Origin of the sequence: Streptomyces tanashiensis, from assembly GCF_014648895.1 — a bacterium.
GTDB classification, from domain to species: domain Bacteria; phylum Actinomycetota; class Actinomycetes; order Streptomycetales; family Streptomycetaceae; genus Streptomyces; species Streptomyces tanashiensis.
The window spans coordinates 1-57671 of sequence record NZ_BMRZ01000023.1; the positions used below are offsets into that span (position 1 = coordinate 1).

The following is a 57671-nucleotide window of genomic DNA, read 5'->3' on the forward strand; positions in this document are numbered from 1 at the left end:
TCCTGGGCGGGGCCGCTGGGTGCGGTGAGGCCGTTGGAGGCGCCGTCCTGGTTCACGGCCGTGCCCGCCACGACGGCCAGCACCTCGTGTCCGAGCCGTCGTGCGTCGGACAGGCGCTCGACGACGAGGACACCGACGCCCTCGGCCCAGGCGGTGCCGTCCGCGTCGGCCGAGAAGGACTTGCACCGGCCGTCCGCCGCGAGTCCCCGCTGACGGGAGAACTCGACGAAGATGCCGGGCGTCGACATGACCGTCACGCCGCCGGCGAGGGCGAGCGAACACTCTCCGGACCGCAGGGCGTTGACCGCGAGGTGCAGGGCGACGAGCGAGGACGAGCAGGCGGTGTCGACCGTCAGGGCGGGGCCCTGGAGGCCCAGGGTGTAGGCGACGCGGCCCGAGGCCACGCTCGACGTCGTTCCCGTCAGGCCGAACCCGGCGGCACCCGCACCGGCCTCGCCGAGCCGAGGACCGTACTCCTGGGCCATGACACCGGCGAACACCCCGGTCTGGGTGCCGCGCAGGGAGTCCGGGGCGATCCCGGCCCGCTCCAGGGCCTCCCAGCACACCTCGAGGTACGCGCGCTGCTGCGGGTCCATCGCCAGCGCCTCGCGCGGCGAGATCCCGAACAGTTCGGCGTCGAACTCCGCGGCGCCTTCGAGGAAGCCGCCGTCGCGGACGTAGGTGGTGCCCACGTGCGCGGGGTCCGGGTGGTAGAGGCCGTCCAGGTCCCAGCCGCGGTCGGCCGGGAATCCCGAGATCACGTCGCGCCGCTCGGCGACGACCCGCCACAGCGCCTCGGGCGAGTCCACCCCGCCCGGGTAGCGGCAGCCGATGCCGACGATCACGACGGGGTCGTCCTCGTCGGTACGGGCCTCGGGCGCCGTCGCGGCGTCCCGGGGCGCGTCGGCGAGCAGCGAGGCCAGCGCGGCGGGGCTGGGGTGGTCGTACACCACGGTGGTGGAGAGCTTGCGCCCGGTGGCGGTGACGATCCGGTTGCGCAGCTCGACGACCATCGCCGAGTCGATGCCCAGTTCCTTGAACGTCCGCCGCGGTTCGATCTCGGCGACGGAGTCGTAGCCGAGCACGGCGGCGGTGTGGGCCCGCACCAGCTCCAGGGCGGCCGGGCCGGTCAGGGAGGACGGGGCCTCGGTCTCCGGCACGTCCTCGGTGTCCTCGGGGAGCGCCGAGGCCCGCGGCGCCAGGGCCCGGGCGGCGTGGGGCTGCCCGGAGATCCAGTGACGGCGCCGCTGGAAGGCGTACGTCGGCAGCTCGGCGCGGGTGGTGCCGGCGGGCAGGACGGCGGACCAGTCCACCTCGGCGCCGTGGCAGAACGCCTCGCCGAACGCGAGCAGCAGGCGCTGCGGGCCGCCCTCGCCGCGGCGCAGGGTGCCCAGGGCGGCGACGGGCAGGTCGGCGGCCTCCGCGGTCTGCTGGACGGCGAGCGCCAGCACGGGGTGCGGGCTCATCTCGATGAACAGCTCGTGCCCGGCGGCGAGGAGGGCCCGTACGGCGGGCTCGAAGGCGACGGGTTCGCGCAGGTTGCGGTACCAGTAGTCGACGTCCAGCTCGGAACCGTCCAGCGCCGTGCCGGTCACGGTGGAGTGCAGCGGCACGGTGCCGGCGCGGGGCGCGATGCCGGCGAGTTCGGCCGGGAGCGTGTCGCGCACGGCGTCGACGTGCGGGCTGTGGGAGGCGTAGGCGACCGGGATGCGGCGGGTGCGGATCTCCTCGCCGTAGTGCGCGGCCAGGGCGTCCAGGGCGTCCCCGTCACCGGCCACCACGGTCATGCCGGGCGAGTTGACGGCGGCCACGCTCAGGTGCGGGTGTCCGGCGAGGTCCTCGCGGACCCGGTCGGCGGGCAGCGACACGGTCATCATGCCGCCGCCGCGCCCGGCGAGCGCGCCGAGGGCGCTGCTGCGTACGGCGATCAGCCGGGCCGCGTCGTCCAGGCTCAACGCGCCGCTGACGGTGGCGGCGGCTATCTCGCCCTGCGAGTGGCCGACGACCGCGGCCGGTTCGACGCCCGCGGCCCGCCACAGCGCGGCGAGCCCGACCATCACGGCCCACAGCGCGGGCTGCACGACGTCGTCGCGGTCCAGGGCGGGCGCGCCGTCGCGCCCGCGCAGCACATCGGTCAGCGACCAGTCGCGGTAGGGGCGCAGCGCGCGCTCGCAGTCCCCGACGACCCGGGCGAACTCGGGCTCGCTGTCGAGGAGTCCGGCGGCCATGCCGGCCCACTGGGAACCCTGGCCGGGGAAGACGAACACCGCCTCGCGGACGGTCCGGTGGCTGCTGCCCTCGACCGCGGCCTGCGTGACCCGGGCGTCGGCGACCGCGTCCAGGGCGTCCAGCAGCTCGCTCCGTCCCGTTCCGGTCAGAACGGCGCGGTGGGTGAAGGCGGTGCGGTCGCCGGAGAGGGCCCGGGCGATCTCCGCGACGTCGAATCCGGGGTGCGCGGCGAGGTGCTCGCGCAGCCGGGCGGCCTGGGCGCGCAGCGCCTTTTCACCGCGTCCGGAAAGCACCCACGCGACGGAATCGGATACGTCCGACCCCTCTGTCCGATCCGGCCTGTTCCCGGCGGTCGGAGAAGCGTCGTCGCGCCATTCGCCGAGTACCAGATGACAGTTCGTACCGCCCATTCCGACCGAGGTCACGCCCGCGAAGAGGGGCCCGTCGGGATGCGGCCACGGCCCGGTCTCGGTGGCGGCGGCGAGTCGCAGATCATCGAACGGTATCTGCGGATTGGGGGTCTGATAGTTGAGCGTTGGAACGAGTTCCCGCTCTTTGAGGCAGAGAATCGTCTTGACGAGCCCCGCTATGCCCGCGGCACCTTCGAGGTGGCCGACATTCGTCTTGACCGATCCGAGCAGGAGCGGTTTATCCGAAGTGCGGGAGGAAGAGAATACGGCGCCCAGAGCAGAGGCTTCTATGGGATCGCCGACCCGGGTGCCCGACCCGTGTATTTCGACATACTGCGCGCGTTCCAGCGGTATACCAGCGTTTTCCCAGGCGTCGCGTATGACGCGTTCCTGAGCTTTTCCGTCAGGGGTGGGGAGGGTGTCGCTGGCGCCGTCGCTGCCGACGGCTCCACCGTGCAGCAGACAGTGGATGCGATCCCCGTCGGCGATGGCCCGACTGAGGAGTTTCAGCGCCACGACTCCGCCGCCCTCACCTCGCACATACCCGTTCGCCCGGGCGTCCAACGAGTAACATCGGCCGTCGGGCGAGAGGCTGCCGAAGGCCGCCAGGGCCTCCGTGCTCTCCGGTGCGAGGTTGAGGTTGACCCCGCCGGCCAGCGCCACCGTGGACTCGCCGCGACGCAGGCTCTCGCAGGCCAGATGTACCGCGACCAGCGACGATGACTGTGCGCTGTCGATCACCATGCTGGGGCCCTGGAGTCCCAGGACGTAGGAGACGCGGTTGGCGATGATGCCGCGGTGCAGGCCGGTGACCGTGTGCGCGGAGGTGGCCTCGGGGCCGGCCGCGTGGGTGAGGGCCGTGTAGTCGTCCGCGATCGCGCCGACGAAGACGCCCGTTGCGGTGCCCGCGAGCGAGGCCGGGACGATGCCGGCGTCCTCCAGCGACTCCCAGGCCAGTTCGAGCACGAGCCGCTGCTGCGGGTCCATCGCGGCGGCCTCACGCGGGGATATCCCGAAGAACTCGGCATCGAAGGTGTCGACACGGGGCAGAAAACCGCCGGGACGCGCCGAACCGTCCTCGCGGACGCCGAGGTGCGCGCGATCGGCGGGCGGCTCCGCGATGGCATCGCGGCCGTTCCTGAGGAGATTCCAGAATTCGGCCGGGGTCGCGCCACCGGGTAAGCGGCAGGAAAGTCCGACGACGGCGACGGTGCGGTCGTCGATCTGATCGTTCGTCAGGTGCGGTCGTGCGTCCCGGACCGAATGCGCCGGGTTTTCCGTGGCGCTGTCCGATGGGCTCCCCGCACCGGCCGGTGTCGCTGCCGCCTCAATCTGGGCATGGCGGATCATGGTGTTGTTGCTCCCCCCGTGAAGCACGATCAACGGCGTTGCCGACTAGGCGGCCCTGCCCGTCTCAATCTCGTTTTGGACCCTAGCACCGAGGCGGCGCTCCGTAAACCAATGGCCAGGGCGGGGGGATGGTATGCAAAACGAATGTGACGGATAATCCCGGGCGCCCTTGTGCGGGCTTCCCGAGACGGTCGTCTCACGTTCACGCAAAAGGGCGTCCGAAGCCTCCCGGCCCGGTGACACCACCCTCCGGGACGGTCTGCGGGAGGGTGGAGATCAGGCCGGGGCAGGAGGCCGGAGAGCCGGGGACCTAGCTCGCCTTCTTGGCCGCCGGGTCCGCCTTGGTCAGGGTGCAGACGCCGTCCACGCACTGACGCTCCAGACGGCCCCGGGAGATGGTCTGCGCCAGGCCCACCATCCAGCAGGTCGGGCAGCCCCGGAAGGCGATCAGGGCCAGCGGGGCCGCCAGCAGGGTGGCCGGGCCGGCGACGGGCACCATGGCGATCGAGCCGATGATCAGCCCGAAACCGATGACGCCGCGCGCCAGATGGCGCGGGACGGACTTGCTCGCGAAGTTCGGCGCGGCCGACGGTGCGGTGACCGGCGCCTTCGTGCCCTCGGGGGGCTTCACGATGTTCAGCGTGTTCATGGTCGTGAGTCTCCTTCGACTGGTCGGTCGATGGCCTGATCCGGTGCCTGGTCGGTCGCCTCCAGCGCCTGCCGCAGTGCCGCACGCGCCCGGTGCAGGCGCGACTTCATCGCGGCGCTGCTCAGACCGAGCGCATGGGCGACGGTCTTGCCGGGCAGGCCCTGGACGTCCCGCATGATCAGGACCTGGCGCTGTTCACGAGGAAGGGCGCTGACCGCGGCCGCGATCCGCTCCACCTCCAGCCTGTACAGCACCGCCTGCTCTGCGGACGGTTCCGCGTCCACCTCCGGTTCGCCCGGCGGCTCGTCGCGGAGTGTGCGGAGCAGCCGTACCTGCCGGAGGCATTCGTTGCGCACGATCCGGAACATCCATGAGGCAAGCGCGCCGGTGGCCCGCAAGGTGCCGATCTTCCGGTAGAGGATGATCAGCGCCTCTTGCGCCGCGTCCTCCGCGTCCTGCGGCGAGGCGCACAGCGATATGGCGAACTTGCGCACATGCGGCTGCGATTCCATGACGACGGTGGTGAGCGACGTGACGTCGCCGTCCTGAGCGGCCTTGATCAGCCGCTCGTCAGGCCAGGGGAAGCGTTGGTTCATGTGCTACTCATACCGGAAGGCGCCCCGCGCGCAGGCGCTGGTCAGCTTCGGCTCTTGTTGAAGCGCCGCATCAGGTGCCAGCTGCACGCACCCACGAGCACGACGCCGATGACGATGATGGCAGTGACCATGTTGCTGTTTCCTCCCGGTAACACCGGCCCGTTCGGCCGGTACACACATAAGAGACGGGGGGGTCCCCAGAGGATTCGCGTCTCGCCGAAGTTTTTTTCGAACCGGCCCGGGACCCCGGTCACCGGCCTCGAAGCGCCCTTACCGACGGACCGCCGGAGGCCTAGCGTCGTCGGGTGACCAACATGCTCAACTCCCCAACGGAGGGCGCCGGTTCACGGCCGCCCCTGGTGACGCGGCCGCTGCTGCTGCGCTTCGTCCCGATCATCGGCGCCTCGACGAGCTTCTATCTGCTGCTCTCGGTCGTCCCCCTCTACGCCGAGACGTCCGGCGGGCGCCACGGCCATGCCGCCGGACTCACCACGGGCGCGCTCATGCTGGCCACGGTCGGAGGCGAGCTGGCCACTCCCCGGCTCGTCGCCCGCTTCGGCTACCGCGTCGCCCTGGTGGCGGGCCTCGTCCTCCTCGGCGCGCCCGCCTTCGCGTTCTCCGCCTCCGGGAGCCCGCTCTGGATCGCGGCGGTCTGTGCCCTGCGCGGCCTCGGCTTCGCGTTCACGATCGTCGCGGGCGGCGCCCTGTCGGCCTCGCTCATACCGGCCGAGCGCCGTGGTGAGGGCCTGGCGCTCGTCGGCATCGTGACCGGGGTCCCCTCGCTCGTGGCGCTTCCGCTGGGCGTGTGGCTGGCGGCGCACGTGGGGTACGGTCCGGTCTTCGCCGCCGGAGCCGTGGCCGCGCTGGCCGCCGTCGTCTCCGTGCCGGGCCTGCCGGACCGGGATCCGGCGCCGGGGCGGGCGATGGGGATGTCGGCCGGGTTCCGCACGGGCGCCCTGCTCCGGCCCGCCCTCGTCTTCGCGGCCACCGCGCTCGCCGCCGGAATCCTCGTGACCTTCCTTCCGCTCGCGGTCCCCTCGGCCTCCGCGGGCGTCGTCGCCGTCGCCCTGTTCGCCCAGTCCGCTGCGGCGACCGGGGCCCGCTGGGTCGCCGGCCGGCACGGCGACCGGCACGGGCCGGCCGCACTGCTCCTGCCGGGCCTCGCCCTCGCGGCCGGGGGGACGCTGCTCACCTCCCTGACCCGCAGTCCGTTCGCCGTCGTCCTCGGCGTGACGCTCTTCGGGGTCGGCTTCGGCGTCACCCAGAACGCGACCCTCACCCTGATGTACGCGCGGGTCTCCGTCACCGGCTACGGAACGGTCAGCGCCCTGTGGAACGTCGCCTTCGACGCGGGCATGGGCGTCGGGGCCGTCGGCTTCGGGCTCCTCTCGGCCCGGACCGGCTATCCGTCGGCCTTCGCCCTCACGGCCGCTCTGATGCTCACGGCCCTCGCCCCGGCCTGGCGCGACCGCCGGGAGGAGGGCCTCCTGAGGTGACCGCCGGGCGGAGGGCCCCTGAGGTGACCGGCCCCGGTGCTCAGCCCGTTCCGGACTCGCCCGCGGGGGCGTTCCTCCGGACGCCGGCGAGCGAGACGATCATCTCCGTGACGGCTGCGAGGTCCTCGCGCGAACGGGTCTCGTCCAGGTCGCACACATGCTGCAGGACGAGCCCGTCCAGGCTCGCCACGACGACCCGGCCGAGCCGGGCGAAGGACACCGCGCAGGACTCGCCCGCGTTCTGGGCCGCCTGCCGGCACCATGCGGCGACGACCGCCCCGTACCGCTCGTACTGCCACCGCGCCAGGCTCTCCTGCCCGGCGGCGCGCAGGGAGGTGCTCGCGACCCCGTCCCGGGACAGTGCGGTGCGTGCGGCTGCCACCAGCTGCCGGCGGCGCACCGCTGCTTCGACGTGGGCCGTCGCTTCTCTTTCTCGGTCGCGTGACCGACAGCATCCCGCCGGGCCCCGCCCCCCCCCCCGGGCAAGCCGGGGTGTCCGTCCCGGTCGTCCGTCCTACAGGGGCGGCTGGGCGGGCGCGGGGCCGAGGGTGGTGGTGCCGGCCGTGCGGTGTCCGAGGCCCGTGCGGTACGCGTCGAGGGCGGCCTCCACCCGGCCCGTGCGGCGCAGCAGGTCGCCGAGGAGCCGGCACAGGTCGGCGAGGTCGCCCGCCGCGCCCGCCCGTTCCAGGAGGCTCAGGGCGCGGACGTAGTGCTCCTCGGCGGCCTCGGTGTCGGGGGCGTCCTCGGCGATGATGCCGAGCAGCCGGTGCGCGGCGGCGGCGTGGACGGCGCCGCGTTCCGGGGACAGGCCTCCGAGCACCCCGTGCAGCAGGTCGGCGGCCTCCTCGGACCTGCCGCGCCGGTGCAGCACGTCGGCGAGTTCGACGGCGACCTGGCTGCTGTAGAGGGCGGCCCGGTGGGAGGCGAGCATGGCTCGGGCGGCGCGCAGTTCGTCCTCGGCCCGGGCGAGGTCGCCGTTCTGGGCGTACACATAGCCGCGCATCCAGCGGCAGTTGGCGAGCTCGGTGCGGATCTTCAGCTGGCGGTACATCTCGGCGGCCTTGCCGAGCGAGGCGTCGGCCTCGGCGATCCGGCCCTCGGCGAGCAGGGTGCGGGCGACCGAGCGGTGCATCCGGGCGATCAGTGCGGGGTCCTCGGCCTGCGGCGCGAGCGCGAGCGCGAGCTCGGCGGCCTGGGCTGCGCGGGCCTGGGCACCCATGTCCATGTAGGGGCCGATCACGGCGGTGTAGAGGAGGAGCAGCGCGTCGGGGTCGTGCAGACCAGCGAGGTTGAGCTCGTCGAGCGTGGACTCCAGGAGATAGACGGCGTAGCGGAGTTCGCCGGCCAGGTAGTGGGCGACGGCGCGGCCCCGCCGGGCCGGGACGCGGGCGGGCAGCGAGGCGTCGGCGAGGGTCCGTTCGGCGTGCTCGAAGTGCTCGCGGGCGGCGACGAGGTCGCCGGTGTCGAGCCGGCACTCGCCGAGTCCCAGCCGCGCGGTCGCCTCCTCCTCGACGAGGCCGTGGGCCAGGGCCTCCGTGAGCAGGCCGGTGTACTGGGCGGCGGCCTCCTCGGCCTCGCCGTCGGCGAGGGTGCGCTGCGCCTCGGTGAGCCGGAGCCGCAGGTCGGTGGCGAGGTGGGCGGGCCGTCCGGTGGCGAGCTCCTCGAAGGTGACGCCGAGCCGGTCGGCGAGATGGCGCAGCGCCTCGTCGGAGGGGCGCACCCGTCCGGCCTCCACGGTCGAGACGTAGGCGGGCGTGTAGGAGGGCTCGGCCAGCCGGCGCTGGGTCAGCCCGCGGCGCAGCCGCAGCTCTTGCACTCTGCGCCCGATGGTCTCGGGGTCGTCCCGCTTCGCCATACGCCCCATCATGCCAGCGCCCCTCTCGCCCATTTCGCCCCTCCTCGTACCGGGACCTTGTGCCTGCCCCGCCCAACCCCCTAGCTTAAGCGGCTACTTAAGCACAGTTAACTCAGCACTTGAGAGAGGTCGTCGTGCCCGGAAACGGATCTCCCCGCACACGCTTGATCGCCTCCGTCGGCGCCGTCGTCACGGCCGCCGCCCTGCTCGCCGGCGCGCACACGGCCGGAGCGGCCCCGGTGCCCGCCGCCGGACCCGGCCCGGTGGCGACGCACGAGGTCGAGTACTTCGACGGTCCCGGGGCCGAGCCCCGGCACAAGGTCGTCCCCGCGGAGGCCCCCGCCAGGATCGCCCGCCACCGCGCGCCGGCCGCCGCCGCGGCCCCGGCGGCCACCGCCGCGGGGGTCACGGCCGTCCAGGAGACCGGGCCGGTCTCCGGCCGGCTCGACCTGGTGGTCATGGGCGACGGCTACACCGCCGCCCAGCAGGCCGACTTCCGCGCGGACGCCCAGGCCACGCTCGACTCCGTCTTCGCCATCGAGCCCTACGCCAGCTATCGCGGTCTGTTCAACATCTGGCTGGTGGACACCGCCTCCGCCGAGTCCGGCATCTCCGGCGACCCGACCGCCGGCGTCGTCCGGAACACCGCCCTCAGCTCGTACTTCTTCTGCGAGGACACGGAGCGGCTGCTCTGTCTCGACACCTCGAAGGTCACCGCGTACGCCAACCAGGCGCCGGCCTCCGACATCGTCTTCGTCATCGCCAACTCGGCCAAGTACGGCGGCGCGGGCTACAGCTTCCCGACCCCGCCGGCCGGGGCCTCGTACCACGGCGTCGCGACCATGTCCTCGGACAACGCGCAGTCGTACCTCATCGGCGCCCATGAACTCGGCCACTCCATAGGCAACCTGGCCGACGAGTACCAGTACGCCGGCTACGGGGCCTACCCGTACCCCTCGTCCGAGAGCGTCAACATCTCCGTCACCCCGGACCTCGGCGCGACCAAGTGGTACCGCTGGCTCGGCGAACAGGACCCGACCGGCTCGGTGATCGGCGCCTACGAGGGCGGCGACTACTACGAGACCGGCGTCTACCGCCCCACCAGCACCTCGCTCATGCGGACCCTGGCCTCCACGGAGTTCAACCACGTCGGCCGCGAGGCGATGATCAAGGGCTTCTACGCGTACGCGGACGCCGTCACCTCGACGGTGCCGACCGGCACGCGGGTCCGTGCGAACCAGAAGCTGAGCGTGCGGCTCGCCCCGGTGACGGGACTGTCCGGTCTGAAGCTGACCTGGTACGTCGACGGCAAGCCGGTCACCCGGGCCGCCGGCCGTCTCTCCGTGACCCCGGCCGAACTCGGCGCCACCCGCGCAGGCCGGCGCATCACCGCGACGGTGACCGACACGACGGCGGCGGTCCGCGACCCGGCGGTCCGGGCCGCTGCGACCAACTCCCTGAGCTGGCAGGTGCGCTGACCGCCGCACGAGCCTCAGGGGCGACCGGGCTCCGGCCCGGTCGCCCTCATGGGTGCGGGGCCTGGGGCAACTCCCGTACATGCGAGGGTGGTTGACGAAAGGTCTGGACCAACCTACGGTCTGCTGGAGCGCGCGCCATGCCCAGGACCATCCCCCCACGTCCCCAGGAGCACGCATGCCAGGCCCTCGGATCACCCGTGTCCTCGGAGCGGGGCTCGTCACCCTGCTCACCGCCGCCGTCCTCGCCGGCCCCGCCGCCGCGGCGAAGCCCGTGACCTCCCCGTCGTCCGCCGCCGCGGACACCTGCGCCCTCAAGCCGAAGCCCGCCGGGAAGGTCCTCCAGGGGTACTGGGAGAACTGGGACGGCTCCGCCAACGGCGTCCATCCGCCGTTCGGCTGGGCACCCATCGACGACCCGCGGTTCGCGGCCCACGGCTACAACGTCATCAACGCCGCCTTCCCCGTGATCCGCTCGGACGGGACGGTGCTCTGGGAGGACGGCATGGACAGCACCGTCCGCGTCGCCACCCCGGCGGAGATGTGCCGCGCCAAGGCGGCCGGGGCGACGATCCTGATGTCGATCGGGGGCGCCGCCGCCGGGATCGACCTGAGTTCCCGCGCCGTCGCCGACCGCTTCGTCGAGACCGTCGTGCCGATCCTGAAGGCGTACAACTTCGACGGGATCGACATCGACATCGAGACCGGCCTGGTCGGCAGCGGCAGCATCGGCACCCTCTCCACCTCGCAGGCCAACCTCGTGCACATCATCGACGGCGTCCTGGCCCGCATGCCCGCCGGCTTCGGACTGACGATGGCGCCCGAGACGGCGTACGTCACCGGCGGCAGCGTGGCCTACGGATCGATCTGGGGCGCGTACCTGCCGATCGTGAAGAAGTACGCGGACAACGGGCGCCTGTGGTGGCTGAACATGCAGTACTACAACGGCAGCATGTACGGATGCTCCGGCGACTCCTACTCCGCCGGCACCGTCGCCGGGTTCGTCGCCCAGACCGACTGCCTGAACCGCGGGCTCGTCGTGCAGGGCACCACCATCAAGGTCCCGTACGACAAGCAGGTCCCCGGCCTCCCGGCCCAGCCCGGCGCCGGTGGCGGGTACATGGCGCCGTCGGCGGTGGCCCAGGCCTGGAACCGCTACGGGGGCTCCCTCAAGGGCCTGATGACCTGGTCGGCGAACTGGGACGGCTCGAAGGGCTGGACCTTCGGCGACAACGTGAAGGCCCTCCAGGGACGCTGACCCGCGCCGACCCCTCGCGTGTTACCCACTGGTAGGCAATGATGGCGGGTGACCATCCACACGGCCGGGGGCTGAGGCAGCGGTGACGACTTTCGACGAGAAGACCAGGGTGCACGCCTTCCGGGACGACGCCCTGGGAGAGCACGACGCCGTCGGACTCGCCGACGCCATCCGGCGCGGCGAGGTCGGCGCCCACGAAGCCGCCCGGGACGCGGCGGAGCGGGTGCGGGCCGTCGAGGAACGGCTCCACGCCGTCCAGGCGCACGCCGAGACGCCGGCGCACGGCACCGGCGGCACCTTCGCGGGCGTCCCGACCTTCGTCAAGGACAACACCGACTACCGGGGGCTGCCCACCGGCCACGGCAGCGCGGCCTTCACCCCGAGGGCCGCGCGCCGGCACGCGCCCTTCGCCGGCCAGTTCCTGAGCACCGGCGTCACGGTGCTCGGCAAGACCCGGCTGCCCGAGTTCGGCTTCAGCCCGACCACGGAGTACGAGACCGCCGAGCCCGTCCGCAACCCGTGGAACCCCGACCACTCCGCGGGCGGCTCCTCGGGCGGCAGCGCGGCGCTCGTCGCCGCCGGAGCCGTACCGATCGCCCACGCCAACGACGGCGGCGGTTCCATACGGATACCCGCCGCCTGCTGCGGACTCGTCGGCCTCAAGCCGACCCGCGGCCGGGTCGTGCCGAACGACCAGAGCCACCGGCTGCCCCTGGACCTCGTGGCCGACGGGATCGTGAGCCGCTCCGTACGGGACACCGCCGCGTTCCTCGCCGGCGCCGAGACGTACTGGCGCAACCCGAAGCTGCCGCCCGTGGGCCTGGTCGAAGGCCCCTCGGGCCGGCGGCTGCGCATCGGATTCCTGCTGGACTCCCCGAGCGGCGTCGCCTCCGACGCCGCCACCCGGGAAGCCGTCACGGAGACGGTGGCGACACTCGAACGGCTCGGCCACACCGTCGAGCCCGTCGAGATCGCCATCGACCCGCGCTTCACCGAGGACTTCCTCACCTACTGGGGAATGCTGTCGTTCCTCCTCGGCGCCACCGGCCGGACCCTCGGCACCGACTTCGACCGGCACCGCATGGACGCCCTCAGCCGCGGGCTGCGCGCCACGTACCTGGAGAGGTGGCGGAGCACTCCGGGCGTGCTGCGGAGGCTGAAGCGCACCAAGGTGGCCTACGCGGCGGCGTTCCGCGGCCTCGACCTCCTCCTCACCCCCGTCCTCGCCCACCCCGCCCCGCCGATCGGGCACCTCGCGCCGACCGTCCCCTACCCGACGCTGATCGAGCGGATGCTGGCGTACGTCGCGTTCACCCCGATCGACAACGTCGTCGGCACCCCGTCGATCTCGCTGCCCAGCACCCGGTCGACGGACGACGGGCGGCCCATCGGCGTCATGTTCTCCGGCCGCCCCGGCAGCGAACGGACCCTCCTCGACGTGGCGTTCACCCTGGAGGCGGACAGCCCGTTCCGGCGGATCCAGGACGCGTGACCTGCCCCCGGCCCGACCGCGGACCCGGGTGCGTGTCCGAGGCGGGCCGGCGCCAGGGAAGCCGGCCGCTTGGGGCAACAGGTCGAATTCCGGGACACCGGCCGAGGCGTCGCCGCGCCCGGCGGCAGTGCTTCCTCTAGCCTCGGCCGGAACCCACCCACCCGGCGGAAAAAGGGGAACCCCGTGCCCTCTCGGCTCAATCCGTACATCAGCTTCGACGGCGACGCCCGGCCGGCCCTGGAGTTCTACAAGGAGGTCTTCGGCGGCACCCTGACGCTCAACACCTACGGCGCCTTCGGCGAGGACAAGGCCGGGGACGCAGCCGAGAAGATCATGCACGGCATGCTCGAGACCGACAGCGACTTCACCCTCATGGCCGCGGACGTCCCCCCGGGCATGCCGCACAACCCCGGCAACAACATCTCCGTGAGCGTGAGCGGCGAGGACGCCGGCGAACTCCGCCGCTACTGGGAGAAGCTCTCCGGCAGCGGCACGGTCTCCGTCCCGCTGGACAAGCAGATGTGGGGCGACGTCTTCGGCATGTGCACGGACCGCTTCGGCATCACCTGGATGGTCAACATCAACACCGCGGAGCCGGCCGCCTAGCCGGCGACCCGTTCGGCGAGGCGCGCCATGGCCCGTTCCAGTTCACGGCGCGTCCCGAACGGGACCAGCGCGGCCCGCCCCGGGACACGGACGCCACCCGTGAGCGCCACCCGGGTCCGGCCGCCCTCGTCCACCGCCGCCATCCCGATGACCAGGAACCGGCTCTGCAGCCAGCACCAGCCCGGCCGCAGCACGCCGTGGAACCGCGCCCGCAGACCGTGACGGCTGCGGGCGAGCGCCTCCACCCGGTCGCCGTCCCGGCGCAGCACCCGCACCGACCGCATGTCGGGCTGGAACTCCCCGAAGCCGCCCTCCAGATCGCCCATGACACCCCACACCGCGTCGAGCGGTGCGGGCAGCACCCGCTCCACGATCCGGGCGCCGCGCACCCCCGCGGCCATGACCCGCAGCCGCCGCACGTCGTCGATCACCGGACCGTCCCCCTCACGGGTCGTCTTCTCCTCGCTCACGCGGACCACGCCTTTCGGAAGCTCTGCCGGGCCCGGTGCAACCGGGACTTCGCCGTGCCCGCCGGCACCCCGAGGAGCGCCGCCGCGGCCTCCTCGTCCATCCCCTCCACGTCCCGCAGCACGAGCACCGCCCGGTGCGCGGGCGTCAGCCGCGCCAGGACGTCGTCGATGTCGGCGGCCAGCTGCGGATCCCCCCGCTCCGGCACCTCGGGGAGCTCCGCCGGCCGCGCCCGCGCCGCCCGTTTGGCGACCCGCACCGCCTCCCGTACGGAGATCGCCCGCACCCACCCGTACAGTGCCTCGGGCTCCCGCAGCGACCGCAGTGAGGTGAAGACGGCGACCAGGGCCTCCTGCGTGGCATCCGGTCCGTCGTCGAGGGCGATCGGCCGGCAGATCCGGGCGATGTACGGGGTGAGGTGGTCGAGCAGGTCGTGGAGCGCCAGGGTGTCGCCGCTCCGGGCGGCCCGGACCAGTGCCACACCCCGGTCGACGGGACCGGCGGCCTCAGCGGGCGGCACGCAGGGCCGTCCAGCCGAAGACCAGGCACAACGGCGTGTAGAGCAGGGCGTTCAGCCAGGGGAAGGCCGCCCCGGAGCCGTCCCGGCCCAGCACGATCCACACCAGTCCGGCCGCCCCGCGCAGCAGCATCCCACCGGCCACGGCGTACGTGACGAGGCGCGGGATCCGACGGCCCCGGACGCCGCGCGCGTGGGCCGCCACGGCGACCGCGGCACACCCTTCGAGCACCGCGAGCGGCAGCACCACCGCCGGCCCGAAGGACACGACAGCACCGAGGACGGCGAGCGAGAGGCTCCGCTCGTCGGCGGCGGGCCAGGTCAGTCCGGTCGCCCAGTAGACGTGCGCCAGCGCGAGGACGGCGAGCAGCCCGGCGACGGCGCGCCCGCCGCCGGCCGCACGAGGCCGCGCGATGTCGATGACCGCCATGAGGTCCCCTCCGTATCGGGATCGAGGTCGAGGTCGGGTCCGACGCCCAGGGGCGCCGACACCTGAAGGAGGACCCGGACCGGGTGGACGTTCCCTGTGATCCGGCTCACGCGCGCGTACGGGCGGACGGCGGCTATCCGATGTCCACCACCCGGGCCCACTCCGGCGGCCCGGCCGGCACGTGGTCGGGGTCGTCCTCGCTCCACGAACGGAACCTCCGCGCGCGCGGGAACAGGCCCACCACCGTCCGGCAGGCCGGCCGCGCGGAGGGCCACGGCGTCTGACCGTCGGTCAGGACCACGAGCACGTCGGGCCGCGGGCGCGCCCGCAGCGCCGCGGCGAAACCCGTGCGCAGATCCGTACCGCCACCGCCCATGAGCGGGATGCCCTCGGCGCGGCACAGCGGATGCACGATCCGCGCCGCCGCGTCGCACGGCAGCACCGTGACCAGGTCGCGCCGGCCGCCCACCGCCCTGGCGATCGCCGCGACCTCCAGGAGCGCGCTGCCCAGTTCCGCGTCGCTGACCGACCCCGAGGTGTCGATGACGACGGAGACCCGGGGCGGGCTGCGGCGCAGACTCGGCAGCACGGCCCCGGGCACGGAGGCCGAGCGCCGCGACGGCCGCCCGTACGAGTAGTCGTCCCCGGCGCCGGACCCGTAGGCCGCCGACCTGACGGCCGCCCCCAGCAGGTCCCGCCACGCCTGCGGCGGATGGAACGCCTCCTCGGCCCACCGCCGCCACCCCGCCGGTGTGCTGCCCGGCCGGCCGGTGATCGCCTCGGCCACCCGGAACCGCACGGCGTCCTGCTCCTGGGAGCTCAGCCCCCGGGCGCCGTCCGGTCCGAGGTCCCACGCCCGTGCGAGGCCGTCGGCGCCGCTGCCGCAGTCCAGCCAGCCCGCGTCCCGGGTCCGGAGCCCCAGCTGGAACTGGCGGAGGTAGTCCTCCATGAGCTGCCCCTCGGGAAGCCCCAGCATCCCCGGATGGACGGCCCCTTCGGGCCTCGGCAGTCCCTCTCCGAAGACGTCGTCGTTGATCTCGCAGTCCGCGGCGATGTTCATCCGCAGCCGCTCGCCCGAACCCGTGAGACCGCGCTCCCGCGCCACCCGGTCGCTGCGCCCGTGGTGGTCGCGGAGCAGGTGCGTCACCTCGTGCACCCACACCCCGGCGAGCTCGTGCACCGGGGTCCGGTCGACGAACGCCGGCGAGACGTAGCAGCGCCAGTGACGGTCCACCGCCATGGTCGGCACGTCCCGCGACTCCACGGTGTGCAGGGCGAACAGCGCGGTCGCCAGATACGGCCGGACACGTACGGCGTGCAGCCGGGCGGCGTACAGCTTCTCCCGGTCCAGCCGGCCTGGCGTGGTGTTCTCCGGCTCCTCCCGGGCAGGCCGGACTGCCATGGAGTCTTCCGACTCCTCCGGGGCGGGCCCGCCTGTCGTGGCGTTTTCCGACTCCTCCGGGGCCGGCCCGCCCGTCGTGGTGTTCTCCGACTCCTCCCGGGCCGGCCCGCCCGGTAGGGCCTGCTCCGCCTCCGGTATCTCCGTGCCCGGCCTCATCGGCTCGCCCCCGCGCCGGCCGTCGCACCCGCCGCCACGCGGTCGCCCGCCCGGTCCGCGCGCCGGGACAGGGACACGACGCCGGCCAGCCGCTCGATCGAGGCCGGGACGTCCCAGTCCTCCCGGCGCAGCCCCGCCAGCGTCGTCGCCGGCACGACCACCAGATCCGGGGCCCCCGACTCCAGCGCCCGGGCGAGCAGGGCCCAGGCCGCGTCCCAGCGGGACTTCTCCGGGCGCCGGGCGACCGCCTCCACGACCCCCTCCAGGGCCGCCTGGCGGCGGTCCCCGCGCTCGGGCAGCTCCGCGCCCTCGGGGTCGGCGAGGAGCAGTTCGGGATCCGGGAGGTCCATCCGGTCGAGCCAGGCGAGGAGTTCGAGCCCGGGGCCGTCCCCGACGACACCCCTGACGAGCTGCGAGAGCACGTCCCGCGACACACCGGCGGCGGACGCGAAGGCGATGAGCCGCAGCGCCATCTCCCAGCTGCGGGGCGAGGGCCAGGGACCGCCCCGCATCGCCTCACCGCTGGGCAGCCGGTGCACGAGGGCGGGCCGGGCCGTCAGCAGACCGCAGACCGCCCGCCGGGCGACGTCGACGGCCTCGGTCAGCTTCTCCGGGTCGAGCCGGGGGAGTGTGGCGCGCGGCCAGACGCCCCCGAGACCGCGGACCACGACCTCGGTGTCGTGCGTCCACCGCAGATGGACGAAGCGGTTGGCGAGCGGCGGGCTCAGCTCCCAGCCGTCCGCGGCGGAGGAGCGCGGATTGGCGGCGGCCACGATCCGTACGTCGGGCGGCAGGAGCAGAGTGCCGATCCGCCGCTCCAGGACGAGACGGAGGAGCGCCGCCTGGACGGCCGGGGGAGCGGAGGACAGCTCGTCCAGGAACAGCAGGCCCCGGCCGGCCCGCACCAGACGCACCGCCCATTCCGGCGGGGCCATGGGGACGCCCTGCTCCGCGGGGTCGTCCCCGACGACGGGCAGCCCGGAGAAGTCGGTGGGCTCGTGCACGCTCGCGATCACCGTGGTCAGCGGCAGGTCGAGCGAGGCGGCGAGCTGGGTCAGGGCCGCGGTCTTGCCGATGCCCGGCTCACCCCACAGGAGGACCGGCAGGTCGGCGGCGACCGCCAGGGTCAGCGCCTCCAGCTGGGGGTCGGGGCGCGGCTCGGTGGCGGTGTCGCGCAGCAGGGACAACAGGGCGCCCGCGACGTCGAGTTCGGTGCCGGAGGGCGCGGGAGAGGACATACGTGTGGGCATGGGAGATCACCTGGGGGAGGGAGAGGGAGGGAAGCGGGGTGAGCGTCAGCGGGACGCGGAGGAGGAGGGGAAGGCGGAGGTCGCGTGGCGCGGGTGGGCACCACGCGTGCGCGTGCGGCGGCTGTCCGGACGCGTTCTGCGCGTGGCGGACGACGGGGACCGCGGAGTGAGCTCCCGGCCGGGCGCGGGGCCGACGAGCCCGGCCCGGTAGAGCCCGTACGTGACGCGCCGCCGCGCCGCCGCCTCCAGGGCGTCCCGGAGGGCGCCGTCGCGCAGCAGCGCGGCGGGCCCGAGCAGTCCCTCGACGACCGCGAGGGCCCCGGCGATGTCACCGTGGTCGAGCCGCTCGCGGACACCGGTGAGGCACTCAGGACGCCGATGGGCCTCGTCGACGGCCCGTACGCAGGGGAGAGCGGTGCCGGTCAGCGCGACGAGGAGCTCCTCGCGCCGGAGTTCGGCCGGGTCGTGGTCGAGCGGTGTCAGCACCCCGTCGACCAGGCCGATCCGGTGCCGGGCACCCCGGCACTCGACGAGGCGCGGTGCGCCCGCCCGGTCGGGCGGCCGGTGCGGACCGGCCGGTACGTGACCGGGTACGAGCGCGGCGGCGACCAGCGGGTGCAGCCCGCCGGCCTCGACGAGACCGGCGCGCAGCAGCTCCAGGTCGGGCGGCAGCCACGTGGCCGCGTCCGGCAGGACCGGCACCGTGGCGGAGGACCGCCGGGCGGGCGCGCTCCGAAGCGCGACCGGGGACGGCGCGCCTGAAGGGCCGGAGTCCCAGGACGGGTCGGCGTCCAGGAGCAGCCGGTGCCCCTTGCCCAGGCGTACGGCCACCGGGCCCGCCGGCCGGCCTTCGGCGCGCAGCAGGATCGCCGCCTCCTCCGCCCAGCGGCCCACGGCACAGCGGAGCCCGCCCTCCGGCAGATCGGGTGAGGGGACGCAGGCCGGCGGCGGGTCCGAGGCCCCGGAGCGGGTGCGCAGTTCACCGGACCGGCTCGCGTCCCAGAGGTGGCGGTGCAGGTCGAGCCGGAACCGGGGGTGCGGACGGGGGTGCGGATGGGCATGCCCGGGTCCGTGGCCGGTGCCCGACGGTGAACGGCCGCGGAGCGCGAGGCTGATCCGCTGCCCGGAGTCCGCCCAGGCGGGCGCGGTCCGGGCCACCAGGTGCACGGGGCCGGAGCCGTCGCGTCCCCCGGTGCCGTACCGGGCGAGGGCGACGGTGAGGCCCGGGCGCAGCAGCCCGTCCGGGGCGATCCTCGGCATGTGCCAGCGCAGCAGGTCCGGGGCCAGCCGGCGCAGATCGGCCCGCACGCGGGCCGCGAGTTCCGTGCCGTGGCTCCGTGCGAGCGCGCGGAGGTCGAGATCGACGTCGACGTGTGCGGCGGCGCAGGCCCCCGCCCAGTCCCCGGCCTGTCGGCGGGCGGTCGCGGTCTCGATCATGGAGGGCGGCACGGCGAACTCGCGCACGCGCAGCCAGCGGGAGAGGTGGGAATCCTCGTACGCGGGGGGAGTGGTCATCAGCACTCACCTTGCGCGGACGGGACCCCCGATCTGTGAAGGGAGTGAGTCGTCATCGCGATCATCGTACGGCCTCCCGGAGACGACGGCACGGGCTTTTCCGGGCGGGTCCGGCGCCTACCCGTCGGGGCTGTCCCGTCGCCCGCCGGCACTCGTGCCGTCCAGTCCCTCGCGGGCCCGCCCGTACTGCTGGGGATGGTCCCCGGCGCCGGGCAGGGAGAGGGCGGTCCGGAACTCCTCCCGGGCCTCCGCGCGACGGCCCGCCGCGGCGTAGGTGCTGCCGAGGCGGATACGGATCTCCATCTCCAGCCAGGTGCTGGTGTGTTCGGTGAGGATGGACAGGGCCTCGTGATGGGTGTCGACGGCCGCGCGCAGACGACCCCCGACGTGCTCGGCGGTGGCGAGCCGGGACAGGGCCGCCGCGCGCAGCGGAGCGTCGCCGGCCTCGCGGGCGAGGTCGGCCGCCCGCTGGAGCAGGGCGACGGCCTCGCCGGTGCGGCCCAGCGCCAGCTGGGCCTCGGCGACGAAGCAGAGGCTGCTGCCGATCGTGCGGGGCCGGCCGTTCTTCTCGGCGAGCGCCAGGGCCGAGGCGTACAGCTCCAGCGCCTGCTCGTGGCGCCCCTGTTGGTGGTGGATCGCGCCGAGGTTGCAGGTCACGACGCCGGTCAGCCAGTCGTCGCCGTGGCCCGCCGCCAGTTCCACCGCCTCCTCCAGGAGCGCGGTCCCCTCCTCGACGCGGCCCTGCGTCCAGGCGGAGACGCCGATTCCGGCGATGGCCCGGGCCCGGTCCCGCAGGCCGCCGTCCCCGTCACCGTCCCCTTCGACGGAGCTGTGGCGCAGCGCCTCGGTGAACCAGGAGTGCGCCTCACGGAACCGCCCCTGATGGACGTCGACGACGCCCATGCAGTTGCGGAGCGAGGACGGCATCCGCCGGTCGGTGGCCCGGTCGGCGCAGGTCAGGGCGAGTTCCAGGGCGGCCCGGCACTCGTGGGGGTGGCCCTGGCGCAGCAGATGGTCGACCAGGGCCTCCGCGATCCAGCAGGCATGGTCGAACTCCCCGGCCGCGGCCGCGTACGCCACGACGTCCACCAGCTCCCCGCCCGCCGCGTCCAGCCACGCCGAGGCCTCCCGCCAGTCGGCGAACGGGGCGTCGGCGGTGCCGGGGCCGGTCGGGAACGCCTCCGGGCCCCAGTCGCCCGCCATCCGCCCGGCCGCCGTGTAGAGGCGAAGGAGGGCCGAGCGGTCCGCGGCCGCCTCCTCGGGCGCCGCGGCGGCGAGCTGCCGGGCGTGGACCCGTACGAGATCGTGGAACCGGTAGCGGCCGGGATGCGGCTCCTGGAGCAGGCTGGCGTCGACCAGGTCCTCCAGGATCGCCTCGGCGTGCGCACGAGGACGGCCCAGCACGGCCGCGAGGCCGAGGCCGTCGAAGCGGACGGTCGGCACCACCCCCAACACCCGGAACCCCCTCCGCAGTTCGGGCTCCAGCCGGTCGTACGAGAGCCGGAAGGCGGCCTCCACGCTGCGGTCCTCCGCCCGCAGCTCGCCGAGGCCGTGCGCGTCGTCGGACATCCGGCCCGCCAGGAACGCCAGGGTCCAGGACGGGCGGTTCTGCAGCCGGGCGCTCGCGATCCGCAGCGCGAGCGGGAGGCCGCCGCAGCGCCGGGCGAGCTCCAGGGCCGCCTCCGGCTCGCGGTCCGCCCGTGCCTCCCCGAGCAGTGCGCGCAGCAGGCCGACCGCGTCGCCTCCGGCCAGGGGCTCCACGGTGAGCCGCGCGTCGGCGTCGAGCCCGGGCAGGCGCTGCCGGCCCGCCACCAGGACGCGGCTCCCCGGTCCGGCGGGCAGCAGCGGCCGGACCTGCTCGGCGCTCCGGGCGCCGTCCACGACGAGCAGCAGCCGCAGCCCGCTCGTGGCCGCGCGCCAGGCCGTGACCAGGTCCGCCAGGTCGTCGGTGTCCACGGGGAGTTCCTCGGTGCCGCCCCGCACCGTGCGGAGCAGCCGGCGCAGGGCCCGGTGCGGGCCGGCGCCCTCATCGGCGGCGCCGTGCGCCTCCAGGTCCACGAACAGGGCCCCGTCGGGGTGCTCGCCGGCGAGTGCCCAGGCGGCGCGCACGACGAGCGCGGTCTTGCCGACGCCCGCCGTCCCGTCCACGGTCGTCACGGCCACGGCGCCCGGATGGACGGGGGCGGTGAGGAGGGCGAGTTCGGCCTCGCGCCCGACCAGACAGGCGGTGTCACCGGGGAGTTCGTTGCGCCGGGGGAGAGGAGGTCCCTCGGGATCGCCCGTACGGCGCCGTTCAAGGGGGCTGTCGGTGGCGCCGGGGTGGGTGGTTCCGCGGACGTCGACTGTCTCACCGGCGTCGGCTGCCCCACCGGCGTCGGTTTCCGTATCGGCCTCGACAGCCGTATGGGCCCCGTCACCTCCGACAGTCCCACCGGGGCGAAGGCCGAGGAGCAGCGCGTCGTCCCGGCGCAGAACCGCCTGGTGCACGCCGCGCAGCTCCTCGCCGGGCTCCACGCCCAGTTCGTCCAGGAGCCGGTCGCGGATCTCCCGGTAGACGGCCAGTGCCTCGGCCTGCCGCCCGCTGCCGTACAGCGCGCGCATGCGGAGGGCGGCGAGGGGTTCGTCGTACGGCAGGGCCAGGGGCGCCGCCATGAGCCCGTCCAGGGCCTCCGGGTGCCGCCCGAGCAGCACGAGGCACTCCGCGCGTTCCTGGTGCAGGGTCCGGCGCAGCCGGGTGAGCCGCTGCCGTTCGGTGTCGGCGAGCGGACCCGGCAGGCCGGGCAGGGGTTCCCCGCGGAGCAGCGCGAGCGCCCGGCCGCCGGCGTCGAGGGCGCCGGCGAGGTCACCGCGGGCCTTCGCGCGCCGGCCGCGGGCCGCCTGCTCGGCGAGCTCGGCCAGGTCGGTGCGTGCCCCGCCGGGCTCGAAGCGGTAGCCGCCGCGACCGCCGCCGATCACCGACCGGTCCGGCCCGTGGTCCGCCGCGTCCAGCGCCCTGCGGAGCGCGTAGACGTAGCTCGGCAGGACGCGGTGGCCCGTGCCCGGTGGTTCGGCCCCCCAGACGTCGTCGAGGAGCTGCCGGTACGTGACGAAGCCCGGGGCGCGCAGGACCAGGGCGGCGAGCACCGCCTGCCGCCGGACCGGACCGAGGGCGACCGGGAGGTCGCCGCGCAGGGCCCGGACGGGTCCGAGCAGGTCGATGCGCAGGGGACCGCTCGCTTCGACGGGGCCCGTGCCCCGGTCCGCCGGCTCCACACTCACGTCCTCGCCCCCACGTCCCCCGTGCGCGCGGTGCCCGCACCGCTTCCCGGGACCTTCGTCCCTGCGCTTCAGCAGCATTTCATCGGCCTTGCAGCGCTCCGCGTCAGGGTGGGCGCCGTCGGGTCGGCTGCCGCCGTGGGGGCGGCAGCCGGCCCGCGTCGCCGAGAGAGGGAGACACCGTGATGTCACAGGCCGGCAGCACGCCCGGCGCGCGGCCCGCCCGCCGCGCCGGCCGATGGGAGCGCTACCGGGTCACCCACCCGTTCTCCGCAGGGGACCAGGCGGGCCTGTGGGGCGCGGTCGTGGGAGCCGTCGGGCTCGCCGTCCTGCTCGGCTGGGCGCTCGACATGAAGGGCGGCGTCGTGATCGTCGCCGCCGTCCCCTTCATCATCTCCTGGTACGAGAACCGGCGTACGGCGTTCCAGTTCGACGCGGCGGGAGCCCGGTTCGGCACCGTCCTGCTGCCCTGGGGTGATGTCACCCAGTTCGTCGTGGCCACGCCGGAGGGCGGCACGCACGCCCTGATCGGTGCGCGGCTGCGCCCGGGCGCCGCTCTGCCGGCGGGCGGGGCCGTCCCCGCGCACGACCCGGCCATGCCCGCGCCGATCCATGTCGCCGTCCTCCGCGCCAAGTTCGACCTGCGGAAGATGGTGGAGAAGGCGCGCAGGTACGCGCCGTCGCACATCCAGATCGTCGTCGCCGACCCGTCCGGCGAGCGCGTCGCGACGTAGCCCGGCCGTCGACCGGGGCGCCGGTACGCCCGACGCGCCGGTCGACGCAGCAGAGAGGTCAGACAGATGCACCGCCCGCCGGAGCCCTGGTACACATCGCACCCGCCGCAGCAGCCGGTGCTGGGCAACCCGTACGCCCCGGAGGGCTACACCCCGCCGCCCGGACGGCCTCCCCGGCGCCGGCGCTTCGGCAAGGGCCCGGTGCTCGCCGTGCTCGCCGTCCTGCTGCTCCTGGTGGCGGGCGGCGGTGTGCTGTACGCCGTCGACGGCGACCGGTGGAGCGGACCGACCGCACCCGTGGCCGAGCGGACCCCCAGTCCCTCCGGGACGCCGTCCCCCTCCCGTACCCCCGCCGTCCGCACGCCCGAACCGAAGCGGATCCCGACCTCGGACGAGCTCAACGCGGGGCGGAAGCCGGGGGACGCGACGGCGTGGATCGTCGACGACCGGACCGATCTGCCCCGGCGCTCCATCAAGCTCCACGACCTGTGGACCGTCGGCGACACCGTCGTCCAGGCGCTGTACAAGAAGGTCACCGCCTACCGTCTCTCCGACGGCGCCGAGGTGTGGAGCGTGAGCCTGCCCGCGCCCGTCTGCGAGACGCCGGTCGCCCCGACTCCTGACGGCAAGGTCGTCGTGGTGTACCAGAACCGCGAGGCCTGGACCGGAGCCCGCTGCAACCAGCTCCAGATGATCGACCTCCGCACCGGCAGGGCCGGCTGGCACAAGCAGCTGACCGAGACCGGCTCCATGGACGACACGATCATCGTGAACAGCGCCCTGAGCGGCGACGTCCTCGCCGTCGGCCAGAGCATGAAGGCCGCCGCCTACCGCGTCGCCGACGGGACCAGGCTCTACGACATCCCCATGGAGAACCCCGGGAAGTGCTATCCCGACGACGTGGCGGGCGGCAGCCGGCTCCTGGTCAAGGCCGACTGCGCGATCGGCGTCGACCGGACGAAGAGCTACAGCCAGCTCCGCGCGCTCGACCCGCGCACCGGAAAGGTGCTCTGGCGTTTCCGGACCCGGCCGGGATGGGAGATCGGCAAGGTGCTCTCCGTGGACCCGGTCGTCTTCACCACCCTCCACGCCACACGGCGCACCGACGACTGGCGGGTCGTCGCGCTGGGGCCGGGCGGGAAGCTGCGCACCACCATCGACCCCCGGGCGAAGGGCTTCAAGTACTGCGCGGACGCGGGGGATTCGGGCGAGGGCATCCAGAACTGCGACGGCACGCTCGTCGGCCCGAACACCGTCTACCTCGGCGGTACGGACCGGGTCGGCGCCTACGACCTCGGGACGGGGAAGCTCGTCTGGGGGGTGAAGTCCTCGGACAGCACCCTGCACCCCCTGCGCGCGGAAGCGGGCTCGGCCGCCCTCGTCTACGAGGCGGCCTCCGCCGGCCGGCCGGGCGGGATCATCCGGCTGGGCCCGGGCGGCGCGGACACGGAGAAGCGGGTCCTGAACCATCCGGAGTCCGCCCGGTCGACCGAACACGGCATGCTCGCCGGAGAACTGGCCTACGCGAAGGGCAGGATCGTGATCACGCCGTCGGGCGTCAGCGGCAACGACGTGATGCACGAGGCCCGCATGCTGTCCTTCGGCCCCGGGGCGCCCTGAGTGGCCGGGACACCGCGCGAGGCGCACGGAGACGACGCGGCGGGCGCACGCGAGGGTGATGTGGCCCATGGTTCGCACGATCCCGCCCGGGAACGAGGGATGCTCAACTATGTTGCTGACGTGGACCAGTTGATCACCGAAGACCCGACGCACATCGGCCCGTACCGCCTCATCGCCCGGCTGGGCGCGGGCGGCATGGGACTCGTGTACCTCGGCCGGTCCGAGGCCGGGCGTACGGTCGCCGTGAAGGTGGTGCAGGCCGAGCACGCCCAGCACCCCGAGTTCCGCCGCCGCTTCGCGCGCGAGGTGGCGGCCGCCCGGAGGGTGGGAGGCGAGTGGACGGCGGCCGTGCTCGACGCCGACACCGACGCGCCGGTGCCGTGGGTGGCGACCCAGTACATCCCCGGACCCGACCTGACCACCGTGGTGGCGAAGGACTTCGGTCCGCTGCCCGAGCACTCGGTGCGCACCCTCGCCAACCGGCTTGCCGTGGCCCTGGGATCCGTGCACGGGGCGGGGCTGATCCACCGCGACCTGAAGCCGTCCAACGTCCTGGTGACCGTGGACGGGCCGCGCGTGATCGACTTCGGCATCGCGCGGGCGATGGACGGCCTCGGCGGAGACAGCCTGCACACCCGTACGGGCATGCTGATCGGTTCGCCGGGCTTCATGTCGCCCGAGCAGGTGCGCGGGCTCGAACTCACGCCGGCGAGCGACGTGTTCTGCCTGGGCGCCGTCCTCGTGTACGCCGCCACCGGCCGGCTCCTCTTCGGCGCTACCGACACCGGTCTCAGCGCGCACCTCTTCCGGATCGCGGAGGAGGAGCCGGACCTCACGGGCGTGCCGGACTCGCTGGTCGATCTCGTACGGGCCTGCCTGCACAAGGACCCGACGCGGCGCCCGACACCCGCCGACGTGGCGGCGCGCACGGCCACGGACCGGGCCGAGGAGTGGCTGCCCGGCTCCGTGCTCGCCCAACTCGGGCGCCATGCCGCACGGTTGCTGGACTTCGCGCCGGAGACGCGGGTGACGCCGCCGGACCCGAGGATCCCGGCCCAGGCCCAGGCTCACGCCCAGGCGTACCCTCCGCACCCGGCGTACACGCCGACGGCGCCGGTGGGCGGGAACCCGGCGCCGCCGGGGTTCGGCCCGGCCGTCGACGCGGTGCCCGGTGCATGGGGACCGCCCACCGCCCCGGCGGGCCCGTCCCCCCGGCGCTGGGCGGGGCTCGCCGCCGCCGCGCTGGCACAGTTCCTGGTCCTCGTCGGCTCCACGAGCACGAACGCCGTGCTGCCGGCCGTCCAGGCCGACCTCGGCATACCCGTCGACGGCCTCGGTTCGATGGCCCTCGCTCAGGGTGTCGCCTTCGGCGCGCTGCTCCTGCTCGGCGGACACCTCACCGATCTCCTGGGCCGCAAACGGGCGGCGATCCTCGGCCTCATCGGATTCGCCGTCGCCTCCGTGCTCGGCGGACTCGCCCCCTCCGCGGCCGTCCTCATCACGGCGAACGCCCTCCAGGGCGCCTTCGCCGCGCTGCTCTCCTCGGCCGCGCTCGCCCTGGTGGCCGGCGGCTTCACCGACCCGAAGGAACGCGGCACGGCCTTCGGGATCTACGCCGCGATCGCCGGCGGCGGCCTGGCCGTCGGCGCCTTCACCGGCACCTGGCTGGCCGAGACCCTGAGCTGGCGCTGGTGCCTGTACGCCGCGGTCCCGCTCGCCCTCGTCGCCGTGATCCCGGCCGCCAGGCTGGTGGACGACCGGTCGGGCCGTCCGTCCGCCCGCCCCGACGTGCCGGGCCTGCTGCTCGGCACCGGCGCGCTCGCCGCCCTCGTCCTCGGCTTCCACCGTGCCGACGAGGTCTACGGTTCCCAGGGCTCCGACGGCCGCGGCTGGTTCTCGCCGCTGACGGTGGTCCTCCTGCTGGCCGGCGTGGGCCTCCTGGTGGCCTTCGTGTGGTGGCAGGGCCGGACGAGCGGCCCGCTTGTCGCGCCGCAGGTCTTCCGGGACCGGGACCGTGCCGGGTCCCTCCTCGCGCTCGCCCTCGTCGGGATGAGCGCGCCCACGGTCTTCCTGCTCCTGTCCCTCTATCTCCAGGGCGCGCTCGGCGACACCCCGGCCGGGACCTACCTCGCCCTGCTGCCGATGGCCGGCGCCGTCCTCGTCGCAGCCCTGCTCTCCGGCCGTCTCCAGGCCCGCCTCGCGCCCCGTCACCTGATCGTGCCGGGCCTGGTCCTCGCGGCCGTCGGCGTGGGACTGCTGGCACGCCTGGAGGCCGACAGCTCGTACACCGCCCTGGTGCTTCCCGGCATCGTCCTCGCCGGGCTCGGTATCGGTCTGGCTCTGGGGCCGCTGCTCGCCACCGCGACCGGTGCGACCGGCCCCCAGGGCTCCGGCGGCACGGCGGGCACGGTCCTGGCGGCCCAGGGCTTCGGCGGCTGGCTCGCCGTCCCGCTGTTCGGCAGTGTGCTCGCCGCGGTGGTCTCGGGCGGCCTGGAGGCGGGGGCGGACATGCCGCAGCCGCTCGCGGAAGCGGTCAAGAACGGCGTCCTGATCGACCCCTACAACCTTCCGGTCTCGCTGGCCGACGCCGTCCGGCGCTCGAACGAGGCCGTCCTGGACGGCTACTCCGTCACCCTCTGGTCCACGGCGGGCGTCCTGCTGCTCGCGAGCCTCCTCGCCGGCGTGCTGGTCACGGGAAGGACCTCGGGAGAGAGTCGGTAACTTTAGTTTCCATTCCGGGTTCGGTGAACTATGGTTGTCGCATGACAGTGCCTGAAATCACCCCCGAAGAGCAGGCCGAGCTCGACAAGGCCCTCCTCGACGCCCTCAACCCGCTCGCCTCGGCGATCCGCTCCCGCGCGACCGGACTGCCCGAGCACCGCATGTGGGAAGGGGACCCGGCCGAGGTGGCCCTGTCCGTGCTCGCCACCTGGAAGGTCGTGGACGCCCAGGTCAAGAGCCTGACCGCGAGGGCCGCCGGAACCGCCGGGTCGTACGGCGCCAGCTACGAGCAGATGGGCGCGGCGTGGGGGATCACCCGGCAGGGTGCCCGCAAGAAATGGCCCGAAGCCGTCGTCCGCACCCCCGCCGTGACCCCGATCACCCTCGAACTCTTCGGAGGCGCGGCCGCACTGACACAGGACCAGGCGTCCGGCGAGTGGACGTGGACGGGTCGAGGGGCCGACGGGACGCACGGTGCGGCCGGCGGCGGCACGCGGTACCCGACGAGGGAGGAGGCCGCCGCCTACGCGGGCGCCTTCCTCCAGGAGCACGCCGCCGCCACACCCTGAACGCGCCGGCTCCTCAGAGCCCGGCCGCCGGCAGGAACTTCGCCGACTTCTCCGCGAGCACCCGGGCCAGGTACTCCGCGGCGTCGTCGGGCCGCATCCTGGCCAGCCCGACCATCCCGGTGATCACCGCGTCGGCGAGCTCCTCCTGCACGTGCTCCCAGCTGTGACTGCGGCCCTTCCGCGGGTTCGTCGCCCGGACGCCGATGACGGCCTGCGCGGCCTCACCGACCTCCTCGGAGAGCTTGAGGACCTGCAGGGTCCACTGCTCCTCGGGCGGCAGCCCGCGTTCGGAGTCCAGTCGCGTGAACAGCGCGGCGAGCGAACCGATCGTGTCCCACGGGGTGTTGTCCGCCATGAGCCCTCCTCGGGTGAAGGCGCAGCCCGGGGGCGCCGGGCCGCCGACGGGCGGCCCGTCCGCCCGTCACCGGGCTCAACGAAGGGGCACCGCTTTCGAGCACACGTGTTTGAGACGCCCGGGGCGGTCGCTCAGTCGCCCCGGCGGATCCTCGCCGCCCGGCGCGCCTCGGCCGTCTTGCGGGCCTCGGCGGCCCGCCGCGACTCGTTCTTCGCACGGCCCGGGCGGCCCGGGACGGTGCCGATGCCCCGGAAGGCCGCGCCGCCGCGCTTGGCGCCCTCCTGGCTCGGCGCGCTGCCGTCGACCGGCACGCCCGAGGGCTTCCGGGCGCCGGTGATACGGGTCAGCTCGGCCTCGCCGGAACGGACCCGGGTGACCCGGGGCCGGATGCCGGCGTCGGCCATGACCTTGGCGACGTCCCGCCGCTCCTCCTCCGTGACCAGCGTGACGACGACCCCGGACTCGCCGGCGCGCGCGGTGCGGCCGCCCCGGTGCAGATAGTCCTTGCCGTCGGCGGGCGGGTCGACGTTGACGACGAGGTCGAGCTCGTCGACGTGGATGCCGCGCGCCGCCACGTCGGTGGCGACCAGGACGGTGACCTCGCCCGTCCTGAAGCGGTCGAGCGTCCGCGTCCGCAGCGGCTGCGACTTGCCGCCGTGCAGCGCCGCGGCCCGTACACCGCTGCCGAGGAGGTGCTTGGTGAAGCGGTCGACGGAGTGCTTGGTGTGCAGGAACATGATCACCCGCCCGTCGCGCGCGGCGATCTCCGTGGCGGTGGCGAACTTGTCCGCGACGTGCACGTGCAGCACGTGGTGCTCCATCGTGGAGACGGCCGCGGCCGACGGATCGACGGAGTGGCCGGCCGGATCCTGGAGGTAGCGCGCGACCAGCTCGTCGACGTCACGGTCGAGCGTGGCCGAGAACAGCATCCGCTGGCCGCCGTGCGGCACCTGGTCGAGCAGCTCGGTGACCTGCGGCAGGAAGCCCATGTCGGCCATCCGGTCGGCCTCGTCGAGGACCATGACGGCCACGCGGTCGAGACGGCAGTCCTTGCGCTCGACCAGGTCCATGAGGCGCCCGGGGGTCGCGATCAGGACCTCGGCCCCGTCGCGCAGCGCGGTGGCCTGCCGCCCGATCGACATGCCGCCGACCACGGTGGCCAGGCGCAGCCGCAGGGCGTCGGCGTAGGGGGCGAGGGCGTCGGCGACCTGCTGGGCCAGCTCGCGGGTGGGGACCAGGACCAGGGCGAGCGGCCTGCGGGCCTCGGCCCGGCGCCCGGCGGTGCGGGCGAGGAGCGGCAGTCCGAACGCGAGCGTCTTGCCGGATCCGGTCTGCCCGCGTCCGAGGACGTCGCGGCCCGCGAGGGCGTCCGGCAGGGTGGCGGCCTGGATCGGGAAGGGCGCGTCGACACCGCGGCGGGTGAGCTCCGCGAGCACGTCGGCCGGCAGGCCGAATTCGGCGAAGGTCACGGACGCCGCGGAGGCGTCCTTGGGCGTGGTGTTCATGCGGCACCTGGTCCGTCGGAAAAGTCTGGAAAAAGCGACGGGCCGGAGCCCTCACCACGAAGGTGGGGGTCCGGCCGCGTCGGACGTGTCAACGTCAGGCGGGGAGGATGTTCTCCGCCTGCGGGCCCTTCTGGCCCTGCGTGACGTCGAAGGTCACCTTCTGGCCTTCCTGGAGCTCACGGAAGCCGGAGGTGGCGATGTTGGAGTAGTGGGCGAACACGTCCGGGCCGCCACCCTCCTGCTCGATGAAGCCGAAGCCCTTTTCCGAGTTGAACCACTTCACGGTGCCAGTAGCCATGTCATATCTCCTTCGGGGCGTAGCCCTGGGAGCCGCACTGTGCGGATCCCGGCGTCGCCGTGATGATTGCCCCGTCCGGAAAACTGCACCGAAAACACATCAAGTGCCTGACGACGTCGAATCGTCAAAGGCACTTGTAAGTTCAATGGGAACCACGACTGCAACTGATCCCGACTGTAGCACGGGCGCCGACGGGGATGCCAGGGAAATGTCTGATTCGTCCGTGTCGCGGGAAGATCGCCGAAGAAAGATCACTGAAAACTGAGCCGGTGCGGATGCGCCGGACCGGCCGGACACGTGTGGACCCGCATCAGCCCGCGCCCGAGCAGGACACCCGTAGGCCGGGCCGACCGGCCGACGCCCGCCGCACCGTCCCGGGCCCGGTCCTCGACGGGGATCCAGCTCTCCGAGCCGCCGCCCCACTCCCCGGCGTCGACGGTCAGCAGGGGCGGCATCGGCGCGCCGCACTCCCGGCAGTCGACCGGCGCGGGATCGGTGAGGTGCCAGGAGGCGAAGCCGCCGACCTTCCAGCCCGGGGGGATCGACAGGTCGCCCCGGTAGTCCACCTCGTACGGTTCCTCGTCGCGCGCGGCGGCCATGGCGGCCTCGTACTCCTCGTACGTCGCGTAGCCCGCCGCCCCGCCGGAGCCGTCCTCCCCCTCGTCTTCCTCTTCTTCGTCCTCGTCGTCCGCGAGGCTCTCCTCCCACTCCGTGAGGGCCTCCTGGAGCTCCGTGCCCAGCAGTCCCTCGTACTCGTACTCCACGACCTGCTCGGGATGGAGCGCGCAGACGTCGGGGACGCACTCCGCCCGGCCCACCACCACCGGCTCCGGCGGATCCGTCAGGAGCTCGGTGACCTCGTCCGAGCGGCGCCACCTCAGCACGACGTCGATCGTGCGCTCCGGGCCGTGGACCTCGAAGGGGCACCAGAGGACCTGGAGGAGGTCCTGCCCCGGCGGGGTGCGCAGATCCGGGACGTCACGGGCGTACAGCTGTGCGACGGCGAGCAGGGGGACGGGGTCCTCGTCGCGCGTCCCCGGGGCGTGGCGTCCCCGGGTCATGCCGTCGAGCGTCCGACGCTCCCCGGCCGACAGCTCCCGGCCCCGTGCCCCGGCGAGGATGCGTCGTTCGAGCCGTACGTCGGAGAGGAGGTGCCCGGTGTCCTTGCGATGGACGGCGGTGCACATCGGCCACGGCTCGTCGGCCGGCCAGAGGAAGGGCCCCGCCACCGAACTGTCCGCCGCCGTCGGGCACCCCGGGCGGGGGTGGAGCCGGGTGCTCGTACGCCGGTGTGCGGCGAGGCCCGGGAACAGGGCCTCGACGTCGACCGGGCGCGCGGGGGTGGTGCGGGTCATGCGGTGCTCCGGTGCCGGTCCGTCACTCGTGTCGCCTGGACGGCCACATCGTATGCGGGCCCGCGGCCGTTCCGTGCGGTCAGGACGAACGTGACCGTGATGAGCAGCGCCCAGGCGCCGAACTTCGCGAGGGAGACCGGCTGCCAGCCGTCCAGCTGGTCCGGGTAGCTCCAGGCGCCCACGTACGTGGCCGCGTTCTCGGCGACCCAGAGGAAGAAGCCGATCAGCACGAAGGACAGGGCCAGCGGCATCCGGAGGTCGCTCGCGCCGACCCGGAACCGGACCCAGGTCCCCGCCGTCGCGGCCAGGAGCAGCGCGGCGAGCGCCCAGCGCGCGTCGGGCAGCCAGTGGTGGCTGAAGAAGTTCACGTACACGGCGCCGGCGAGGACCGCCGTGAGCCGGGGCCGGTAGCCGGTGAGCCGCAGGTCGAACAGGCGCCAGGCCCGGCAGACGTAACTGCCCAGCGCCGCGTAGAGGAACCCGCCGTACAGCGGCACGCCGCCGAACTTCGTCAGCGCGTCCTCCGGATAGCTCCACGAGCCCATCCGCACCTTGACCAGTTCGAAGAGGAGGCCGATGGCATGGCATCCCGCGATCACGGCCACGTCCCGGCCGGTGTCCCAGCGGAGCTTCCACGCGAGGACGGTGAGCCCGACGCCGTACAGGAGCAGCAGGTCGTAGCGGGCGACCGGCAGTTCGGGCAGCAGGGTCGAGACGGCTATGCCGCCGACGAGCGCGACGGCGAAGGCGCAGCAGCGCGCCTCCAGGACCGCGAAGCGCAGCAGCTGACGTGTCCCGTGCGAGAGCGTCTTCATGGCGGGAGGGACGCCGGAGCACCCACGATCGGTTCGCCGGGCCGGCGGGGCCGCCCGTCCGCGCCCCGGCTGCGGTGCCGGGTCGGGAGGTCGCCCGGCGCCCGTAGGCGCCCGTGACGGAACGGCGGCGCGCCGCACCTTCCGGGTGGGAGGTGCGGCGCGCCGCCGTGCGCCGGGAAGCCGGAGGTCAGACCGCCGGGGACGGGAAGGTCGGGTACTCCACGCCGGAGACGTGCTGGACGACCCGGATGACCTGGCACGAGTAGCCGAACTCGTTGTCGTACCACAGGTACAGGATCGCGTTGTCGCCGTCGACCTTGGTCGCACCGGCGTCGACGATGGACGCGTGGCGCGAGCCGACGAAGTCCATAGAGACGGCGTCGGGGGCCGTGGTGAAGTCGATCTGGCGCTTCAGCGGCGAGTGCAGCGAGACGTCGCGGAGGTACTCCAGGACCTCCTCGCGGGTGGTCTCGCGGCCCAGGCGCAGGCTCAGGATCGCGATCGAGACGTCCGGGACGGGGACGCGGATCGAGCTGCCCGTGATCGGGGCCTTCAGCTCCGGCAGCGCCTTGGCGACGGCCGAGGCGGCACCGGTCTCGGTGATCACCATGTTGAGCGGCGCGGAACGGCCGCGGCGGTCGGCCTTGTGGTAGTTGTCCAGGAGGTTCTGGTCGTTCGTGAACGAGTGGACCGTCTCCACGTGGCCGCGCAGCACGCCGTACTCGTCGTCCATGGCCTTGAGCGGCGGGACGATCGCGTTCGTGGTGCAGGAGGCGCAGGAGATGACCTGCTCGTCCGGCTTGATCGTGTCGTGGTTCACACCGTGCACGATGTTCGGCACGTCGCCCTTGCCGGGCGCGGTGAGGACGACCTTGTCGATGCCGGGGCGCAGGTGCTTGGAGAGGCCCTCGCGGTCCCGCCACTTGCCGGTGTTGTCGATCAGGATGGCGTTCTCGATGCCGTACGCCGTGTAGTCGACCTCGGAGGGGTCGTTGGCGTAGATCACCTTGATCGTGTTGCCGTTGGCGACGATGGTGCTGTTCGCCTCGTCGACCGTGATCGTGCCCTGGAACTGGCCGTGGATGGAGTCACGGCGCAGCAGCGAGGCGCGCTTCACGAGGTCCTGGTCGCCGCCGCCGCGGACGACGATCGCGCGCAGGCGCAGACCGTTGCCGGAGCCGGCCTTCTCGATGAGGAGGCGGGCGACGAGGCGGCCGATGCGGCCGAAGCCGTAGAGGACGACGTCGCGGCCGTCACGGCGCTCGATCTTGTTCTCACCGGTGGCGCCGGCGACGGCCTCCGCGGTGAACTCCGCGACCGAGAGACCGCGGTCGTCGGTCTTGTAGTCGGCGGCGAGCACACCGATGTCGATCTGGCAGGGGCCCAGGTCGAGGGTCGTGAGCGTCTGGAGGAACGGCAGCGTCTCGGTGACGGAGAGCTCCTCGCCGTCGATCTGCCGGGCGAAGCGGTGGGTCTTGAGGATGCTGACCACCGACTTGTTCACCAGGGAGCGGCTGTGGACCAGGACGGTGACGTCCTGCTCCCGGTGCAGCTTCCCGATGATCGGGATCATCGACTCCGCGATCTCCTCGCGGTTCTTCCAACTGGTGAACGAGTCGTCATTGACAGTCACAAGATTATCTTTCGAGCTAGGCGGCGCTCATATGGTAACCCCCGGCCCGTTTGATCAATCAAGGGGTGCCGAACCGTACGATGGGGCGGTCGGGATCCGCCGCAGGCGGGCGGGCCCGCCTACCTTGATGCGGGGGCATGGTGGTGAAGTTCGGGCTGCTCGGACCACTCGTCGTCCACGACGGGACGGACCCGCGGCCGGTGACCGGCCCCAAGGTGCGCGTCCTCCTCGCCGCACTGCTGCTCCAGGCCAACCGGACGGTCTCCCGGGACGCCCTCAAGGAAGCCCTCTGGGGCGCCTCGGTCCCCGCCAGCGCCGACGCCGCCCTCGCCAACCACCTCACCCGGCTCCGCCGCGTCCTCGCCGCCGTCGACGGTGGGACGGGCGAGCGGCTGCGGACCGTCGCCCCCGGCTACCAGCTGATCGTCCACGAGGGCGAGCTCGACGCCGCCGCCTTCGAGGACCGGGTCCGGGCCGTCCGGCAGGCCCACCGGCGGGAGGACTGGGAGGCGGTCCGCCGGGAGACCGACCTCGCCCTCGCCCTGTGGCGCGGCACCCCCCTCGCGGACCTCGCCCCCTTCGCCGAGACCGAGGCGCCCGCGCTCCGGGCCCACCAGCTCGCGGAGGCGCGCCTCCAGGCCCTGGAATGGAGCTTCGACGCCGAGCTGAGCCTCGGCCGCCACCACGAGGCCGTCGCCCCGCTGACCACCCTGGCGGGGGAGCACCCGCTGCGGGAGGGCTTCCACCGGCGGCTGATGCTCGCCCTGCACCGCTCCGGCCGGCAGGCCGAGGCCTTCGCCGTCTTCCACCGGCTGCGCCGGAACCTGGTCGACGAGCTCGGCACGGAACCCGGGGCCGCGGTCCAGGAGGCCCACGCGGAGCTGCTCGCGGGAGAACCCGCGCCGCGCCCCCGCCCGCGCGCCGACACGGCCCGGCCACCGTTCCAGCTGCCCTGCGAGGGGGACGCCTTCACGGGCCGGGAGGCCGAGGCGGCGGCCGTACGGGCACTCCTCGTGGGGGCCGAGGGCGGTGAGGACGGTACGGGTCGGGGCGCGGGTCACGGCTCGGCAGGCGAGCGAGGCACAGGTGCGGACGCCCGCTCCGGGTCCGGGTCCGCCCGGGTCCGGGCCGTCGTCGTCTCCGGCATGGGAGGCGTCGGCAAGACCGCCCTCGCGGTGCACGTCGCGCACCGGGTGCGCGAGGCGTTCCCCGACGGCGCCCTCTACGCCGACCTGCGCGGCTACTGCGTCGGCGGGGCGCGCACCGCCCACGAGCTGCTCGCCCGGTTCCTGTCCGACCTGGGGGTCCATCAGGACGCCCTGCCCGAGGACACCGACGACCGCCCCCTCCTCCTCCGCTCGGCGCTCGCGGAGCGCCGCGTGCTCCTGGTCCTCGACAACGCGCGCAACACCGCCCACGTGGCACCCCTGCTGCCCGCCGGCGGGCCCAGCGCCGCCCTGATCACCAGCCGTCAACTGCTCGCCGGCCTGCCGGGCTCCGCCAAGGTCCCGCTGTCCCCGCTGCCGGAGCCCGACCAGCACGCGCTGCTCGCCAAGCTCGCCGGCGCCGAGCGGGTGGCGGGCGAGCCCGAGGCGCTGGCCGGCATCATGGCCGCCTGCGGAGGCCTGCCGCTGGCCCTGCACATCGTCGGCGGACGGCTGGCCTCCCGGCCCTCCTGGCCGCTCGCGCTCCTGGCGAAACGGCTCACCCCCCACCAGGGCCGGCTCGACACCCTGGCCATGGGGGACTTCGACGTCCGGCGCACCTTCGCCATGAGCTACGTGGCCATGCGGGACAGCGACCAGCCCCTGGAACGCGAGGCCGCACGGGCCTTCCTGCTCCTGGGACGGGTGTGGTCGGCCCACGCGGTGACCCCGCAGTCCGCCGCGGCGCTCCTCGACGTCACCGAGACCCGGGCCGCCGCCGTCCTCGACGTCCTCGCCGACGCCCACCTCGTCCTCAACCCCGAGCCCGACCGGTACCTGCTGCACGACCTGCTCGGCGAGTACGCGGCGCAGCGGGAGGAGGAGGACGGCGAGGCGGAGCCCACCACGGCCCTGGTCCGGCTGCTCTCCTGGTACGCGGCGGCCCTCGCGGCCGCGACGCGGGCGGCCACCGGCGAGACGCAGTCCCCGCCGCCCCTCGAAGGGGAGGCCGTACGGAAGCTGTCGCTGCCCGAGTTCGCGGACGACGACGAGGCGATCCGCTGGACCGCGAGGGAGCTGCCGGCCGTCCGGGACGCCCTCACGCGTGCGGGGGAGCTCGGCCGCTCCGACCTCGCCTGGCGGCTCGCCGTGGGCCTCTTCGGCCATGCGACCACGCACTGGTGGACGGGGGAGTGGGACGCCTGCCTGGAGCAGGCCATGGAGATCGCGCGGGCCCACGACGACCGGCTCGGGCAGGCCTGGCTGCACCGGCGCACGGCCGTCGCGCACGGCATGGCCTACCGCAACGAGGCCTGTCTGGAGCACCTCCGGATCGCCCTGGACCTCTTCACCGAGCGCGGGGACCTCGCTGCCCAGGCGTCGATCCTCGGCAACATGGCGGCGGTGCACCTCCAGTGCGAGGACTCCGCGCAGGCCCTCGTCCACGCCGAGCGTTCGCGCGACCTGTACCGCCGGGTCGGGAACACCCGGGGCGAGGTGCTCGCCCTCACGCGGATGGCGGACGTCCACCGGCTGCGCGGCGAACCGGAGTCGGCGGCCGCGGACTTCCGCCGGGTCGTCGAGCTGCTCAGAGGGACCGGCCACGGGGCGGTTCTCGCGACCAGCCTCACCGGCTACGGCGACGTGCAGCGCGTCCTCGGGCACCGCGACGAGGCGTTCGAGGCCCTGGCCGAGGCGCTCTCCATCCGGCTCCGCATGAACGACCAGGGCGGTACGGTCGACTGCCTCGTCGTCACCGCCCGGGCCCACCACCACTTCGGGGAGTGGGCCGCCGCCCACGAGACCTGGGAGTGGTGCCTGGAGCTCGCGCGCCGGCACCGGCTCGACCAGCGGATCGACGAGTGCCTGGACGGCCTGAAGGCCCTAGCGTCCCAGGCCCTCGCGGACGGGACTCCCCGGGAAGCACCGACCGCGTCCCCACCCCCGCCTGCCCCCGACACCCCGTGACCGGCGTCCCTCTCACCGGGCCGCGGCGCGCCGCTCCCTGATGCCGGCCAGGCGCGCCTCAAGGGCCGCCCGGCGTTCGGGCCACTCCCCGGCGATGATCGAGAAGACGGCGGAATCGCGGAGACGGCCCTCCTCGCCCGGGGCCCAGGAGCGGGTGATGTTCCGCAGGACGCCCTCGAAGCTCGCGCCGACGGACGCGATCGCCGCCCGCGAGCGGGCGTTGCGGGCGTCGGTCCTGAGGTCGACCCGGGCCACCTCCCAGCTCTCGAAGGCGTGCCGGAAGAGCAGGTACTTGGCCTCGGCGTTCACCCCGGTGCCCTGGGCCGAGGCCGCGAGCCAGGTGTAGCCGATCTCGACCGCGCACAGGCCCTCCCCGGAGGGCCAGGGACGCGGATCCAGGAAGGCGGTGGCGCCGACGACCCGGCCGTCGGCCGGGTCGACCTGTGCGTACGGGACGACCGTGCCGTCGGCGGCGCGGCCCAGCTGCGCGTCGACGTACGCCCGGAACTCGTCCCGGCCCGGCACCCACGTGTAGCCGTACGAGTCCCGTTCCTCCCCCGCCGCCTCCGCCAGCCCGGCGGCGTGGTGGTGCCCCAGCGGCTCCAGGCGCACGAACGCGCCCTCCAGAACCGGCCCTTCCCCCGTGAACCCCATGAATGCGCACTCCGTGACGTGTCGAGACGGCGAAGATCGTTCGATCGGGGTGCAGGGTCGCAGAGCGGGTGCCCTGACGGCACCTCATTTCCGCGGGACGGTCACGGGAAGGCGAGGGCGCGGAAGACCTCTCTAACCCGGGCCAGCGGGCCGGGGTCGCGGGTGAGACGGAGCCGGTTGGTGAGCAGGACGGCCCAGCGGCCGCGGGTGGGCGAGACCCAGAGGGCCGTGCCGGTGAAGCCGAAGTGCGCCCAGACGTCGTCCGCCGGCTCCGTGCCGGGTGCCGGATGCCAGAAGAGGCCGCGCGGCGGGAGGAGCCGGCCGGTGCGGACGCGCAGCGACGCGGCGGTCCACTCGGCGGAGAAGCCGCCGGGCACCGGATCGAGCACGTGCCGCAGGAAGCGGCCGACGTCGGCGGTGGTCGTGAAGACGCCCGCGATCCCGCAGGCGCCGCCGAGCAGCCGGGTCGAGAAGTCGTGGACGGTGCCCCGGAGCGGCGCGCCGCTCTCCTCGTCGTACTCGGTGGGCGCGCACCGCTCCCTCGCCCCGGCGGGCATCGGCCCGTAACGGGTCTCCGTCATGGCGAGGGGCGTCCAGACCCGGTCCCCGGCGAGTCGGGTGAGCGGCTGCCGGGTGAGGTGCTCGGCGAGGTAGCCGAGGATCAGCGCCGCCCGGTCGGTGTACGCGACGGCCTCGCCGGGCCGGTGCCGGAGCGGCTCGGCGAGGACGCCGTCGCGGACGTCCTGCGGATCGGAGCCGTAGAGGTGCCGGAGGTTGGCGCGGAGCGGCAGGCCCGCCGTGTGGGTGAGGAGGTGCTGGGCCGTGGCCCCGGCGAGCGGGCGGCCCGCGGCCTCGTGCCAGTACGAGCCGAGCGGGGCGGTCAGGTCGAGCTTCCCGGCGTCGACGAGGGTGCCGACGACGGCCCAGACCGCGAGGATCTTGGTGAGGCTCGCGACGTCGAAGAGCGTGTCGGGGCGGGTGGGAGCCCCGGGGCGCGCCGGGTCGAGCAGCCCGACCGCCCCCGACGACAGGGTCGCGCGGGCGTCGCCCACGGCCCATGCGGCGCCCGGGTACGTGCCGGCGCGGGCGGCCTCGTCGAGGAGCCGCTCGAAGGGGTCGCTGCGCTGTGCCAAGGCGTGCCTCCGGCGGCCGGGGAGGTTCGGAGCGCGGCCCGTCGAGGGGGGTCGACGGGCCGCGCTCCGAAGTCATGCCCCGGCCGTACGGGAAGACACCCTTCCGTCAGCGGCGGTCGCCGGCCTGACCGCGGTCCTGACCGTCGTCCGGCGCGGTGTCCTTGGCGACCGGCTTGCAGGTCACCTCGTCGCGCGGGGTGTAGTGGGTCTTGTAGGTCTCCCGCTTGACCTCGACGCCGTCGTTCTTGAAGACGCGGTCCACCGCGATGTCGAAGCCCTCGAGCGGAGGCTGAGGCACACAGGCCTCGCCGGTGCCCTCGCGCTTCGTGGGCTGCGTGAGGTCGGTGCGCGGGCCGGCGACCGCTTCCACCGAGTCGTACTTCTTCGTGCCGAGGAAGCTCACGGTGACCGAGGAGTCCGTGGCGCTCGCCTTGATGTAGATCGGCTTGCCCGTGTCGTTGCGGAACTTCAGGTCGAGCGAGCCCCAGGCGACGGTCGCCTCGCGGCCGGCCGGGTAGCGCTCGATGTAGAAGGAGTGCGCGCCGTGCTCCACGGGCTGCACCCCGGCGAAGAACATGGCGTTGTAGACGGTGGTGGCCATCGCCGACACGCCGCCGCCGGGCGCGGAGCGGTACTGGCCGTCGAGGATCATCGTGCCGTCGACGAAGCCGTTGTCCGGGGTCCGCTCGCCGACGGTCTTGTTGAAGCTCCACACCTCGCCCGGCTGCACCAGCGAGCCGTTGATGAGCTCGGCCGCCCGGCCGATGTTCGTCGTCCGGTACGGGGCGGAGGGGAAGTTCACCGTGAACGTCGACACCTGCTCGGTGATGCCCAGGCGGGCCAGCGAGCCGGAGGTCAGCTCGGGCTCGGTGACCGTGGTGGCCACCGGAGCCGTACGGGCCGCGTCGCCGGACTTCGTCAGGAGCGGGCGCACGGCGTCGCCCAGGGCCTTCGCGGTCACCTCGTGGCCCGGCCGGCCCTCCGACTCCACGACGACCTTGCCGTCGCGCACTCCGAGGGACGACTCCACCGGCGCGTTGGTGAGCGAGGCGAGGGGGCGCGCCACGTCCGGGTCGCGCAGCAGGGCCTCCTCGTCGAGGGAGGCGGTGAGGCGCCCGCCGTCGTTCTTCACGGTGAGGTGGTCGGCGAGCGTGGCGGCGGAGATCCGCAGCCGCTCGCCGCCCGCCGTGAGCGTCACCGGGCCGGAGACGGCCTTCTTCGCGTACGTGTCGAGGAAGCGGGACACCTCGGCGGCGGGCAGCTTGGGCTCGGTCAGAGAGACGGGGAGCGTCACCGCGGCGGCACCGGTGGTGGCGGGGTAGGACGCGCGCAGGGTCTCGGCGGCCTGTCCGGTGTCCAGCTTCCGGCCGGTCACCGGCTGGGTCGCGACGGCCTCGCCCCCGCGGAAGGCGACGGACCCCTCGCGGACGGCCCGGTCGTTCTGCTTGGCCAGCTCGGCCACGGCGGCCTCGATCCTGGCCTCGTCGTGCGCCAGGACGGGCCGGACCTCGCGCTCACCGGGGGAGAAGAGGCGTCCGATGACGGTGAAGGGGTCGCGGGACGGGTCGGCGGCCAGGTCGGCCGTCTTCGCGACGTCCACGGTCAGGCCGGCGGTGGCCGGGTCCACGGTGGTGGCGCGGTCGCCGACCTTCACGGGTATCGGCGCCTTCCAGGAGGCGGGGGCCGCGGACGTCAGCTTCGCCTCGGCCTCGGCGCGGCTCATGCCGCCGATGTCGACGCCGTCGACCCGGGTGCCGGCGGATATGTCGTCCCCGGTGGCGAGCAGCCCCGCCACGTACAGGCCGCCCGCGGCGACGGCGACCACACCCGTCGCGATCGCCGCCGTCCGGAGACGCGGACGGCGCCCCTCGCGGGGCGTCGGGGCATGGTCGGTCCTGGAGCGGGGCACGCGCTCTCCCGGGGCGTCGAGGAATGGGGGAACCACACGACGGTACGCCGAAAGAGTGTCTTATGCACATAAAGACGGTTTGACCTGCGGAGATACGGAGCGGGGCGCAACGGACACGGAGCGTGCCGCCATCCGGGCGGGGGGCGGGTCCGCCCACCGCGTCGCACGGGCGGGAACGAGGGCACCGCAGAGCGCGCGAAGCCGGGTCCGCCCACCGCGTCGCACCGGCGGTGACGAGGGCACCCAGACCCCGCGAAGCCGGGTCCGTGATCCCGTGTCGTACCCGCCGCGGGACCGGCGCGCCTAAGCTGGAGCGATGCCTGCCACCCCCGGCCCCGGGCACCCCGGACCCCAGTCCGTGGACCGGGCCCTCGCCGTCCTCGACGCCGTCGCCGACGCGGACCGGCCCGTCGGGGCGAAGGCGCTGGCCCGCCGCCTCGGCTGCGCCCTCTCGACCGTCTACCACGTGACCGGCCCCCTGCTCGCCCGCGGCTACCTCGTCCGCACCGCCGAGGGGTACGCGCCCGGACCCCGCGTCCCCGCCCTGCACCGCTCCCACCAGCGGCACCACGGACTCGGCGCCGGAACCGGCGACCTGCTCGGCCGGCTGCGGCGGGCCACGGGCGCCGAGGCGTACCACACCGCCTACCGCGACGGCCTGATCACCGTCGTCGACACCACCGCCCCCGTCACCGACACCGACCACCCCTTCACCCCGGGCCCCGAGGCCCGCGCGCACGCGACCGCGCACGGCAAGGCGCTGCTCGCCGCGCTGCCGCGCCCGCTGCGCCGCCGCTACCTGGCGGAGCACGGCATGGCCCGCCTCACCGAGCGGACCATCACCAGCGCCGAGCGGTTCGAGGCCGAGGTGGACCGGGTCCGCGGCCAGGGCTTCGCCGTGTCCGTCGGCGAGGCCGACCTCGCGTACACCTGCCTCGCCGTCGCCCTGCCCGAGCGCGGCGACGGCATCGTGCACGCCCTGTCCGTCTCCCTGCCCACCGCGGAGTTCGGCCGGCGGCAGGGCGACATCCGGGCCGCGCTCGCCCGGGCCGTACCGGAGTTTCCGGCCCTGCCGGAATCCTGACCGGACCGGCTGGCCGCACCCGGGGGCGCACCGCAGTCTGGACGCATGATCTTCATCGCCGTTCGGTTCACCGCCCGCCCCGACCACGCCGACCGCTGGCTCGACCTGGTCGACGACTTCACCCGCGCCACCCGCGCGGAGCCCGGCAACCTCTTCTTCGACTGGTCCCGCAGCGTCGACGACCCGAACGTCTTCGTCCTCCTGGAGGCGTTCGCCGACGCCGAGGCGGGCGCCGCCCACGTCGCCTCCCCGCACTTCACGGCCGGTCTCGCCACCATGGCCGGAGCCATCGCCACCACCCCCGAGATCATCAACGTCGAGGTCCCGCAGCAGGGCTGGGGCGCCATGGCCGAACTCTCCCCGACCGGCCTCTGAGCCGTCCCCCGGCGACCCCGGGGACGCGCCGCCCCGCCTGATAGGTTCGCGTGCACACGCAGGCGGGGCGGCGGCCCGAGGGGAGAAGCGGCACATGGCGGTGAGCGGGCGTCAGACCGGCAGGCCCACCCTCGAGGAGGTCGCGGCCCGGGCCGGAGTCGGCCGCGGCACGGTCTCCCGGGTCATCAACGGCTCCCCGAAGGTGAGCGAACAGGCCAAGGCCGCCGTCGAGAAGGCGGTCGCCGAGCTCGGCTACGTCCCCAACCGGGCCGCCCGCGCCCTCGCCGGCAGCCGCACCGACGCCGTCGCCCTGGTGATCCCCGAGACCGAGGCGCGCCTCTTCGCCGAGCCGTACTTCCTCGACATCATCCGCGGGGTCAGCACCGAACTCGCCGACGCCGACAAGCAGCTGCTCCTGACCCTCATCCGCAGCGAGCAGGAGCGGCAGCGCTTCGAGCAGTACCTCGCCGCGCAGCGCGTCGACGGCGTCCTCCTCGTCTCCGTGCACGGAGACGACCCGCTGCCCGACCAGGTCCGCGCCCTCGGCCTGCCCGCGGTCCTCAACGGCCGGCGCAGCGAGGCCGAGCGCGTCGCCTTCGTCGACTCCGACAACACCGGCGCCGGCCGGACCGCCGTCGCCCACCTCGCCGGCCGCGGCCGGCGCGCGATCGCCACCGTCACCGGCCCCCTCGACATGTACGTGGCCCGCTGCCGCCTCGACGGCTACCGCGAGGGACTGACGGAGGCCGGCCTCACGCCCGACGAGACGCTCGTCGCCAACGGCGACTTCACCGAGGAGGGCGGCCGGAGGGCCATGCGGGAGCTCCTGGACCGCCGGCCCGACCTGGACGCCGTCTTCGCCGCCTCCGACGTGATGGCGGCCGGCGCGCGGAGCGTGCTGCGCGAGGCGGGCCGCCGGGTCCCCGAGGACGTGGCCCTCGTCGGCGTCGACGACTCGGCCGTCGCCCGGCACATGGACCCGCCGCTGACGAGCGTCCGCCAGCCCATCGAGGAGATGGGCCGCACGATGGCCCGCCTGCTCCTGCGGGAGATCGCCTCGCCCAGCGACCCCGACGACCAGCCCCGCCGGATGCTGCCCACCGAACTCGTGGTCCGCGCCTCCTCCTGAGGCCGGACGGCGCCGTGGCGTCGCCACCGGTGCCGAGATGCAGCCGTCCCGGGGGGCCCGGAGAATGGACACCGTACGGGGTCTCTATCCGCGTCCAGGGCGCTACCCACGGCGTCCGACCCGGCAAGGGGGCGGTCGACGATGGCGGTGGGCAAGCCGAACCGGACGCCCGTCATGTCCGGGGCACTGCGCCGCTGGACCCTGGTGTACCTCCTGATCGTGACCCTGCTGACGGTCGCGTACCTGCAGTTCCCCGCCCGCCACACCGTCCTGTGGGCGCTCATCGGGCTCAGCGGCGTCGTCGCCATCCTCGTCGGCGTCCGTCTGCACCGGCCCGCCCGGCGCTGGCCCTGGCTGGTGCTCGCCGCCGCCAACCTCACGTTCGTGGGCGGCGACACCGCCTACAACGCCCTGGAGGCCTTCTTCGGCCAGACCAGACCCTTCCCGTCGGTCGCCGACGCCCTCTACCTGGCGACCTACCCGCTGTTCGCGATCGGTCTCCTCGGGTTCATCCGCTACCGGTCCGCCGGCCGCGACCTCGCCGTCCTCCTCGACGCGCTGATCCTCACCTCGGGTCTGGCGCTGCTGTGCTGGGTCTACCTCATCAACCCGCTCGCCCGGAGCGAGGAGATGAACTGGACCGAGAAGGCCATCTCCATCGCGTACCCCCTCGGCGACGTACTGATGCTCGCGATGCTCGCCCGGCTCCTCGTCCCCGGAGGGCTCCGCTCCCGGTCCGTGCAGCTCCTCACCCTCGGCACCTGCGGCATCCTGGCCTCCGACGTCATCTACAGCATCCTCCAGCTCAAGGGCACCTGGCAGGTCGGCACCCCCTGGGACCTCGGCTGGGTCGTCTTCTTCACCGCCTGGGGCCTCGCCGCCCTGCACCCCTCCATGACCGGCCTGACCGAGCGCGCCCCGGAACCGGCCCCGCGCATCGCCGAGCGGCGGCTCGCCCTGCTCGCCGGAGCCTCCCTCGTCGCCCCCGCCCTGCTGCTCCTGCAGTCGCTGCGCCACGACCAGAGCAAGGACATCGCCGTCATCGCGATCTTCTCGGCGATCATGTTCCTGCTGGTCCTCGCCCGGCTCTGGGGCATGATGAACGACCACGGCAAGGCCGAGGCGCGCGAACGCAGCCTCAGGGTCGCCGCCGCCTCCCTCGTCGCCGCCCTCAGCCCCCGCGAGGTCGCCGGAGCGGTCGAGACGGCCTCCGCCACCCTCTTCGGCCCCGGCACCTCCCACCGGGTCCTCCTCCTCACCCGGGACCGCCGAGAGGGCCTCACCGCCGTGGCCACCGCGGAGCACCCCTGGAGCTGCCGCACCGACGAGCTGATCAGGCCCCGCGGCACCGACTGGCCCGACATGGTCGCCGAGGGCGCCCGGCTGCTCCCGCTGACCCGGCTCGACCCTTCCGTCGCCGCCGAGATCACGCCCGAGACCCACGTCCTGCTCTGCCCCCTGGAGCTCCAGACCCCGGCGGGACGCGAACCGCTGCTCGGCGTCCTCCTCCTCGGAGGGCCCGAGAAGAAGCTCCAGGAGATCTCGGGCCCCGCCCAGTCCCTCGCCTCCCAGGCCGCCCTGGCCCTCGAACGCTTCGGTCTCAGTGAGGAGGTCAACCGCCGCACCAGCGAGGCCTACTTCCGCACCCTCGTGCACAACACCTCGGACGTCATCCTGATCGTCGACGACGACGACACCGTCCGGTACGCCAGCCCCTCCGCCGAGTCCGTGTTCGGCCGCTCCCTCCTCCCGGGCACCCCCCTCGCCGACCTCCTCAGCCCCGCCGACACGGCGAGCGCCCTGCGCCTCGTCGCCGACGCGCGGGCCCGCGGCGCCGCCGACGCGCGGGACGACTGGAAGCTGCTGCACGGCGGCTCCGACGAGCTGGAGGTCGAGGTCCGGTGCAGCAACCTGCGCGACGAGCGCACCGTCCACGGCCTCGTCCTCACCCTCCGGGACGTGACCGAGCAGCGGAAACTGGAACGGGAACTGACCCACCGGGCGTTCCACGACTCCCTCACCGGGCTCCCCAACCGCGTCCTGCTCCTCGAACGCATCGAGCGGGCACTGCTCCGAGGCCGCCGTGAGTCCACCCTGACCTGCATGCTCTTCGTCGACCTCGACGACTTCAAGGTCGTCAACGACACCATGGGGCACTCCGTCGGGGACGAACTCCTCGTCGCGGTCGCCCGCCGCCTCACCTCGGTCCTGCGGCTCACCGACACCGCCGCCCGGCTCGGCGGCGACGAGTTCGCCGTCCTCATCGAGGGCGCCCGCGAGCCCCGGGACGCCGAGGCCCTCGCGGCCGAGATCGTGCACACCCTCAGCCAGCCGTTCCACCTCACCGACGGCGCCGTCTCCGTGTCGACGAGCGTCGGGATCGCCACCGTCCTCGACAGCGCGCACGCGGAGGAGCTCCTCGGCCACGCCGACCTGGCCCTGTACGCGGCCAAGGCCGCCGGCAAGAAGCGGTGGCGGCTCTTCCACCCCGAGCTGCACTCGCGGCTCGTCGCCCGCCACGAGCTCCAGGCGGGCATGGACACGGCCATCGCCGACCACGCCTTCGCGCTGCGCTACCAGCCGATCGTCGAGGTGGACGGCGGCGCCCCGGCCGGACTCGAAGCGCTCATCCGCTGGCCGCACGCCCGGCGCGGCATGGTGCCGCCCGACCAGTTCATCACCCTGGCCGAGGAGAGCGGCCACATCATGCCGCTGGGCGCCTGGGTCCTCGAACACGCGGCCCTCGACATCGCCCGCTGGCAGCGCTCCCACCCCCGCCACACCCCGCTGCGGGCCAATGTGAACGTCTCCGCCCGGCAGTTCCGCGACCCCGGGTTCCTGGAGGAGGTGCGGCGCGCCCTCCACTCCTCCGGGCTCGCGCCCGGCTCGCTGGTCCTGGAGCTCACCGAGACCGTCCTCATGCGCCAGGACGCCCAGATCCGGACCACCATGGCCGCCCTCAAGGAGCTGGGCGTCGCCATCGCCATCGACGACTTCGGCACCGGTTTCTCCTCACTCAGCTATCTGCGCGAGTTCCCCATCGACATCCTCAAGGTCGACAAGTCGTTCATCGACGACATCACGACCGACCCGCAGCAGGTGGCGCTCGTGGAGGGCATCGTGCGCATCGCCGACGTCCTCGGCCTCCAGGTCGTCGCCGAGGGCATCGAGCACGAGGAGCAGCGGTCGCTGCTCGCCGAGATGGGCTGCCGGTACGGGCAGGGCTACCTCTTCGCCCGCCCCATGACCGCCCACCAGGCCGAGTCCTATCTGCACCGCGCCCCGCCCGCCGCCACCCGGCCCGCCGCCCGTCCCCTCGTCCGGGTCGCGGGACCCGACCCGGCCGTCCGCGGTCTCCGGCCTCCGCGTGAGTCCCGCTGGCGCGACCTGGAACACCTCCAGCGGACCAGCCTCATGTGCGACGCGGTCATCGACGAGGTCGAGGGCCGCCGGATCCGCGTCGGCGACGACTGGCTCGTCGACTTCGCCTCCTGCAACTACCTCGGCTTCGACCTCGAACCCGCCATCATCGAAGCGATCGAGCCCGAGGTCCGGCGCTGGGGCACCCACCCCAGCTGGTCCCGCCTCATCGGCAGCCCCCGGCTCTACCCCCGCATCGAGGAACGGCTCACCGAACTCCTCGGCGCCCCCGACACCCTGCTGCTGCCCACCATCACCCTCATCCACCAGTCCGTCATCCCGCTCCTCGCCGGCACCGGACAGGTCTTCGTCGAGGCGCAGGCCCACCGCACCGTGTACGACGGCTGCGTCGGCGCCCGGGGACAGGGCGCCGAGATCCACCGCTTCCGCGCCGACCGGCCGGACGAGCTGGCGGCGCTGCTGCGCGGCGCGCCCGGCGACGCCGGCCGGCTCGTCTGCATGGACGGCGTCAACAGCATGACCGGCAACTTCCCCGACCTGCCCGTCCTGGCACGGATATGCCGGGAGAACGGCGCCCTGCTCTACGTCGACGACGCCCACGGCTTCGGAGTCATCGGGGAGCGCCGAGCCGGCGAGAGCAGCCCGTACGGCTCGCGCGGCAACAGCATCGTCCGCCACCTCGGCGAGACCTACGACAACCTGGTCCTGGTCGGCGGCTTCTCCAAGGCCTTCTCCTCGCTGCTCGCCTTCCTCGCCGTACCGAAGTGGCTCAAGGACCACCTCAAGGTGGCGGCGGCCCCCTACCTGTACTCGGGGCCCTCTCCGACCGCCTCGCTCGCCACCGCCCTCGCCGGACTCGACCTCAACGACGAGCGCGGGGACGAGATCAGGGCCCGCCTGTACCGCATGACGGCCCGCGTCCTGGCCCATCTGCGGAGCCTGGGCATCGCCACCCCCAACACGGACGGCCTGCCCATCATCGAGATCCCGCTCGGCGACGCCGAGGACCTCGACGCCGTCGCCACGTTCCTCTGGGAGCACGGCATCTACGTCACGCTCGCGTCCTACCCGCTCGTCCCGCGCGACCGGGTCGGCTTCCGCATCCAGATCACCGCCGCCAACACCGACGAGGAGATCGAACAGCTGTGCGCCGCCCTCACGGAGCTCGCCGCGCGTTTCGCCCTGCAGCCCGCCACGGCCACCCCGGCCGTCGCGGCGGGCCGGCCCGCGGAGGACTGATGGACCGGACCCCGCCGAGCCCGCCACCGGCGGGCCGGATACGCCGCAACCGGGACGCCGACTGGAACGCCTGGCCCGTCGACGACTACCTCGCCGAGAACTACCGCAGACTCCACCCCTGCGACATCGGCGTCATCCGCCACCACGCCGCCGTCTACCGGCGCTTCCCCCCGGACAGCCTCGCCCGCACCCTGGAACTCGGCGCCGGCCCCAATCTGTACCCGCTGATGCTCGCCGGCGCCGCGAGCCGCGGCATCGACGCCGTCGAACCCAGCGCCGCCAGCGTGCGCTACCTGCGCGAACAGCTCGACCACGGCATCGACGACAGCTGGCGGCCCTTCTACGCCCTGTGCCGTTCCCTCGACCCCGACCTCCCCGCCGAGTACGCGGAGGCGCTCCGCCGGGTGCGGGTGGTCCGGGGCACCGCCGACGACCTGGCCCCCGGCGCCTACGACCTCGCCTCGATGAACTTCGTCGCCGAGAGCGTCACCGAGGACTTCGGCGAGTTCACCGCCGTCTGCGACGCCTTCGTCCGCGCCGTCCGACCCGGCGGTACGCTCCTCGCCGCGTTCATGGAACGCATGCCGAGCTACCGGATCGGCACCGGACCGGTCTGGCCCGCCTGCCCCGTCGACGAGACCGCGCTGCGGGCCGTGTTCGTCCCCCGCACCACCGGATTGCGGGTCGTCCGGCTCGCGAAGGACCGCACCCTGCCCGAGTACGGGGACACGGGGGTCCTGCTGCTCACCGCCGAACGGCCGGGCACTCCCGCGCCGCCGGTTCAGGGGTGACGCCGGATCGTCTCCGCGTAGTCCGCGAGCGAGGAGCCGGGCGTCCCGTCGTACAGCTGCCGGTCGAAGGCCCACATCATGCCTTCGAGACCGCAGGAGGCCATCTGCCGGTACGCCGTCTCCGTCACCCCCTCGTAGTACGGGGCGATCTGCGGCCCCGCGCTCTCCCCCGCGATCCGGCTGAAGCCGGCGCTCCGGGCCACCGCCACCACCCAGCGCGCCGAGGACCAGTCGCGCACCGCCGCGTCGTCGGGCGCCGTGACGTCGACCCGGGCGTCGCCGGGCACGCAGCCGTTGTCCCGGGGGGCGCCCGTGCCGTCCACCAGGGCGGTGGTCACGATCCGTACCGTGTCCCGGTGCGCGACCAGTCCGAGCGTCAGGAAGAAGCCCGTGCCGCTGCCGACGAGCCGGATCGACGGCGTGCCGACGAGCCGGGCGTCGAGGGCCGCACGCAGGTCCGAGGGGTAGAACCCGGAGCCCGGCACCAGGATCTTGAGCTGTCCCCGGTACCCGAGCGAGGTGTAGAGGCCGAGCTGCCAGTTCACGGCCCCGGCGAGGGCTCCCGCGTACCACTCGTACCAGCGGGACACGTCCTCCCGGGTGAAGGAACGCCCGTGGTACGTGCGCTCGCCGGGCCGCCATCCCGGGAACGGGGAGCTCGCCTGCGCATGGCTGTCGTACGCCCAGAACTCCGCCCGTCCCTCGCTCTCCGACTGCGGTGCCGGGTAGGCGAACTCGCCGTTCTCGTTGACGCCGACGCGCACGGCCCAGAAGTTGCCGAGGCCGATCAGCCGGTCCACCGCGCGCGCGTAGCCGGCGATGTGCTCCCGCACGGGCTCGCTGAACACGATGTTCGGCATGGTGGACCGCCCGCCGAACTGGTTGATGTAGACCGACTCCGGGAAGGCGTCCGGCAGCCAGGACGGCGGATGGTTGAGCCCCAGACCGGCCTCGACGCGCAGTCCCGCGTCACGGAAGGCGTCGAGCCGGTCCCGTACCTCGCGCGCGTACTCCTCGTCGTACACGCCCTGCTCCGGTTCGAACCTGCCCCAGTCGATCTGCAGGTGCGCGACCCTGATGCCGTGCTCGTACTCGGTGCCCGCCCGGTCCTGATCGGTCTGGAGGGTGCCGTACCAGTACCGCTCCGGCGGCGGATCCTCGCGCCGCAGCCCCCCGAACGCCCCCACGAGCAGCAGGAGTACCGCGAGGACCACGAGCGCGGTCGGCCCGCCGCGGGCCCGCGGCGGCCACGGCCCCGTCATGACAGCAGCTCCCGGTAGAGCGCGCCGTACCGCGCGGCGAACGGCTCGGGACCGAAGTGGTCCTCGACCAGGGCCCGGCCCCGCTCCGCGAGCATGTCCCAGGAGCGCGGCTGGCCGAGCAGCCACGCCAACTGCTGTCCGGTGCGGCGCCCGTCGCCCGCCGGGGCCCGCAGCACGGCGTGGCCGAAGTCGGCGAACTGGGGGAGGTCGCTGAGGATCGAGGGCCGTCCCGAGGCCAGCGCCTGGAGCACGGTCAGCGGGATGTCCGCCTTCCCGCCGAGTACGGCCGGCGGGAACAGCAGCACCTGGACGGAGGCCAGCAGGGCGTGCATGTCGTCGACGTACCCGAGCACCTCGACGTCGGTCAGCCCGGCGGCGCCGGCCCGCTCCCGAAGCGCCGCGTCGAGGGCCGCGGTGTCCTGCCCGGGCCGTCCCCGCATCGCCAGCACCAGCCGGAACCTGGCCCCTTCGTCGTGGGCCTCCGCCGCCGCCTCGATCGCGGTCTCCGCCCCGCCGTGCCGATCGTGGTGTCCGGCGAACAGGACGGTGGGGACACCCTCGGGGCGCGGCAGGTACGGCCACTCGTCGAGGCCGATCATGGGCGGGACGACGCGGACGTCGCCGAAGTCGGCGGCCCGCAGCCGGCGGGCCATCGACTCGGACAGGGCGACCGTGGTCCCCAGGGGCCGGGTGTGCCGGAGGTAGCGGTTGTCCATCACGCCGGGCACGGTGTGCACGACCGGCCGTCCGCCGATGAGCAGCGGGCGGAGCCAGGAGAAGGCCGGGAAGGTGCGGCCGATGGTCAGGAAGGCGTGCACGAGGTCGACCCGGCGGGCGAACAGGGCTCCGGCGAGCGCGGACTGCACCCGCTCGGGGATGTGCGGCACGCCGTCCCGGGAGAGGACGCGGACCGGTCGTCCCCGTTCCGGAGCGGCCTGCCGGCCCCTCGGCCACTGGGTGAACCACACGAACTCCACACCGGGCAGCGCGTCGAGGACATCGGAGGCCAGCCGCACGTCACAGCCCTCCGACCCGTCCAGCGGACTGCTGGTCAGGAGCAGGACACGGGGCCGCCGCTCACCGTGGCGCATCGGACACCTCCGCGGCGGCCGGTCCCGGCGCCGGGAGCAGCGGCCCGGTCACGGCGGAGCCGGGCACGACGAGGTGCGTGAGGTCCGGACCGGGCAGCGGCGAGGGCAGCCGGTACAGGGCCAGCGTGCCGTACATGGGCCCGTGGAAGGCGACCAGGGGCCGCAGCCCGTCCGTCAGCCGCCGCACCTCGGCCAGGGAGGAACGGCCGTAGCCCTGCTCGATGACCCGCCACGGCACGACCAGGTAGTCGGCGTCCGCCGCGGCCCGCTCGCCGGGCGTCACCCAGTGGCCGAGCCGGTAGGTGCCGTCGAAGACCCAGCTCGTCACGCCCCGGGTCCGCTGTCCGTCGACCGTGACGATGCCGCTGCCCGCCGGCACGTGCGTGAGCGCGTACACCCGGAGGCGTTCGAAGCCGTCGTCGGGTGTCCACCGGTTCTTCGCGTACACGGCGGCGGGCGTGGCGAGCACGGCGAGCAGGACACCGCCGGCCAGGACGCGCAGTCCGAGGCGGTGCCGGGAAGGCACCGGCACGGTCACCGCGAGCGCCACCAGGTTCGGTACGAAGAGCAGGTAGAGGGCCTGTTCCTCCAGGGTCCCGATGGCCAGCGCGTACCCGAGGGTGACGATCGCGGAGGCGTGGAAGAGGGTGAGGAGCCGGTACACGGGCTCCTTGCGCCGCCACAGCAGCACCAGGGCCACCGGGGTGAGGGCGAGCAGCAGGTAGGTGCCCGCGTAGTCCGGGAGTTCGGCGAGGAGCCGGCCGGTGAGCGAGGGCGTGCCCTCCGCGTTGAATCCGGTCTCCTGCACCACCCCGGCGAGCCGCCGCACCCCGGCCGTCTTCGCCTCCCAGAACTCGTCGAAGTGCCCGAAGCCGGCGACGAGCGCCACGTACACGGCGTACGACAGCACCGTCACCGAGAGGGTCAGCGCCACCAGACGCCGGGGCGGGCCCCAGCGGAGGAGCAGGGCGGCGAGCAGCGGCAGCACGGTGATCAGGGTCGCGTGGTCCTTCGTCAGGACCGCGAGCCCGAGGAACAGACCGGCGAGCAGGGCCCGGGCGCGGGGCCGCGAGGGCGGATCCGCGCGGGCCAGTCCCACCAGGACCAGATAGCCGGCGAGGATCCACATCATCGTGGCGGTCTCCAGGAGCACCCGGTCGTTCTGCCGGATGCAGAACTGGTCCAGGGCGAACACCAGCCCGGCGACCGCGCCCGCGCCGCGCGAGCGCACCCGGGCGACCAGGAACACGAGGAGGGCCGCGGTGACCCCGGCGAGCAGGGAGTTGAGCACCCGTGAGGAGTGCACGCCCGCGATGATGCCCGCGTGCTCGCCGACGAGCTTCGTCCAGCCCGCCTCCAGGTAGAAGTAGCCGGGCGGGTGGAGGAAGAACAGACCTTCGGAGGTACGGGGGAAGCCGCCCGCGGCGGCGCTCTCGCCGAGTTGCCGGTAGATCGGCTCGTCGATGAACACGTCGCCCGCCCGCGCGCTCTCCACCAGTCGCAGCGTCACCGTGAGCAGCGCCGCCACGGCCGCGTACACGAAGGCCGGCACCGGCCCGCGCGGCCCGCGCGGACGCGGGGACGCCGACGCCTGCGGTGTGGTCCTGGCGCGCGCACGGACGGTGTGGGGGACGGTCACGGCACACCCCCGGCGGCCCGCGCCCGGGTGCCGGGCAGCCGGCCGGTGGTGCGGGGCACGGTCTCCGGACCGGCCTCGGGCAGCAGGTACACCTCGGGCGCGCAGGGGATGCGTCCGCCGGGGAAGAGCGCGTCGGCCTGCGTCCGGTAGCCCCGGATCAGTTCCGCCTTCCGGTCGAGGTTCCGCTCCCAGGCGCGGGCCACCAGCCGGTGCCGGCGGGTGAACTCCGTGTCGGCGGCGGACGTCTGGTTGTAGGGGAAGTCGCTGTAGTACACGACCCGGCGGCCGCTGCGCTCGGCGGCGGTGCGGACCAGGACGTGGTCGGCGTGCCCGCCCACGCCCAGCGGCGCGAGCACCAGGCCGCCGGAGCGGCTGGGCAGCAGCGCGTCGATGGTCTCCCCGACCACGCCCAGCGTCTCGGCGTCGTGCGCGGAGACCCGGCCCCGGGACAGGTGCAGCCGGTACGTCGGGTACACATGGGTCAGTTCGGGCAGCAGCCGGGCCAGGCGTCCGGTGCCCGGGCGGGGCCGCGGCAGCCGTCGGAACAGCCCGTCGACCAGGCCGACATGGCGCCAGTCGACGCCGAGCAGCTCCAGGACCCGCCGGTCCTCCGCGCGACGGTCGGCGAACAGCTGCTCCGCGTCCCCGGCCCGGGTCTGCTTCAGGTACTGCCGGGCGGAGAGGGTGTACGGCGGTGGCGCGGCCTCCGTGAACAGCGAGGCGACCGTCACCGGGGCCCGCCGCCCCGCCCAGCCGAGGAGCGCGCCGCAGGACAGGACGGCGTCGTCCAGGTGCGGCGAGAGTACGAGCATCGGGACACCGGAGCCGACGACGGTACGGACGAAACCGGTCAGCGGGTCGTCTGCCATGACGCACCCCTCCTCCGCGGCCGCCGCACGGCGGCGGGTGAGTCCAGAAGCCGGTGGGCCAGGGCCAGATAGCGGCCCGTCATCTCGTCCCACGTGTAGTGGCGCGCCGCGATCCCGGCGCGGTGGCCCAGACGGCGGCGGAGCGCCGTGTCCGTGGCCAGCTCGGTCATGCGCGCCCCGAACGCCGCCACGTCGAACGGCGGCACGGCCACGTCGCCGCCGTCGCGCATCCAGCGCAGCGCGGGCAGGTCGAAATGGAGCACGGGCTTGCCGTACGACATGCCCTCCAGGGCCACCAGACCGAAGGTCTCGTGCCGCGACGGCATCACCAGGAAGGCGCTGTCGCGCAGCAGCTGGCGCTTGCGCTCCTCGTCCGCGAAGCCCACCCAGTGGATCCTCGGCTCCGGACCGCGGGTGTGCGCGGCGACGAGCGCGGCGAGCCGGCGTTCCTCGGCGGGGGTGCCGCTGCCCGCGAGCAGCAGGTCGAGCGGGGGCCGGGCCCGGTCGTAGGCGTCGAGCAGCAGGTCCAGGCCCTTGACCCACGTGTCGATCCGGCCCAGGAAGAGGATGAACTGTCCGGCCCCGAGCAGGGACTCGTCGAGCCGGCGCTGCTCCACCCCGTTGGGGATGACCTGCACGTCGGCGCGGGGGCTGAGCCTGCGGATCGCCGATCCGTCCGCGGCGTTCAGCGCGACGATGTGCCGGTAGCAGCGCAGGCCGAGCCGCTCGACCAGGAAGAAGGGAAGGTGGTAGCGCCGCCACAGCGCCTCCGCGCTGCGGCCCTGGTCGATGCCGACCACGGGTGCGCCGGTCGCCAGCGGCAGGAAGCTCGTCGAGAACGGGGGAGTGAAGCTCTCCAGCCACAGGTCGTGGCGGATCCGGCGGGCCACGAACGGAAGCGCCGCGAGGAACAGCAGCTGCCCGGCGCGCGGCCCGGCCCGGCCCACCGGCACCCGGACGTACCGGATGCCGTCCCGGTCCTCGGAGCCGCCGCGCCGACCCGCCGTCACCACGGTCACCCGGAAGTCCTCGGCGAGCCGCCGCGCGACCTTGCCGACCACCAGCGCCCCGCCGCCCCGGTAGTCCGGGTTGTCCGCGTCGTCGTAGATCGACACCACCACGTGCGGCCGGTCCCCGGCCGCGTCGCGCTCGGGCACGGCGGCCGCACGTTCCCTCTCGCGCACCTCGTCGAGGATCCGTTCCAGGGCCGTGCCCGCCACCAGGGACGGGGCCCGTTCGCCGTCGAGCCGCGCGATCCTCGGCAGCCGCCGCGACCAGTTCCGGTAGCGGGCCCACCACGCGGTCGGCGATCCCGCGATCTCCTCCCAGCCGCGGCCCCGCAGCGCCTCGGGCCCGGTCTCCAGCAGCAGGGTCAGAGCGTAGCCGTCGGCGATCCGGCGGTAGGCGGACGCCGCCCCGGACGAGGCCGGCAGGTCGAACTTCACGAGGCCGTCCAGCGGCCCGCGGTCCGTCACGACCACCGCCTGCCCGCCGTGCGCCCGCGCCCGCACGAGCAGCCGGGCCCCGGCGATCCGGGCCGCGAGCTCGCCCGCGTCGAGGAACGCGTGGGCACGGCGCAGCCGGGGTCCCCGGCGCTCGGGATCCGAGGCGCGTCGTGCCCACTCGTCCTCACCCGGTTCTCCCGTCTCCCGCACGTGGGGCGGAACCGGGAACCAGCGGCACAGGAAGCAGCCGTAGCAGTGGGTGGAGACCACGGTCACCCCGCGCTCGCGGAGCAGCGTCGCGAGCCGGCGCACCAGCGAGGACTTGCCCGCGCCGTCGGGTCCCGACACCGCGACAAGGAGTGGACCTCGGAAGGTCGTCATGGCACCCGCCTCCGCAGCTTCTTGGCCATCACCAGGGGGACCCGCAGGGACGCCTCGCGGGTCGCGGCCCGGACCCGGCCCGCTCCCAGGAGGTGTCCGGAGTGCTCGGCCCCGGCCCGGAGGGAGGTCCCCACGGGCAGCGGCAGCGGCAGCGGGACGGGTTCGCCCCGGTCGAGCCGCGCCATCGCCTCGACGGCGACGGAGAGCGCCGCACGGCCGCCCGCGCTCCAGCCTTCGCGGGCGGCCTCCAGGCGGGCCTCCGCGAGCACCTCGGGGCGCAGCAGCGGCCGCAGCGCGAGGAGTTCGGAGAGGTCCAGGGTGAGGTTCTGGAAGAGGGCGTGCGCCAGCCAGATCCGCAGCCGGTCGGACGGACACGGCGTCAGCCAGGCGTATCCGTCGGCCTCGCCGGGGGCGTGCTCCGGCCGCCCGGCGCGCGCGAAGAGCCGTTCGGTGGGCACCACCGGCACCCCGAACCACGAGACGGAGCCGTGCAGATGAGCCGCCGGGCCGTGCGGGGGTTCCAGGAGCACCTTGCTGGTCCGCTCCAGCCAGTACGTCGTGCGGTGCGCGTACCAGCCGTCGAGCGCGGCCTGCGCCGCCCGCAGCCGGCCCGGCGGCACCACCAGGTCGAAGTTCCCGTACACGTAGTCGCCCGCGAGGTCGGCCTTGATCAGCACGGTCGGGATGCCCGCGGCCCGCAGCCGGGCCGTGGACTCCAGGAGGTTGCGCCGGAAGAGACCGGTCGCGCTCTCCACCTCTTCGAGCGTCGCCGCGAGCTGCCGGGGGTACGCGCGGGCGAGCCGGCCCTCGACCTGGTTGCGCCGGGCCGCGGTCAGCGCGCCGTGCAGCTCCTCGTCGGCGGCGGGCCGGACCCGGCCCCGCCACACGGCGTCGACGAGCAGCGGCACAGTCCGCTCGTCGTGGACCGCGGCCCGTGCCACCGGTCGGTCCGACACGACCGGCGTCCATGCCCCCGGCCTGCCGGGGCCGGACTCCGGGGCCGGGACCGGGGGCGCCGGCCCGTCACCGTCCTCGGCGGCGTCCGCCGCCGGAACGGGCGAGCCGCGCCGTCCGAAGAAGCGCCACAGCGCGACGACCGTGACCGCCACGGCGGCGCCGAACCAGGCGAGGGTGTACGGGCGGAGCAGTACCATCGCCCCGGCGAGCGCGAGCAGGGGCAGCACCACCCGGCCGAAGGGCCGCTCGGCCACCCCGAAGCCGTGCCGGCGGGCGTGCCGCACGGCCAGCAGCACCAGGGCGGTGACCGTCCCGCACAGTCCGCCGATCGCCATGCCGAGCACGCCGCCGGTGATCCAGCCGGTGACCAGGGCCGTCACGTACGCGGCGAGACCGGCGAGGAGTGTCCGCATGCACCCGAAGTCGTCGACGGCCTGGGCGAAGGTGACGAGCAGGGCGAGCGCGCCGAGCGCCAGGCCCGACGTCGCCGTGCAGGCCATCAGGGTGGAGACCATCGAGTACCCCGGCGGGAAGATCGCGGTGAGCAGCGCGCCGGGGGCCGTCGCGGCCACCACCGTCAGCGGCAGCGCGACCGTGAGGTACATCCGCAGCGCGCTCGCCGTCAGCGGATCGCCCGCCCGCCGCCGCGACAGCGCGGGCAGGAAGGCGATGGAGACGGCACTCGCGAGGAAGAGCGGGACCCGGCCGAGCATCACGGCGGCCTGGTAACTCGCGGCTGCCGAGCGGTCGGTGGGCAGCATGGCGACGAGGACGATGTCCACGGCGGCGAGCATCGCGACCACGCCCTGGAGCGAGGCGACGCCCCTCGCCCGTCGCCACAGCTGCCGGTCGGCGCTCACCGCCCGCCACGGGCGGCGCGGCACGCCGCGGAACCGGTGCGGTCGGAAGAACACGTACGGCAGGACGGCGATCCCGAAGGCCGCGAGGGCGCCCGTCTCGCCCATGCCGAGCGCGATGACGAAGAACAGTCCCACGCCGAACTTGAGCGCGGCCTCCAGGGCGGTGAGGACGGCGAGGGTCCGCAGCCGTTCGGTGCCCTGGAGCCAGCCCGCGCTGACCCGGGTGACGTACACGGCCATGGTGCCGCCCGCGATGACCAGCGTGGTCGCCGCGCTCGCGAACTCCATGGACACGGCCGCCACCACGACCGCCGCCACGGTGCCGCCGGCGAACGCCGTGACCAC

The 57671-nt window shown here is 74.2% G+C and carries 42 protein-coding genes (1 of these 42 running past the window's edge); 15 read left to right on the top strand and 27 right to left on the bottom strand.

The features are described from left to right. From IE237_RS37395 to IE237_RS37405, 3 genes are all read right to left on the bottom strand, one after another. Positions 1-3989, bottom strand: a 3989-nt coding sequence (locus tag IE237_RS37395) for a type I polyketide synthase (protein ID WP_189806660.1), incomplete at its 3' end; no start/stop codon positions are given. A gap of 310 nt (positions 3990-4299) precedes the next feature. Further along, positions 4300-4638 (bottom strand): hypothetical protein, encoded by a 339-nt coding sequence (locus tag IE237_RS37400; protein WP_189806661.1) that lies wholly within the window; start codon positions 4636-4638, stop codon positions 4300-4302. Continuing rightward, entirely contained in the window at positions 4635-5234 is a 600-nt protein-coding gene (locus IE237_RS37405) for an RNA polymerase sigma factor (protein ID WP_189806662.1), read from the bottom strand. The genes IE237_RS37400 and IE237_RS37405 overlap by 4 nt, the downstream gene beginning before the upstream one ends. A gap of 314 nt (positions 5235-5548) precedes the next feature. Here IE237_RS37405 and IE237_RS37410 point away from each other — a divergent pair, with 314 nt between their 5' ends. Continuing rightward, complete coding sequence (locus IE237_RS37410; protein ID WP_189806735.1) at positions 5549-6730, top strand: MFS transporter; 1182 nt, start codon at positions 5549-5551, stop codon at positions 6728-6730. Positions 6731-6770: 40 nt separating this feature from the next. Here the strand turns inward: IE237_RS37410 and IE237_RS37415 are convergent, their stop codons facing one another. Further along, positions 6771-7130, bottom strand: coding sequence for a hypothetical protein (locus tag IE237_RS37415; RefSeq protein WP_189806663.1), 360 nt, complete (start codon positions 7128-7130; stop codon positions 6771-6773). A gap of 114 nt (positions 7131-7244) precedes the next feature. Then, positions 7245-8585 (bottom strand): helix-turn-helix domain-containing protein, encoded by a 1341-nt coding sequence (locus tag IE237_RS37420; RefSeq protein ID WP_189806664.1) that lies wholly within the window; start codon positions 8583-8585, stop codon positions 7245-7247. Positions 8586-8749: 164 nt separating this feature from the next. On the opposite strand from IE237_RS37420, the gene IE237_RS37425 reads away from it, so the two are divergent. The 4 genes from IE237_RS37425 to IE237_RS37440 all read left to right on the top strand — a co-directional run bounded on the left by IE237_RS37425 (position 8750) and on the right by IE237_RS37440 (position 13416). Then, on the top strand, positions 8750-10063 hold the full coding sequence (locus IE237_RS37425) for a M64 family metallopeptidase (protein WP_229843928.1): 1314 nt from the start codon (positions 8750-8752) through the stop codon (positions 10061-10063). A 175-nt stretch (positions 10064-10238) separates the two neighbouring features. Next, positions 10239-11318, top strand: coding sequence for a chitinase (locus IE237_RS37430; protein ID WP_189806665.1), 1080 nt, complete (start codon positions 10239-10241; stop codon positions 11316-11318). An 82-nt stretch (positions 11319-11400) separates the two neighbouring features. Next, complete coding sequence (locus IE237_RS37435) at positions 11401-12810, top strand: amidase (RefSeq protein ID WP_189806666.1); 1410 nt, start codon at positions 11401-11403, stop codon at positions 12808-12810. Between the two features lie 183 nt (positions 12811-12993). Then, positions 12994-13416: a VOC family protein gene (locus IE237_RS37440; protein WP_189806667.1), complete on the top strand. Its 423-nt coding sequence runs from the start codon at positions 12994-12996 to the stop codon at positions 13414-13416. Here IE237_RS37440 and IE237_RS37445 read toward each other — a convergent pair. The 7 genes from IE237_RS37445 to IE237_RS37475 all read right to left on the bottom strand — a co-directional run bounded on the left by IE237_RS37445 (position 13413) and on the right by IE237_RS37475 (position 22412). Continuing rightward, the gene (locus IE237_RS37445) at positions 13413-13886 is read right to left on the bottom strand and encodes a hypothetical protein (protein WP_229843931.1); all 474 of its coding nucleotides are present in this window, start codon (positions 13884-13886) and stop codon (positions 13413-13415) included. The two genes, IE237_RS37440 and IE237_RS37445, sit on opposite strands and share 4 nt — an antisense overlap. Further along, positions 13883-14404: an RNA polymerase sigma factor gene (locus IE237_RS37450; RefSeq protein ID WP_189806668.1), complete on the bottom strand. Its 522-nt coding sequence runs from the start codon at positions 14402-14404 to the stop codon at positions 13883-13885. Before IE237_RS37450 ends, IE237_RS37445 begins: the two co-directional genes overlap by 4 nt. Beyond that, a complete protein-coding gene (locus IE237_RS37455; RefSeq protein ID WP_189806669.1) occupies positions 14391-14831 on the bottom strand; it encodes a DUF3995 domain-containing protein in 441 nt (146 codons plus the stop codon). The genes IE237_RS37450 and IE237_RS37455 overlap by 14 nt, the downstream gene beginning before the upstream one ends. Positions 14832-14964: 133 nt before the next feature. Further along, the gene (locus IE237_RS37460) at positions 14965-16233 is read right to left on the bottom strand and encodes a vWA domain-containing protein (protein ID WP_189806670.1); all 1269 of its coding nucleotides are present in this window, start codon (positions 16231-16233) and stop codon (positions 14965-14967) included. Positions 16234-16385: 152 nt separating this feature from the next. Beyond that, positions 16386-17639 (bottom strand): AAA family ATPase, encoded by a 1254-nt coding sequence (locus IE237_RS37465; protein WP_189806671.1) that lies wholly within the window; start codon positions 17637-17639, stop codon positions 16386-16388. Between the two features lie 45 nt (positions 17640-17684). Further along, positions 17685-19154: a hypothetical protein gene (locus IE237_RS37470; protein ID WP_189806672.1), complete on the bottom strand. Its 1470-nt coding sequence runs from the start codon at positions 19152-19154 to the stop codon at positions 17685-17687. Between the two features lie 117 nt (positions 19155-19271). Next, positions 19272-22412, bottom strand: a complete 3141-nt coding sequence (locus IE237_RS37475; RefSeq protein ID WP_229843939.1) for an AfsR/SARP family transcriptional regulator — start codon at positions 22410-22412, stop codon at positions 19272-19274. Between the two features lie 182 nt (positions 22413-22594). On the opposite strand from IE237_RS37475, the gene IE237_RS37480 reads away from it, so the two are divergent. The 4 genes from IE237_RS37480 to IE237_RS37495 all read left to right on the top strand — a co-directional run bounded on the left by IE237_RS37480 (position 22595) and on the right by IE237_RS37495 (position 28053). After that, positions 22595-23143, top strand: coding sequence for a hypothetical protein (locus IE237_RS37480; RefSeq protein WP_189806738.1), 549 nt, complete (start codon positions 22595-22597; stop codon positions 23141-23143). Between the two features lie 66 nt (positions 23144-23209). Next, positions 23210-24763, top strand: coding sequence for an outer membrane protein assembly factor BamB family protein (locus IE237_RS37485; protein WP_189806674.1), 1554 nt, complete (start codon positions 23210-23212; stop codon positions 24761-24763). Between the two features lie 120 nt (positions 24764-24883). Further along, complete coding sequence (locus tag IE237_RS41455) at positions 24884-27484, top strand: MDR family MFS transporter (RefSeq protein WP_189806675.1); 2601 nt, start codon at positions 24884-24886, stop codon at positions 27482-27484. A gap of 41 nt (positions 27485-27525) precedes the next feature. Then, positions 27526-28053: a hypothetical protein gene (locus IE237_RS37495; RefSeq protein WP_189806676.1), complete on the top strand. Its 528-nt coding sequence runs from the start codon at positions 27526-27528 to the stop codon at positions 28051-28053. A 13-nt stretch (positions 28054-28066) separates the two neighbouring features. On the opposite strand, the gene IE237_RS37500 is transcribed toward IE237_RS37495, so the two are convergent. From IE237_RS37500 to IE237_RS37525, 6 genes are all read right to left on the bottom strand, one after another. Further along, positions 28067-28408 carry a MazG-like family protein gene (locus IE237_RS37500; RefSeq protein WP_189806677.1) on the bottom strand — a complete coding sequence of 114 codons (342 nt, stop codon included), beginning with the start codon at positions 28406-28408 and terminating at the stop codon, positions 28067-28069. A gap of 131 nt (positions 28409-28539) precedes the next feature. After that, the gene (locus IE237_RS37505) at positions 28540-29913 is read right to left on the bottom strand and encodes a DEAD/DEAH box helicase (protein WP_189806678.1); all 1374 of its coding nucleotides are present in this window, start codon (positions 29911-29913) and stop codon (positions 28540-28542) included. Between the two features lie 94 nt (positions 29914-30007). Continuing rightward, positions 30008-30211, bottom strand: coding sequence for a cold-shock protein (locus IE237_RS37510; RefSeq protein ID WP_033201600.1), 204 nt, complete (start codon positions 30209-30211; stop codon positions 30008-30010). A 251-nt stretch (positions 30212-30462) separates the two neighbouring features. Next, on the bottom strand, positions 30463-31566 hold the full coding sequence (locus tag IE237_RS37515; RefSeq protein WP_189806679.1) for a hypothetical protein: 1104 nt from the start codon (positions 31564-31566) through the stop codon (positions 30463-30465). Then, positions 31563-32381 (bottom strand): DUF817 domain-containing protein, encoded by an 819-nt coding sequence (locus tag IE237_RS37520; RefSeq protein WP_189806680.1) that lies wholly within the window; start codon positions 32379-32381, stop codon positions 31563-31565. The genes IE237_RS37515 and IE237_RS37520 overlap by 4 nt, the downstream gene beginning before the upstream one ends. 187 nt (positions 32382-32568) lie before the next feature. Beyond that, the gene (locus tag IE237_RS37525; protein ID WP_189806681.1) at positions 32569-34014 is read right to left on the bottom strand and encodes a glyceraldehyde-3-phosphate dehydrogenase; all 1446 of its coding nucleotides are present in this window, start codon (positions 34012-34014) and stop codon (positions 32569-32571) included. 137 nt (positions 34015-34151) lie between these two features. Here IE237_RS37525 and IE237_RS37530 point away from each other — a divergent pair, with 137 nt between their 5' ends. Continuing rightward, positions 34152-37127: an AfsR/SARP family transcriptional regulator gene (locus IE237_RS37530; RefSeq protein ID WP_189806682.1), complete on the top strand. Its 2976-nt coding sequence runs from the start codon at positions 34152-34154 to the stop codon at positions 37125-37127. A 12-nt stretch (positions 37128-37139) separates the two neighbouring features. Here IE237_RS37530 and IE237_RS37535 read toward each other — a convergent pair whose 3' ends face one another. From IE237_RS37535 to IE237_RS37545, 3 genes are all read right to left on the bottom strand, one after another. Beyond that, a complete protein-coding gene (locus tag IE237_RS37535; protein ID WP_189806683.1) occupies positions 37140-37781 on the bottom strand; it encodes a GNAT family N-acetyltransferase in 642 nt (213 codons plus the stop codon). A 101-nt stretch (positions 37782-37882) separates the two neighbouring features. Beyond that, the gene (locus IE237_RS37540) at positions 37883-38914 is read right to left on the bottom strand and encodes a serine hydrolase domain-containing protein (protein ID WP_189806684.1); all 1032 of its coding nucleotides are present in this window, start codon (positions 38912-38914) and stop codon (positions 37883-37885) included. 106 nt (positions 38915-39020) lie between these two features. Continuing rightward, positions 39021-40823 (bottom strand): VanW family protein, encoded by a 1803-nt coding sequence (locus IE237_RS37545; RefSeq protein ID WP_189806685.1) that lies wholly within the window; start codon positions 40821-40823, stop codon positions 39021-39023. Between the two features lie 316 nt (positions 40824-41139). Here IE237_RS37545 and IE237_RS37550 point away from each other — a divergent pair, with 316 nt between their 5' ends. The 5 genes from IE237_RS37550 (at position 41140) to IE237_RS37570 (ending at position 48822) form a co-directional block, all read left to right on the top strand. Next, a complete protein-coding gene (locus IE237_RS37550; RefSeq protein ID WP_189806686.1) occupies positions 41140-41907 on the top strand; it encodes an IclR family transcriptional regulator in 768 nt (255 codons plus the stop codon). 45 nt (positions 41908-41952) lie between these two features. Further along, positions 41953-42282, top strand: a complete 330-nt coding sequence (locus IE237_RS37555; protein ID WP_189806687.1) for a putative quinol monooxygenase — start codon at positions 41953-41955, stop codon at positions 42280-42282. A 94-nt stretch (positions 42283-42376) separates the two neighbouring features. Beyond that, positions 42377-43411 (top strand): LacI family DNA-binding transcriptional regulator, encoded by a 1035-nt coding sequence (locus IE237_RS37560; RefSeq protein WP_189806688.1) that lies wholly within the window; start codon positions 42377-42379, stop codon positions 43409-43411. 141 nt (positions 43412-43552) lie between these two features. After that, complete coding sequence (locus IE237_RS37565) at positions 43553-48031, top strand: aminotransferase class I/II-fold pyridoxal phosphate-dependent enzyme (RefSeq protein ID WP_229843950.1); 4479 nt, start codon at positions 43553-43555, stop codon at positions 48029-48031. Continuing rightward, complete coding sequence (locus IE237_RS37570) at positions 48031-48822, top strand: class I SAM-dependent methyltransferase (RefSeq protein ID WP_189806689.1); 792 nt, start codon at positions 48031-48033, stop codon at positions 48820-48822. Before IE237_RS37565 ends, IE237_RS37570 begins: the two co-directional genes overlap by 1 nt. Here IE237_RS37570 and IE237_RS37575 read toward each other — a convergent pair. The 6 genes in view from IE237_RS37575 to IE237_RS37600 are tightly spaced (each overlapping or abutting the next) and all read right to left on the bottom strand, a layout consistent with a single transcriptional unit that may run on beyond the window. Then, positions 48813-50084, bottom strand: a complete 1272-nt coding sequence (locus tag IE237_RS37575; protein ID WP_189806690.1) for a beta-galactosidase — start codon at positions 50082-50084, stop codon at positions 48813-48815. The genes IE237_RS37570 and IE237_RS37575 overlap by 10 nt on opposite strands. Further along, positions 50081-51175: a glycosyltransferase family 4 protein gene (locus IE237_RS37580; protein ID WP_189806691.1), complete on the bottom strand. Its 1095-nt coding sequence runs from the start codon at positions 51173-51175 to the stop codon at positions 50081-50083. The genes IE237_RS37575 and IE237_RS37580 overlap by 4 nt, the downstream gene beginning before the upstream one ends. Beyond that, entirely contained in the window at positions 51162-52814 is a 1653-nt protein-coding gene (locus tag IE237_RS37585) for a phospholipid carrier-dependent glycosyltransferase (RefSeq protein ID WP_189806692.1), read from the bottom strand. Before IE237_RS37585 ends, IE237_RS37580 begins: the two co-directional genes overlap by 14 nt. After that, positions 52811-53683: a PIG-L deacetylase family protein gene (locus tag IE237_RS37590; protein WP_189806693.1), complete on the bottom strand. Its 873-nt coding sequence runs from the start codon at positions 53681-53683 to the stop codon at positions 52811-52813. The genes IE237_RS37585 and IE237_RS37590 overlap by 4 nt, the downstream gene beginning before the upstream one ends. Further along, entirely contained in the window at positions 53665-55509 is a 1845-nt protein-coding gene (locus IE237_RS37595) for a glycosyltransferase (protein ID WP_189806694.1), read from the bottom strand. The genes IE237_RS37590 and IE237_RS37595 overlap by 19 nt, the downstream gene beginning before the upstream one ends. Then, on the bottom strand, positions 55506-57671 hold the 3' portion of the coding sequence (locus tag IE237_RS37600) for a lipopolysaccharide biosynthesis protein (protein WP_189806695.1). Its footprint extends 297 nt past the window's final position; 2166 of the gene's 2463 nt are visible here — the last part of the coding sequence; the start codon falls outside the window, past its right edge — the gene reads right to left on this strand; the stop codon is at positions 55506-55508. Before IE237_RS37600 ends, IE237_RS37595 begins: the two co-directional genes overlap by 4 nt.

Bases quoted from the DNA above. Each gene is read 5' to 3' on its own strand.
- IE237_RS37400 (WP_189806661.1), bottom strand. From the start codon at position 4,638: ATGAACACGCTGAACATCGTGAAGCCCCCCGAGGGCACGAAGGCGCCG.
- IE237_RS37405 (WP_189806662.1), bottom strand. From the start codon at position 5,234: ATGAACCAACGCTTCCCCTGGCCTGACGAGCGGCTGATCAAGGCCGCT.
- IE237_RS37410 (WP_189806735.1), top strand. From the start codon at position 5,549: ATGCTCAACTCCCCAACGGAGGGCGCCGGTTCACGGCCGCCCCTGGTG.
- IE237_RS37420 (WP_189806664.1), bottom strand. From the start codon at position 8,585: ATGGCGAAGCGGGACGACCCCGAGACCATCGGGCGCAGAGTGCAAGAG.
- IE237_RS37430 (WP_189806665.1), top strand. From the start codon at position 10,239: ATGCCAGGCCCTCGGATCACCCGTGTCCTCGGAGCGGGGCTCGTCACC.
- IE237_RS37455 (WP_189806669.1), bottom strand. From the start codon at position 14,831: ATGGCGGTCATCGACATCGCGCGGCCTCGTGCGGCCGGCGGCGGGCGC.
- IE237_RS37460 (WP_189806670.1), bottom strand. From the start codon at position 16,233: ATGGCAGTCCGGCCTGCCCGGGAGGAGCCGGAGAACACCACGCCAGGC.
- IE237_RS37465 (WP_189806671.1), bottom strand. From the start codon at position 17,639: ATGCCCACACGTATGTCCTCTCCCGCGCCCTCCGGCACCGAACTCGAC.
- IE237_RS37470 (WP_189806672.1), bottom strand. From the start codon at position 19,154: ATGACCACTCCCCCCGCGTACGAGGATTCCCACCTCTCCCGCTGGCTG.
- IE237_RS37480 (WP_189806738.1), top strand. From the start codon at position 22,595: ATGTCACAGGCCGGCAGCACGCCCGGCGCGCGGCCCGCCCGCCGCGCC.
- IE237_RS37485 (WP_189806674.1), top strand. From the start codon at position 23,210: ATGCACCGCCCGCCGGAGCCCTGGTACACATCGCACCCGCCGCAGCAG.
- IE237_RS37495 (WP_189806676.1), top strand. From the start codon at position 27,526: ATGACAGTGCCTGAAATCACCCCCGAAGAGCAGGCCGAGCTCGACAAG.
- IE237_RS37500 (WP_189806677.1), bottom strand. From the start codon at position 28,408: ATGGCGGACAACACCCCGTGGGACACGATCGGTTCGCTCGCCGCGCTG.
- IE237_RS37505 (WP_189806678.1), bottom strand. From the start codon at position 29,913: ATGAACACCACGCCCAAGGACGCCTCCGCGGCGTCCGTGACCTTCGCC.
- IE237_RS37510 (WP_033201600.1), bottom strand. From the start codon at position 30,211: ATGGCTACTGGCACCGTGAAGTGGTTCAACTCGGAAAAGGGCTTCGGC.
- IE237_RS37515 (WP_189806679.1), bottom strand. From the start codon at position 31,566: ATGACCCGCACCACCCCCGCGCGCCCGGTCGACGTCGAGGCCCTGTTC.
- IE237_RS37520 (WP_189806680.1), bottom strand. From the start codon at position 32,381: ATGAAGACGCTCTCGCACGGGACACGTCAGCTGCTGCGCTTCGCGGTC.
- IE237_RS37530 (WP_189806682.1), top strand. From the start codon at position 34,152: ATGGTGGTGAAGTTCGGGCTGCTCGGACCACTCGTCGTCCACGACGGG.
- IE237_RS37535 (WP_189806683.1), bottom strand. From the start codon at position 37,781: ATGGGGTTCACGGGGGAAGGGCCGGTTCTGGAGGGCGCGTTCGTGCGC.
- IE237_RS37550 (WP_189806686.1), top strand. From the start codon at position 41,140: ATGCCTGCCACCCCCGGCCCCGGGCACCCCGGACCCCAGTCCGTGGAC.
- IE237_RS37555 (WP_189806687.1), top strand. From the start codon at position 41,953: ATGATCTTCATCGCCGTTCGGTTCACCGCCCGCCCCGACCACGCCGAC.
- IE237_RS37560 (WP_189806688.1), top strand. From the start codon at position 42,377: ATGGCGGTGAGCGGGCGTCAGACCGGCAGGCCCACCCTCGAGGAGGTC.
- IE237_RS37565 (WP_229843950.1), top strand. From the start codon at position 43,553: ATGGCGGTGGGCAAGCCGAACCGGACGCCCGTCATGTCCGGGGCACTG.
- IE237_RS37570 (WP_189806689.1), top strand. From the start codon at position 48,031: ATGGACCGGACCCCGCCGAGCCCGCCACCGGCGGGCCGGATACGCCGC.
- IE237_RS37575 (WP_189806690.1), bottom strand. From the start codon at position 50,084: ATGACGGGGCCGTGGCCGCCGCGGGCCCGCGGCGGGCCGACCGCGCTC.
- IE237_RS37580 (WP_189806691.1), bottom strand. From the start codon at position 51,175: ATGCGCCACGGTGAGCGGCGGCCCCGTGTCCTGCTCCTGACCAGCAGT.
- IE237_RS37590 (WP_189806693.1), bottom strand. From the start codon at position 53,683: ATGGCAGACGACCCGCTGACCGGTTTCGTCCGTACCGTCGTCGGCTCC.
- IE237_RS37595 (WP_189806694.1), bottom strand. From the start codon at position 55,509: ATGACGACCTTCCGAGGTCCACTCCTTGTCGCGGTGTCGGGACCCGAC.